Annotated in this window: 56 protein-coding genes, 1 pseudogene and 1 other annotated feature (1 of these 58 running past the window's edge); of the genes and pseudogenes, 23 read left to right on the top strand and 34 right to left on the bottom strand. The window is 44.6% G+C overall.

The features are described 5' to 3' along the window. From BM265_RS21020 to BM265_RS13645, 7 genes are all read left to right on the top strand, one after another. Positions 1 to 385 carry the 3' portion of a DUF3795 domain-containing protein gene (locus BM265_RS21020; RefSeq protein ID WP_347500955.1) on the top strand. The gene continues 272 nt to the left of window position 1, outside the view, so the window shows 385 of its 657 coding nt (coding positions 273-657); its start codon lies beyond the left edge, outside the window; its stop codon occupies positions 383 to 385. Continuing rightward, positions 385 to 780, top strand: a complete 396-nt coding sequence (locus BM265_RS13670) for a GNAT family N-acetyltransferase (RefSeq protein WP_074962376.1) — start codon at positions 385 to 387, stop codon at positions 778 to 780. Before BM265_RS21020 ends, BM265_RS13670 begins: the two co-directional genes overlap by 1 nt. Before the next feature lie 16 nt (positions 781 to 796). After that, positions 797 to 1,285, top strand: a complete 489-nt coding sequence (locus tag BM265_RS13665) for a hypothetical protein (protein WP_074962374.1) — start codon at positions 797 to 799, stop codon at positions 1,283 to 1,285. Then, positions 1,278 to 1,649 carry a phosphoribosyl-AMP cyclohydrolase gene (hisI, locus tag BM265_RS13660; RefSeq protein ID WP_074962372.1) on the top strand — a complete coding sequence of 124 codons (372 nt, stop codon included), beginning with the start codon at positions 1,278 to 1,280 and terminating at the stop codon, positions 1,647 to 1,649. Before BM265_RS13665 ends, hisI begins: the two co-directional genes overlap by 8 nt. Next, on the top strand, positions 1,649 to 1,987 hold the full coding sequence (gene hisE / locus BM265_RS13655) for a phosphoribosyl-ATP diphosphatase (protein ID WP_013498752.1): 339 nt from the start codon (positions 1,649 to 1,651) through the stop codon (positions 1,985 to 1,987). Before hisI ends, hisE begins: the two co-directional genes overlap by 1 nt. Before the next feature lie 128 nt (positions 1,988 to 2,115). Continuing rightward, on the top strand, positions 2,116 to 2,883 hold the full coding sequence (locus BM265_RS13650) for a hypothetical protein (RefSeq protein WP_074962371.1): 768 nt from the start codon (positions 2,116 to 2,118) through the stop codon (positions 2,881 to 2,883). Positions 2,884 to 3,128: 245 nt separating this feature from the next. Continuing rightward, positions 3,129 to 4,439 carry an alpha-amylase family glycosyl hydrolase gene (locus BM265_RS13645; protein ID WP_074962369.1) on the top strand — a complete coding sequence of 437 codons (1,311 nt, stop codon included), beginning with the start codon at positions 3,129 to 3,131 and terminating at the stop codon, positions 4,437 to 4,439. A gap of 73 nt (positions 4,440 to 4,512) precedes the next feature. On the opposite strand, the gene BM265_RS13640 is transcribed toward BM265_RS13645, so the two are convergent. The 9 genes from BM265_RS13640 to lepA all read right to left on the bottom strand — a co-directional run bounded on the left by BM265_RS13640 (position 4,513) and on the right by lepA (position 13,478). Next, on the bottom strand, positions 4,513 to 5,460 hold the full coding sequence (locus BM265_RS13640) for a TIGR03943 family putative permease subunit (protein WP_074962380.1): 948 nt from the start codon (positions 5,458 to 5,460) through the stop codon (positions 4,513 to 4,515). A 7-nt stretch (positions 5,461 to 5,467) separates the two neighbouring features. After that, a complete protein-coding gene (locus BM265_RS13635) occupies positions 5,468 to 6,577 on the bottom strand; it encodes a CobW family GTP-binding protein (RefSeq protein ID WP_074962368.1) in 1,110 nt (369 codons plus the stop codon). Between the two features lie 241 nt (positions 6,578 to 6,818). After that, entirely contained in the window at positions 6,819 to 7,271 is a 453-nt protein-coding gene (locus BM265_RS13630; RefSeq protein WP_074962366.1) for a GNAT family N-acetyltransferase, read from the bottom strand. 102 nt (positions 7,272 to 7,373) lie between these two features. Further along, positions 7,374 to 8,228 (bottom strand): hypothetical protein, encoded by an 855-nt coding sequence (locus BM265_RS13625; protein WP_074962363.1) that lies wholly within the window; start codon positions 8,226 to 8,228, stop codon positions 7,374 to 7,376. Positions 8,229 to 8,436: 208 nt separating this feature from the next. Next, entirely contained in the window at positions 8,437 to 9,435 is a 999-nt protein-coding gene (locus tag BM265_RS13620) for an efflux RND transporter periplasmic adaptor subunit (RefSeq protein ID WP_074962362.1), read from the bottom strand. Positions 9,436 to 9,562: 127 nt separating this feature from the next. Beyond that, entirely contained in the window at positions 9,563 to 10,675 is a 1,113-nt protein-coding gene (gene hemW, locus BM265_RS13615; RefSeq protein WP_074962361.1) for a radical SAM family heme chaperone HemW, read from the bottom strand. Further along, positions 10,675 to 11,145, bottom strand: a complete 471-nt coding sequence (locus BM265_RS13610; RefSeq protein ID WP_074962360.1) for a hypothetical protein — start codon at positions 11,143 to 11,145, stop codon at positions 10,675 to 10,677. The genes hemW and BM265_RS13610 overlap by 1 nt, the downstream gene beginning before the upstream one ends. Positions 11,146 to 11,216: 71 nt before the next feature. Next, on the bottom strand, positions 11,217 to 11,657 hold the full coding sequence (locus BM265_RS13605) for a hypothetical protein (RefSeq protein ID WP_074962359.1): 441 nt from the start codon (positions 11,655 to 11,657) through the stop codon (positions 11,217 to 11,219). 15 nt (positions 11,658 to 11,672) lie between these two features. Beyond that, positions 11,673 to 13,478: a translation elongation factor 4 gene (gene lepA / locus BM265_RS13600; protein ID WP_074962358.1), complete on the bottom strand. Its 1,806-nt coding sequence runs from the start codon at positions 13,476 to 13,478 to the stop codon at positions 11,673 to 11,675. A 590-nt stretch (positions 13,479 to 14,068) separates the two neighbouring features. Between lepA and BM265_RS13595 the strand changes: the two genes are divergently transcribed. From BM265_RS13595 to BM265_RS13570, 6 genes are all read left to right on the top strand, one after another. After that, a complete protein-coding gene (locus BM265_RS13595) occupies positions 14,069 to 15,094 on the top strand; it encodes a M15 family metallopeptidase (protein WP_074962357.1) in 1,026 nt (341 codons plus the stop codon). 205 nt (positions 15,095 to 15,299) lie between these two features. Beyond that, complete coding sequence (locus tag BM265_RS13590; protein WP_074962356.1) at positions 15,300 to 15,734, top strand: GNAT family N-acetyltransferase; 435 nt, start codon at positions 15,300 to 15,302, stop codon at positions 15,732 to 15,734. A gap of 285 nt (positions 15,735 to 16,019) precedes the next feature. Next, entirely contained in the window at positions 16,020 to 16,256 is a 237-nt protein-coding gene (locus tag BM265_RS13585) for a hypothetical protein (protein ID WP_074833285.1), read from the top strand. Positions 16,257 to 16,276: 20 nt separating this feature from the next. Next, the gene (gene pap / locus BM265_RS13580; RefSeq protein ID WP_074962355.1) at positions 16,277 to 17,788 is read left to right on the top strand and encodes a polyphosphate:AMP phosphotransferase; all 1,512 of its coding nucleotides are present in this window, start codon (positions 16,277 to 16,279) and stop codon (positions 17,786 to 17,788) included. Positions 17,789 to 17,875: 87 nt separating this feature from the next. Further along, a complete protein-coding gene (locus BM265_RS13575) occupies positions 17,876 to 18,370 on the top strand; it encodes an RNA polymerase sigma factor (protein WP_074962354.1) in 495 nt (164 codons plus the stop codon). After that, the gene (locus BM265_RS13570; protein WP_074962353.1) at positions 18,360 to 19,595 is read left to right on the top strand and encodes a zf-HC2 domain-containing protein; all 1,236 of its coding nucleotides are present in this window, start codon (positions 18,360 to 18,362) and stop codon (positions 19,593 to 19,595) included. The genes BM265_RS13575 and BM265_RS13570 overlap by 11 nt, the downstream gene beginning before the upstream one ends. A 10-nt stretch (positions 19,596 to 19,605) precedes the next feature. Here BM265_RS13570 and sigE read toward each other — a convergent pair whose 3' ends face one another. The 12 genes from sigE to BM265_RS13510 all read right to left on the bottom strand — a co-directional run bounded on the left by sigE (position 19,606) and on the right by BM265_RS13510 (position 29,280). After that, the gene (gene sigE, locus BM265_RS13565; RefSeq protein ID WP_074962352.1) at positions 19,606 to 20,310 is read right to left on the bottom strand and encodes an RNA polymerase sporulation sigma factor SigE; all 705 of its coding nucleotides are present in this window, start codon (positions 20,308 to 20,310) and stop codon (positions 19,606 to 19,608) included. 14 nt (positions 20,311 to 20,324) lie between these two features. Beyond that, positions 20,325 to 21,155 (bottom strand): sigma-E processing peptidase SpoIIGA, encoded by an 831-nt coding sequence (locus tag BM265_RS13560; protein ID WP_074962351.1) that lies wholly within the window; start codon positions 21,153 to 21,155, stop codon positions 20,325 to 20,327. Between the two features lie 141 nt (positions 21,156 to 21,296). Then, positions 21,297 to 22,172: an alpha/beta hydrolase gene (locus BM265_RS13555; RefSeq protein WP_074962350.1), complete on the bottom strand. Its 876-nt coding sequence runs from the start codon at positions 22,170 to 22,172 to the stop codon at positions 21,297 to 21,299. Positions 22,173 to 22,175: 3 nt separating this feature from the next. Beyond that, entirely contained in the window at positions 22,176 to 23,585 is a 1,410-nt protein-coding gene (locus BM265_RS13550) for an aminopeptidase (protein ID WP_074962349.1), read from the bottom strand. Positions 23,586 to 23,609: 24 nt separating this feature from the next. Then, positions 23,610 to 24,371, bottom strand: a complete 762-nt coding sequence (locus tag BM265_RS13545) for a lytic transglycosylase domain-containing protein (RefSeq protein ID WP_074962348.1) — start codon at positions 24,369 to 24,371, stop codon at positions 23,610 to 23,612. Between the two features lies 1 nt (position 24,372). Then, positions 24,373 to 24,966: a dephospho-CoA kinase gene (coaE, locus tag BM265_RS13540; RefSeq protein ID WP_074962347.1), complete on the bottom strand. Its 594-nt coding sequence runs from the start codon at positions 24,964 to 24,966 to the stop codon at positions 24,373 to 24,375. Further along, positions 24,963 to 25,979, bottom strand: a complete 1,017-nt coding sequence (locus tag BM265_RS13535; RefSeq protein ID WP_074962346.1) for an L-threonylcarbamoyladenylate synthase — start codon at positions 25,977 to 25,979, stop codon at positions 24,963 to 24,965. The genes coaE and BM265_RS13535 overlap by 4 nt, the downstream gene beginning before the upstream one ends. 25 nt (positions 25,980 to 26,004) lie before the next feature. Next, positions 26,005 to 26,406, bottom strand: coding sequence for a VOC family protein (locus BM265_RS13530; RefSeq protein WP_074962345.1), 402 nt, complete (start codon positions 26,404 to 26,406; stop codon positions 26,005 to 26,007). Then, entirely contained in the window at positions 26,406 to 27,485 is a 1,080-nt protein-coding gene (prfA, locus tag BM265_RS13525) for a peptide chain release factor 1 (RefSeq protein ID WP_074828677.1), read from the bottom strand. Before prfA ends, BM265_RS13530 begins: the two co-directional genes overlap by 1 nt. A 56-nt stretch (positions 27,486 to 27,541) precedes the next feature. Next, positions 27,542 to 27,730 carry a DUF951 domain-containing protein gene (locus tag BM265_RS13520; protein WP_074962344.1) on the bottom strand — a complete coding sequence of 63 codons (189 nt, stop codon included), beginning with the start codon at positions 27,728 to 27,730 and terminating at the stop codon, positions 27,542 to 27,544. An 18-nt stretch (positions 27,731 to 27,748) separates the two neighbouring features. Then, on the bottom strand, positions 27,749 to 28,258 hold the full coding sequence (locus tag BM265_RS13515; RefSeq protein WP_074962343.1) for a hypothetical protein: 510 nt from the start codon (positions 28,256 to 28,258) through the stop codon (positions 27,749 to 27,751). 251 nt (positions 28,259 to 28,509) lie between these two features. Next, positions 28,510 to 29,280 carry a zinc-ribbon domain-containing protein gene (locus tag BM265_RS13510; protein ID WP_074962342.1) on the bottom strand — a complete coding sequence of 257 codons (771 nt, stop codon included), beginning with the start codon at positions 29,278 to 29,280 and terminating at the stop codon, positions 28,510 to 28,512. Between the two features lie 281 nt (positions 29,281 to 29,561). On the opposite strand from BM265_RS13510, the gene BM265_RS13505 reads away from it, so the two are divergent. Together BM265_RS13505 and BM265_RS13500 are read left to right on the top strand one after the other, a co-directional pair. Next, a complete protein-coding gene (locus BM265_RS13505) occupies positions 29,562 to 30,830 on the top strand; it encodes a diaminopimelate decarboxylase (RefSeq protein WP_074962341.1) in 1,269 nt (422 codons plus the stop codon). Positions 30,831 to 30,846: 16 nt separating this feature from the next. Continuing rightward, a complete protein-coding gene (locus tag BM265_RS13500; RefSeq protein WP_074962340.1) occupies positions 30,847 to 32,037 on the top strand; it encodes a leucine-rich repeat domain-containing protein in 1,191 nt (396 codons plus the stop codon). Positions 32,038 to 32,079: 42 nt separating this feature from the next. Here the strand turns inward: BM265_RS13500 and BM265_RS13495 are convergent, their stop codons facing one another. The 5 genes from BM265_RS13495 to BM265_RS13475 are packed head-to-tail and all read right to left on the bottom strand — an operon-like array spanning position 32,080 to position 37,954. Further along, entirely contained in the window at positions 32,080 to 32,754 is a 675-nt protein-coding gene (locus BM265_RS13495; protein ID WP_074962339.1) for a uracil-DNA glycosylase, read from the bottom strand. Then, complete coding sequence (locus BM265_RS13490; RefSeq protein ID WP_074962338.1) at positions 32,754 to 32,981, bottom strand: hypothetical protein; 228 nt, start codon at positions 32,979 to 32,981, stop codon at positions 32,754 to 32,756. The genes BM265_RS13495 and BM265_RS13490 overlap by 1 nt, the downstream gene beginning before the upstream one ends. Before the next feature lie 19 nt (positions 32,982 to 33,000). After that, the gene (locus tag BM265_RS13485) at positions 33,001 to 35,718 is read right to left on the bottom strand and encodes a transglutaminase-like domain-containing protein (RefSeq protein WP_074962337.1); all 2,718 of its coding nucleotides are present in this window, start codon (positions 35,716 to 35,718) and stop codon (positions 33,001 to 33,003) included. A 58-nt stretch (positions 35,719 to 35,776) separates the two neighbouring features. Then, a complete protein-coding gene (locus BM265_RS13480) occupies positions 35,777 to 36,970 on the bottom strand; it encodes a DUF58 domain-containing protein (protein ID WP_074962336.1) in 1,194 nt (397 codons plus the stop codon). Positions 36,971 to 36,985: 15 nt separating this feature from the next. Next, entirely contained in the window at positions 36,986 to 37,954 is a 969-nt protein-coding gene (locus tag BM265_RS13475; protein ID WP_074962335.1) for an AAA family ATPase, read from the bottom strand. 231 nt (positions 37,955 to 38,185) lie between these two features. Here BM265_RS13475 and BM265_RS13470 point away from each other — a divergent pair, with 231 nt between their 5' ends. The 5 genes from BM265_RS13470 to BM265_RS13450 all read left to right on the top strand — a co-directional run bounded on the left by BM265_RS13470 (position 38,186) and on the right by BM265_RS13450 (position 45,729). Next, the gene (locus tag BM265_RS13470; protein ID WP_074962334.1) at positions 38,186 to 41,164 is read left to right on the top strand and encodes an acyl-CoA dehydratase activase; all 2,979 of its coding nucleotides are present in this window, start codon (positions 38,186 to 38,188) and stop codon (positions 41,162 to 41,164) included. Positions 41,165 to 41,199: 35 nt separating this feature from the next. Next, complete coding sequence (locus BM265_RS13465) at positions 41,200 to 42,471, top strand: 2-hydroxyacyl-CoA dehydratase (RefSeq protein ID WP_074962333.1); 1,272 nt, start codon at positions 41,200 to 41,202, stop codon at positions 42,469 to 42,471. A 12-nt stretch (positions 42,472 to 42,483) separates the two neighbouring features. Beyond that, a complete protein-coding gene (locus BM265_RS13460) occupies positions 42,484 to 42,786 on the top strand; it encodes an immunity 53 family protein (protein WP_074962332.1) in 303 nt (100 codons plus the stop codon). A 2-nt stretch (positions 42,787 to 42,788) separates the two neighbouring features. Then, a complete protein-coding gene (locus tag BM265_RS13455) occupies positions 42,789 to 43,322 on the top strand; it encodes a nitroreductase family protein (RefSeq protein ID WP_074962331.1) in 534 nt (177 codons plus the stop codon). 151 nt (positions 43,323 to 43,473) lie between these two features. Continuing rightward, complete coding sequence (locus BM265_RS13450; protein WP_074962330.1) at positions 43,474 to 45,729, top strand: N-acetylmuramoyl-L-alanine amidase family protein; 2,256 nt, start codon at positions 43,474 to 43,476, stop codon at positions 45,727 to 45,729. Positions 45,730 to 45,818: 89 nt separating this feature from the next. Here BM265_RS13450 and BM265_RS13445 read toward each other — a convergent pair whose 3' ends face one another. The 7 genes from BM265_RS13445 to metE all read right to left on the bottom strand — a co-directional run bounded on the left by BM265_RS13445 (position 45,819) and on the right by metE (position 53,225). Then, positions 45,819 to 46,016, bottom strand: coding sequence for a DUF6472 family protein (locus BM265_RS13445; protein WP_074962329.1), 198 nt, complete (start codon positions 46,014 to 46,016; stop codon positions 45,819 to 45,821). Further along, positions 46,013 to 46,459: a MarR family transcriptional regulator gene (locus tag BM265_RS13440; RefSeq protein ID WP_074827778.1), complete on the bottom strand. Its 447-nt coding sequence runs from the start codon at positions 46,457 to 46,459 to the stop codon at positions 46,013 to 46,015. Before BM265_RS13440 ends, BM265_RS13445 begins: the two co-directional genes overlap by 4 nt. Before the next feature lie 258 nt (positions 46,460 to 46,717). Beyond that, on the bottom strand, positions 46,718 to 48,382 hold the full coding sequence (locus BM265_RS13435; RefSeq protein WP_074962328.1) for a vWA domain-containing protein: 1,665 nt from the start codon (positions 48,380 to 48,382) through the stop codon (positions 46,718 to 46,720). 61 nt (positions 48,383 to 48,443) lie between these two features. After that, positions 48,444 to 49,133, bottom strand: coding sequence for a hypothetical protein (locus tag BM265_RS13430; RefSeq protein WP_074962327.1), 690 nt, complete (start codon positions 49,131 to 49,133; stop codon positions 48,444 to 48,446). Positions 49,134 to 49,146: 13 nt separating this feature from the next. Continuing rightward, positions 49,147 to 50,115, bottom strand: coding sequence for a hypothetical protein (locus tag BM265_RS13425; RefSeq protein ID WP_074962326.1), 969 nt, complete (start codon positions 50,113 to 50,115; stop codon positions 49,147 to 49,149). Continuing rightward, positions 50,108 to 50,671, bottom strand: a complete 564-nt coding sequence (locus BM265_RS13420; protein ID WP_074962325.1) for an RNA polymerase sigma factor — start codon at positions 50,669 to 50,671, stop codon at positions 50,108 to 50,110. Before BM265_RS13420 ends, BM265_RS13425 begins: the two co-directional genes overlap by 8 nt. A gap of 280 nt (positions 50,672 to 50,951) precedes the next feature. Beyond that, on the bottom strand, positions 50,952 to 53,225 hold the full coding sequence (gene metE, locus BM265_RS13415; protein ID WP_074962324.1) for a 5-methyltetrahydropteroyltriglutamate--homocysteine S-methyltransferase: 2,274 nt from the start codon (positions 53,223 to 53,225) through the stop codon (positions 50,952 to 50,954). A gap of 273 nt (positions 53,226 to 53,498) precedes the next feature. On the opposite strand from metE, the gene BM265_RS13410 reads away from it, so the two are divergent. Continuing rightward, entirely contained in the window at positions 53,499 to 54,317 is an 819-nt protein-coding gene (locus tag BM265_RS13410) for an Mrp/NBP35 family ATP-binding protein (protein WP_074962323.1), read from the top strand. Positions 54,318 to 54,358: 41 nt separating this feature from the next. Here the strand turns inward: BM265_RS13410 and BM265_RS13405 are convergent, their stop codons facing one another. After that, the gene (locus BM265_RS13405; RefSeq protein ID WP_074962322.1) at positions 54,359 to 55,756 is read right to left on the bottom strand and encodes an MATE family efflux transporter; all 1,398 of its coding nucleotides are present in this window, start codon (positions 55,754 to 55,756) and stop codon (positions 54,359 to 54,361) included. A 214-nt stretch (positions 55,757 to 55,970) separates the two neighbouring features. Next, positions 55,971 to 56,179, top strand: a binding site (T-box leader). Positions 56,180 to 56,246: 67 nt separating this feature from the next. Here BM265_RS13405 and BM265_RS13400 point away from each other — a divergent pair. Together BM265_RS13400 and BM265_RS13395 are read left to right on the top strand one after the other, a co-directional pair. Further along, the gene (locus tag BM265_RS13400) at positions 56,247 to 57,131 is read left to right on the top strand and encodes an SPL family radical SAM protein (protein ID WP_074962321.1); all 885 of its coding nucleotides are present in this window, start codon (positions 56,247 to 56,249) and stop codon (positions 57,129 to 57,131) included. Between the two features lie 311 nt (positions 57,132 to 57,442). Further along, a pseudogene (locus BM265_RS13395) lies at positions 57,443 to 57,671 on the top strand (IS110 family transposase); the annotation flags it as partial.

Below are 57,671 nucleotides of genomic sequence, written 5' to 3'. Positions count from 1 at the left end.
GCTGAAAAACGGCAGGCTTTGTTTTTCTTCTGACTATGCAGATGTAAGACTCTGGAAGAACAGAGTTCTTATCACATGGAAAAAGGAAGCAAAGTTCGATAATTACCGCAAGGCTACCACGGCGGCGCTTGAACTCCTCAGAAAATACGGCTGTGATTTCGTTATCGATGCTAGAAACGGCTTTGAGGACGAGAAAGAAGATGTGGAGTGGGGCTTTACCTTTCTTCTGCCCGAGATGGCTAAGACAGGCTGTAAAACTGTCTGGTTCATAATGACCGAGGTCAACGAGGACGAGATAGGCGAAGAAATGGATATGTGGAGCGCCGAATTCCTGAAATATTTTAATGTCAGAAAAGTTGACAGCCCCATGAAGGTGGGTGTATAATGATAGTATACAAGGATACCCGTAGGTTCACAGCAAACCAGCTGGAAAGATTGTTTTTATCCGTGAACTGGGAATCGGGAAAGTATCCCAAAAAGATTGTAAAAGCCATGCATGGGTACGATACGGTTTTCAGCGCATGGGAAAATGATGAGCTTGTGGGTCTGGTCTGTGCCATGGACGATGGTATTATGACAGCGTATGTTCATTTTCTACTTGTAGATCCCAGCTGTCAGGGCATGGGTATAGGTCATGAGCTTATCAGTCGAATCAAGGAGCATTATAAGGATTATATGAGCATAGTTCTGATCGCCTACAAGGATAAAACAGGCTTTTACGGGAAGTGCGGTTTTGATCTTGACGATTCGGCTGTGCCTATGCATATAACGAAGCTTTGAAAGCGAGGAGAGATCGATGGGATACAGCGAGATGAAATGTCCGCATTGCGGTAAGATGAATCGTGAAGCCTGCAACGCATGGATGTACGGAAGTCCCATACGTGTGTGCAAAAAATGCGGCGGCAAGTATATGGACAGAAGATACCGCGAACCTGCTGTGCAGGGTTTCGATCAGAGGACTACCGATGCAAACCTGTACAAGACAGTCAGTATAATATGCGGAGCGGTGTTTATCCTTGTACTGTGCTGGTACAGATACACAACGATAAATCGCGGATATTACACCAATTATCAGGTAGCTTTCCTGATAATGCTGCCCATCGCGCTGGTGGGATGCCTGATACAGTATTTCCGCATAAAAAGCGGCGCTATGGCTAAGGCTAATGCGAAATATCTTGCACAGAGCGAAGAGCGTCTGAAAGACAAGCAGTATGTTGCCGATCTCATCGCCAACGGGTACAAAGTGCCTGAAAAATATCTTGATAACGGAGGAAACGATGGCTGAAAATAACTACATCAAAATAGACATGAATGACCTTGACAAATATTTTGTCAAAAGCGAGCTTATCCCTGCCATATGCTACGAAGTCAACACAAAGACCGTGCTTATGCTGGCATATATGAACAAGGAGAGCCTGAAAAAAACCCTGGAGACAGGCTATACCTGGTTCTGGAGCAGATCAAGACAGGAATACTGGAACAAGGGCGCTACCAGCGGTCATTTGCAGAAGGTAGTATCCATCTACGGCGACTGCGATGACGATACGCTGCTGGTAAACGTTGAGCAGACAGGAGTTGCCTGTCACACAGGTTCCTACAGCTGCTTCTTTAAGGAAATGTACAATGAAAAAAATGAGGAGGAAAAATAATGACAGTTTATCAGGAGATATTTGAGGTATTAAAGGCAAGAAAAGAACAGTTTGACAAGGGTGAAGCACCTGAGAAGAGCTATACCTGCTATCTGTATCAGCAGGGTGTTGACAAGATATGCAAGAAAGTCGGCGAGGAAGCTGCCGAGACTATCATCGCGGCTAAAAACGGCGACAATGCCGAGCTTATGAATGAGATCAACGATCTGCTTTATCATGTAATGGTACTGGCAGTTAATCAGGGTCTTGACTGGGCAGATGTTGAGAAGGTACTTGACGAGAGAAACGAGAAGATCGGCAATCTGAAGCAGTTCAAGACTGTTGACAAGAATACCTGATACTAAGGATACAAAATACTATCAAGGCGGCGGAAGTATTTCTGCCGCTTTTTTGCACACTTTTGATATATCCCGAATATGATGTAGAGAAGCAGAAAACTTCATAATATTATTCGGGAGGTATTCACATGAGCGAAACCATCAACAGACCCAACGGTAGCTTCAAGGAAGCTGTCTGCATCGACGCTATGCGGATATATGATTCGTGCAGTGCGCAGGATTGTCTGGAGAATCTGGAATTCACATTTTCTGATGAAGACCAGACAACGCTGAACGATGCTGCATACATCAAGACTCAGTCCATAGATGTTACGGATATCAATTTTGCCATAAGCCCCGTAGCCTTTAATCAGGGCTTCTATTCGGTGGACGTAACCTACAATTTCCGTGCACAGATAGAAGTATTCGACGGCGAGAACACACCGCCTGTGGTGATATACGGCACTGCTCTTTTCACCAAAAAGGTGATACTCTACGGCAGTGACGGCGGTACCCAGCGCTTTGTTTCGGATACCGGTCTTGTTACACAGCAGGAAGTGCCTGCCACCGGATGCGCTTGCTGCAGATCGCTGTGTACGCTTCCCACCGCATCCGTCAGCTTAGTTGAACCCATGTGCCTCGACACTACGCTTACAGCCGCAGACCCCGAAACAGGGGAGCGAAACGTGCTTATCACCGTCGGATTATTTGCGATTATTTCACTTACCCGCGCTGTACCGCTGATGATACCTGTTTATGATTACTGCGTACCCGGCAGGGAGTGTACCTCTACAAGCGGTACTCCATGCGAGATGTTTGAACAGATAGATTTCCCCACCAATGAGTTTTTCCCTCGCGGCATCGATTCTTCCTGCTGCATGAGAAATACCGAGACAGCTCAGAATAAAGAAAGCTGATGATGGGAAATATTTTCGATAAAGACGCTTCTGCCGTGCTTCGGCGGGAGCGTTTTTGCTGTGAAGAATATTTGATAATTGTTATAAATGTTTAAGCTACTGGAAATAATTAACCAGCTGTTGTATAAAATGCATAATTATGTTGAAAATATTGTAGTAAAATGAGTATAGCAATTTTAACTAAAACATGGTATAATATATAAAGTCAAATAAGACAAACCATATAAAAAAGGAGAGTAAAAATCATGTGGGCTTATGAAAGCGTTTTTTATCAGATCTATCCTCTGGGTTTCTGCGGTGCGCCCTTTGAAAATGACGGCGTTCAGGAAAGCCGTATATTAAAGGTCATCGACTGGATACCCCATATCAGCAAACTCGGCGCTAATGCTATCTATTTTTCGCCTGTGTTCGATTCCGATACCCATGGCTACAACACCCGTGATTATCGCAAGATAGACTGCCGTCTTGGTACTAACGAAGACTTTGCAAAGGTCGTTAAGGAACTCCATGAGGCTGGCATCAAAGTTGTTATCGACGGTGTTTTCAATCATGTGGGCAGAGGTTTTTGGGCTTTTCAGGACGTTCTGCAAAACCGCGAAAATTCGCCTTACAAAGATTGGTTCCATATAAACTTCGGCGGAAACAGCAACTACAATGACGGTCTGTGGTATGAGGGCTGGGAGGGTCATTTTGACCTTGTTAAGCTGAATCTCAGAAATCCCGCTGTTGTAGATCATATCCTCGAGTGTGTGACTCAGTGGGTGAAAGAATTCGATATTGACGGTCTGCGGCTTGACGTTGCATACTGCCTTGATTTTGATTTTCTTAAAAGACTTCGTCAGCACGCAAACTGGGTCAAGGAAGATTTTGTCCTGATAGGCGAACTGCTTCACGGTGACTACGCGCGCTGGGTCAATGACGAGATGCTTCACAGCTGTACAAACTACGAGTGCTACAAGGGTCTGTATTCAAGCTTTAACAGCATGAATATGTTTGAGATATGCCATTCTCTGAAAAACCAGTTCGGCAGTGAGGGCTGGTGCAGATACCGCGGAAAGCATCTGCTGGCTTTTGTTGACAACCACGATGTTACCCGTGTTGCAAGCATACTCTCCAATGAGAATCATCTGCCCCTTATTTACGGACTTCTTTTCGGTATGCCAGGTATGCCATGCGTATACTATGGCTCTGAATGGGGCACTAAAGCTGACAAAAATGACGGCGACCCCGCCCTCAGAGTATCCTTTGACAAGCCTGAGTGGAATGAGCTTACTGACCTTATCGCAAAGCTGGCTCATATACGCACCGAGTACAAGTGCCTAAGCTACGGCAGTATAAATATTCCTGTGCTGACCAACAGGCAGTGTATCATCGAGCGTGAGTTTGAGGGTGAGCGTATCCTCATAGCCATCAACGCTGATGACCAGCCCTATACTGCTCATTTCGATGCGAGATGCGGTCAGGCTGAGGAGCTTATCACAGGTACTATCCATGATTTCGGTGGCGGCAGCGAGCTGAAGCCTTACTCCGTTGAAGTCTGGAAGATGGAGAGATAAATTTTTCCGAAAGAATAATTTGATATCAAATACAAAAATGCTGTACAGTAGATTTACTGTACAGCATTTGTTTTTAGAAAGTTGCTATGGGTTCTTTGGGTGGGTCACACTCGTAAAGGTCGGTAATTTTCAGCACAGGAACATCTAAATTCTGCTTTTCATAGTTCTGTACCATAACATCAGCAGTTACCGATACCCATTTTTCACACTGCAAAGGGTAGTACCTGTTGTACAGCGACAGCAGCCAGCAGAACTCCATATCAGCTTCACAGCAGGTCATGATGTAACGTCCGATGGCGAAAACATTTTTCGGAAGTTCGGGTCTTGCAGTTATCAGCGCTTTGAATCTGACAGACTTTCCCTGATACTTGGCGGCTTCGTTCATGATATCGTTGTACCATACGGCATAGTCCTCGTCTTTTATGATGATGGTTTCAGCATTGATATCAAAGGGAAGAGGGTCTTCAGTTTCATCGGGATTCATTACACCGCTGTCATCGCAGTAGAAGATCTTGCATCGCCTGTTGACTGTCCTGACTATGCGGTGCAGGTCATTTGTGTCTGCATTATTCTTGTATCGGTTGAAGATAATTGTGTTGCTGACGTTGATCTTGTCGATTATGATGCTTTTGAAGTTCTGAAAATACATTTCAAATACAGAAGCATCAACCAGGAAAACACTTTCATAAACACCCCAGTTTTCGGGCATATTCGTTATCAGACTGCTCATATGCCACATACCGTTGTATTCAATCACGATGATGTCAGCATTATTCGTTTCGGCAAGATCATCGAGTGCCTGTGTATTAAGCTCAGTCAAATCATCGATAACATGAAGCGTAACATTTTTGCCTGTGAACTTTGAAAGGTCATATTCGGTCTCGCCTTCCTCGCACACAAGGATAAGTACGTTTTTGCCCAAGCCGAACTTGTCGTTAGAAACGATCTTCGAGGTAAAAGTAGTCTTTCCGCTTTCAAGGGGACCCAGAAAAAGATAGATGGGCAGGTTCTTTTTGCTCATCAGAATGTCAGGCTGTGGCAAGGCAGGCATTCAGCTTTGAAAGGATATCAGCTTTTTTGTAGCCCTTGCCGATGAACACCAGCTGATTGATGCGGTCGCCGTAGGTGTCATCCCAATCGTCTTTGATGTCGGGATATGCTTCCATGATAGCGTCGATCTCTTCCTTGGGACATGAAGCCAGCCATTCGTTGAGCTCGGTCACACTGGCGTTGCGGCCTGCCTGCTCAAAGAGCTGGATATGCACATCATCGTCTGCGAACCATACATAGCCCTTGGTGCGTATGAGTTCGGTGGGATACTGATCAACAAAGTCCATGAACTTCTCACGGTCAAAGGGGCGGATCTCCTCGTATACGAATGAGGTTATGCCGTATTCGTCCATGCAGGCTTCCTTAGCGGTTGGCTCATTTGTGTTGAGGGCACGCTGAATAGAAGATGAAGCAAGTACGGAATGGTAATCAAACTCTCTTCCGTGAAGTATCTTGTCGGTTTCCACATCGCTGTTTATGCAGGGGATTATCTCTGCTTCGGACTGTATATCGCGTATAGCCTTTTTAACTTCTTCGATCTCATGAGGGCAGAGAAGATCGGTCTTGTTGAGTATAACAAGGTCACAGAATTCGATCTGGTCGATGATAAGATTGATGATATCGCCCTCGTCGGTGTCGTTCTCCATGTTAAGTTCGCGTAAGAATTCGCGGTAGATCCTATCAGCATCAACAACGGATACTACCGAACTCAGATAAACGTTGGTGTCGGGATTATCCTCCGTGTAGATCACAAATGATGCTGCTATATTCGATGGTTCGCTGATGCCCGATGCTTCAACGAAAACAGCTTCGATATCGGGAAGCTTTGATATACGCTCGATCTCTGCAATAAATTCATCGCGAAGAGAACAGCAGATACAGCCGTCCTGCAGTTCAACCATTTCAACAGAAGATACACGGTCGCGGTTTTTATTGAGTATAGCCGCATCTATGTTGACACTGCCCATATCATTTACGATAAGAGCAATATTGCGCTTTTCCTGTTTAAGAAGATTCTGCATAAGTGTGGTTTTTCCCGAACCGAGATAGCCTGTTATAAGTATTACTGGTATTTTTTTGTTATCCATATCGCACCTCTGAATAGTGATTTTACGAACATTATCGTTACGGTTTATAATTATATTCTAAAGCAGAGGGTTTGTCAATGATTTCACAGTAGATTCTGCGTTTTGAATAAAATGAGAGCTACTCTCAAATTGTTAGTGTCTATTTTAACCATCAAATGACGGCGAAAAGTTTTTGTAAATAAAAAGGGAAGTCCCGAAAAAAAGTAACCCCGAAGCACAATGCAAATGCTTCGGGGGATAATTATCTGATATGTTTTAAATATACCCGCGATATATCGCCATAAATGGTCTCCATATCTTTTATGTACTCAAATCCGTATTTTTCGTAAAGACCGATGTGGTCAGTTGATATATAAATATCCGGGATATTCTGTTCCTTTGCCAGATGTTCTATTTTCTCAAACAGCAGACCCATATACCTGTGACCTCGGTATTTGGGGTAAGTGTAGACGAATCCTATCCACGGAGAATATTCGTTTGATGCTACCTCGTCTCTTTCAGCGTATGTGCAGAACGATACAAGATGATCACCGTCAGTCAGCAGAAGAAGTTCTGAATTTTCACCTGTAAGATCATAAAACGTGCCTTTGGAGAGTATCTCATGCAGATATTGCCCCGCTTTCCAGTCGCTTTTTCCTATCTCTTCCAGCCAGTGCTGCTGTCTGTCATTTTTATAAAAGCTGATAATTTCCATAATTTGACCCTCATTTATCTCAACAGAAAAGCCATAGTATTTACATCAAATACTATGGCTTAAAATTCTTATCTTAGTGCCTGCTTTTGTCAGGGCAATATCTTATGAAATACCAAGGAATTCAAGATACTGCTTCTTAGGCATTACAGTTACCGAAGTCTTTTTCCGCTCAGATTCAGGTGCAAGTCTGTAGTAAACGACCAGTGTGCCGTCTTCGTCCTTATCCCAGCCAACATCGGGAACGGTACCTCTGATACCCTTGTTGGAGATGGTCTTCTTAACACCTTTCTGCTTGAGTGTGAAGAATCTCAGTTTAACGTCATCACAGTTAGGAACAACGCAGATGTTTACACCGCCCTTATCGCTGTTCTGCACATCGTACAGTATGATCCTGTATTTGCCGTCGGGGGAAATTACATTTTCATCACGGGTAACATCGCATATTCTGGTGAATTCCTTCTTGTAGAATGAATATACAGCGCTGTTGCGGTCAAGATTTGCATTGAGCTCTGTAAGTGTTGATGTACCGCCGAACAAGATCTTGAATACGAAGAAAGCAACAAGTCCCAGTACATATATCAGCAGATATATCGTACCCATAACGACCTTGACAGTTTCGTGAGTACCCGCTACGAAGAACATTACTATTCCCATTACAAGGGGCGGGATAACAAGTATCCAGTCATACATATTGAACAGCAGAAGAAGGAACACTATAAACGGCATTACCACGCTTATTATCTTAGTGACCATTACTTCACGCGAGTATATCATCAGCAGCAGGAAAATCACGCTTGCCGCAACATACACAGTAAAGAAGGACTGTTCCTGTCCCTCAGTAAATTCCAGGTCATAGAGAAATGTAGCAAAGGTCAGCAGACCAATTACGGCAAAATATACCAGATTGAATACGCCGACCGCTCTCTTGACCCAGATATTTGATAAAAGCTCTTTCATCTTACCAAATTCCTCCCAGCCATCGTTTTGCAGTCTGAATAAGTGTCTGTTTGACCGACCATGATGCTGAATACGCTTTTTTGATCGGATATTTATCTCGACACCACACTATATTATTTTACACCAATTCTTTAAAAAAATCAAGGGATTTATGAAAATTCGTAACTTTGCATAAGCTTAAACTAATTAAGCGCATTGTGAACTTCTTTCAGTTCACAATGATCTGTTCATCGCCGCTGAGTCCCGATACTATTTCTACATCACCGTTGTCCTCAATGCCGAGTTCAACGTCCTGTTCGACTTTGACACCATCTATCAGAAGATAAACGTAAGTCCTGCCGCTGAGTTCTTTCACCGCCTTTTTGGGGATAACAACGCTGTCAAGCCGCGAGTATATATCGAACACCACGTTGATGTCACCGAAATCCAGCAGTTCATCGGCATTATCCGGGGAGATAACGTAGGTGTACTTCGAGTAATCTCCGCTGTCCTTAAAAACAATATCCGTGACCGTGCCTGTAGAGGTCGTTGCCCCCTGTTCAAGCTTAACGGTCGTACCGAAATTAACGTTAGAAAGCTTGCTGTCGAAAACTTCAACGCAAAGATACTTCTCGTTCTTGTCCGTAGCGTAGCCGAAAACAGCGCCCTCATTTACAAAACTGTTGACATTGTAAGAATTCCAGCCCTGCTGTTCTATTGAAAAATCGCCGTCACATGGCGCATATACGCTGTAATCATCAAGACTTGCCACCATTTTGTCATAGCGCATCTGTTCGATCTGAACGTCGTACTGTGCCATAGTTATCTGGTTGGTATCGGCATTATTCTCATAAAGAGTATCCACCGTTGACTTGACCTGATCGAGTTTGATCTTTTCCTTTTCGATCTCTTCTTCAAGGTCGTCGGTGTACAGCGTACACAGCAGCTGCCCTTTTTTGACTTCACAGGGTGCTTCAACATCAATGGTCTTTATCTGTCCCGATACAGGAAACTTTACTTTTTTGGAGTAAGGATAGCCATATACACCGGGCTGTTCATATTTCTGCGAGATATCCCGTATCTCTGCATTTACTGTCTTGTAGCTGACCGATTTTGTTTCAAGTATAGGAACAGCTATCTCGTCCTGCTGCTTTTTCTTGCCGCAGCCTGAAAACAGTGCAGTTATAGCACATATCGCCAGTATTAAAAAGCGTTTTGAATTATCCATATATTACCTTTCATACAGAGAAAACAAACATCTTAACTTAATAATTATAGCATTATTAACCGTGATTTACAACTGCGCAGATGAAATTCATCACACTGCACAACGCAGATAGGATAATTTTGTTGAATTATCCTATAACAGCATCTATAAACTGAGAGATTATCCCGTTTGAAAGCAGAAATCCTTGGGGAGTAAGACTGACATTTTCGGAGTTGATCTTAACAAGACCGTGCTTGGAAAATTCCTGTGCTAAAGCTAAGAAACGTTCTGCGGCATATCGTCCGAAGTAGCATTTAATTCTGTCAAGTGATATTCCTTTGCAGAGCCTGAGCCCAAGCAGGATGTACTCTTCGCCCCTGTTTACCGATTCTTCAGTGACTTCACGGGGCTGTACAGGTGCATCGATAAAAGCATCTGTATCAGGAGGACAGCAGTATCTTACACCGTCAAAAAACGAGTGTGAAGCTGCACCGAATCCAAGATAATCTTCACCTGTCCAGTACTTGTTGTTGTGGCGGGACTCATAACCCTCACGGCAGAAATTCGAGATCTCATACTGCTTCAAGCCGTGCATATCCAGACGATCCACCGCTGTGATGTACAGCTCACTCATAAGATCATCATTTGCTGTCAAGTTTCTTATATTGTCATTGTCGAAAGCAGTGCCTTCTTCAATTTTCAGCATATACGCGGAGATGTGCTTGACAGGCAGACTGCAAATGGTATCTATCGTTTGAATAAGGCTTTTACAAGTCTCACCCGCTGCGCCAAGCATTATATCGGCGGATATGTTCTCAAAGCCGACAGCATTGGCAGTTTCAACGGCTTTTACTGCTGTTTTGAAGTCGTGAAGACGACCAAGAAAACCAAGTCTGTTATCGTCAGTGGATTGAACTCCGAAGGATATCCTGTTCACTCCTGCGGCACGGTAGCCGCGGAGCTTTTCTTCATCGACGGAGCAGGGATTGGCTTCGAGTGTGATCTCAGCGGTGTCAAGTAAAAAAACTTTCCTGCATTCTTCTACTATACTGCCTATCTGTTTTGCATCGAGCAGAGATGGCGTACCACCGCCGAAATAGAGGGTGTCAGCATTTATACCTTTATAGCTGTATGCGGCTATATTTCTGCATACAGCATCCACATAGCGTGAAGCTGTATCTGCGTCATAAGGCTTAGAGTAAAAGCTGCAATAGGGGCATTTCCTAAGGCAGAAAGGCACATGGACGTATATCCCCGTCACTATTTGTCCTCCTCGTCGTTAAAGGCGTTCTCGATGTATGAACCTGCCATTTCGCGGTTGCTTTTGAATTTCGCCATTACTTTGCACAGTGCAAATCGTATCACCCAAAGTAGGTACATTCCAATGAAAAGGAAAAAACAGATTGCAACGAATTCCAGCATAGCTTTCGGCTCAAGCCGGAAGTATACTGATCTGCGAATAAGAAAATTCATAATGGCGGGATGTATCGCCAGTGCGAATATGAATCCGAATACACCGCTGTATGCGATGGTGCAGGTTATTCCGATCAGGGCTTCCTTGAATGTAAGTCCTGAAAACTTGACACCTGCGAAGAATACCCAGCATATAACGAAAAAGAGTCCCACTGTTGTTGATATGTTGGCATATATCTCGTATAAGACGGGCAGTAAAACCGCCCCTATAAGTCCGAAGACTATTGAAAGCTTCATTGATCTTCTCAGATCCGGCATAATATCCCTCTTTTTGTTCTTGTAGTATATATCTGTCAATGTTATTTACTTTACAATAAAACTATATCGATTTACAGCATACTTATCAGATTGTAGATGAGTAATACTGCCGAAACAGCGCTTATCACTATGCCGACTATTGAACTTGCACGTGCATTTCCGTCAAAGACTTTTTTGCGCTTTTCGTCCAGCAGAAGCCGACACTCGCGACCCTCGTAGTACAGCTGTTTTTTCATTACTATCTCGCAGGGAAATACATTTTCGTATTCCTCTCCGTCGATATCATAAACAGGCACGCTGAACCCGTGTTTCGGGTTTTGAGTGAGTTTAGAAAGCTTTCCGCTGCATTTTTTTGATTTCGTCATTCTGATTATGCAGTAAGTGAAAAACAGCACAAGTGCTATCATCATAAGGCATAGCAGCCCCAGAAAACCTACGATAAGCATTTCGGCGGAAACGCCCAGTATCACAAGCAGAACTGTGACTACCACTAATACGATGAGCATTTCCATGGTGCTGTTCCTCCTTTAGTCGTCCAGCTTCAGTACGCTCATGAAAGCTTCCTGCGGCACGGACACCGTACCCAGCTGGCGCATTCTCTTCTTACCCTCTTTCTGCTTTTCAAGCAGTTTCTTCTTACGTGTGATATCGCCGCCGTAGCACTTTGCAAGAACGTCCTTACGCAGGGCTTTTATGGTCTCACGGGCGATTATCTTTCCGCCGATGGCAGCCTGAACAGGAACTTCAAACAGCTGACGCGGTATATTCTCTTTCAGTTTTTCGGTGAGTCTTCTTCCGCGGGCATAAGCCTTTTCTTCATGTACGATGAAGGACAGCGCATCGACTATCTCGCCGTTCAGCAGAACATCCAGCTTAACAAGCTTTGAGGGCGCATAGCCCTTGAGCTCGTAATCGAAGGAAGCATAGCCTCTTGTTCTTGACTTCAGCGCATCAAAGAAATCATAAACGATCTCATTCAGGGGAAGAACATAGTGCAGGTCAACACGGTTCTCGTCGATATACTGCATATCAACAAAGGTTCCGCGCCTGTCCTGACAAAGCTCCATTATATTGCCAACAAACTCCGAGGGAGTATAGATGTGGGCATTGACCACAGGTTCCTCAGCCGAAGAGATAGTGCCCGGGTCGGGGAAATTGGTGGGGTTATCGATATACTTAGTCTCGCCGTTGGTCATGGTGACTTTATAGATAACCGATGGCGCTGTTGTGATGAGGTCGAGATTGTACTCGCGCTCGAGACGTTCCTGAATAATCTCCATGTGGAGAAGACCAAGGAAACCGCAGCGGAAACCGAAGCCCAGTGCGATGGAAGTCTCGGGCTCAAAGGACAGGGAAGCATCGTTGAGCATCAACTTTTCAAGGGCATCACGGAGGTCGCCGTACTTAGCACCGTCTGCGGGATAGATACCGCTGAATACCATAGGATTTACTTTCTTATATCCCGGCAGAGATTCTGCGCAGGGGTTTTCGGCATTGGTAACGGTATCACCCACACGGGTATCGCCGATATCCTTGATAGATGCGGTGATGTAGCCAACTTCGCCTGCGTGGAGCTCGCCTACGGGAACTAAGTCCTTAGCGCCCATGTAGCCTACTTCTACGGTCTGGAATTCAGCTTTTGCAGCTATAAGACGGATGGTATCACCGGCTTTGATATGACCCTCCATCACGCGGACATAGATGATAACGCCCTTGTAGGAATCGTAGTAGCTATCAAAAATGAGGGCTTTCAGGGGTGCATCATCATCGCCCTTGGGTGAGGGGATATCAGTAACGATACGCTCCAGTACCTCTTTGATATTGGTGCCCATTTTCGCGGAGATGCGAGGTGCGTCCATGGCGGGTATGCCTATGACATTCTCCACCTCGTTGCAGGCGCGGTCAGGGTCAGCTGAGGGCAGGTCTATCTTGTTGATGACAGGCAGAACTTCAAGGTCGTGCTCGATAGCAAGATAAGTGTTGGCGAGTGTCTGAGCTTCGATACCCTGAGAAGCGTCCACGATGAGCACAGCGCCTTCGCAGGCAGCAAGAGAACGGCTGACTTCGTAGTTGAAGTCAACGTGACCGGGGGTATCGATGAGGTTGAAGTAATAATCCTCACCATCATCAGCGTGATAAGTCAGGCGGACAGCTCTCGCTTTGATAGTTATTCCGCGCTCACGCTCGATATCCATATTATCCAGCAGCTGATCTTCCATCTCACGAAGTTCAACTGTTTCGGTGAGTTCGAGAATACGGTCAGCCAGAGTGGACTTACCGTGGTCAATATGTGCAATTATACAGAAATTTCGTATTTTATCCTTTGGGGTCATAGGTACATTCCTTTCTTGGGGTATATAAATCCATTCTGAAATATTTTACCATATTTGGTGAGGTATGTCAAGTATAGAGGGGCATATGCGTGCTTTACAAAATTAACAGTTTTAGTCGAAGCTTACAAATAAAAAATAATGACCGATGGTCATGCTCCTGTATACGGCTGATTTATAAACCAACGAATGGTAAATACTCTGTTTGTATTATCGGGCGGCGTTCATACCGTAATGTACGCAAAAAGCTGTAAAATACGGCATTTCAGCTTGGCCGGTTAGATTTTGATTATGGTATCTGACTACACAGGTCACGGTTCATTTTGAAACAACTTTTCGATAATATTTAACCGTTCATATTTTTGTACACAACATAAAATCTATCCTAAAAATTACCCCAAAGCTCGTAAAATGGCGCTTTTTGACGAGCGGTAATTGGTCATTTTTCTTTGTGTGAATCATACATATATCAGGATATTAACATAAAAGCGTAGTGAACTATGACCATTGAAATAAGCCCGAAAAAATGGTATAATTTATATATCTTATGTAAGTTATTGTTATTATCGATGAATAAAAAAGAAGGCTATATAATGGATAAATTTAAAATGTCAGCTGTCAGCTGTGTGCTTGCTCTGATGCTTGCAGGCTGCGGCAGTTTTGACGAAAGGGACACAGTTAATGGTTCCTCGGTTCAGGCCAAGGACGAAACTAAAGTTCCTCTTATAGTAGTAGAGAACCGCGTGCAGGAGACTGAAGAGATGGGTGAGGAAGTTCCCGCAGAGGAAACTGTTCCCAGTCAGACGGAAGCACCTGTGCTTGATTCTCCAATGACTGAGAGTGAGAGTTCAAACGCTGCTACTATTGTACTTGGCGGTGAATCTCCCCGATCGGGACAGACGCTTACTCAGATCAATATTCAGGAAGAAGAACCATATTCAAATAATCAGCCTGTGGGCAACGATGTTCTGCCCCAGAGTGTGGATAATGTGGTGAATGATTATCAGTACGAACAGGAACCGGCTGAAACACAGACGATCGAAACCAACGAAAACGGCGAACAGGTAAGCGCCAACGGTTATAAGATAGAAAACATCAACGGCGTTACCTATGTGGGCGGTATACTTATCGCTAATAAGTCCTATAACCTGCCCCAGAATTACGGTTCAGGAATCGTTCCTGAAGCTCAGATGGCGTTCAATGAGATGCAGGCGGCTGCATGGAATGACGGTATCAATCTGTTTATCGTTTCGGGTTACAGAAGCTACTGGTATCAGGATCAGCTTTACTGGGGCTACGTAAGTACCCGCGGCAGCCAGGCTGAGGTGGACAGATTCTCTGCAAGGGCAGGATTCTCAGAGCATCAGACAGGTCTGGCTATGGATCTTAACAGTGCCAGCAGGACTTTTGAGGGAACTGCCGAAGCACTGTGGATAGAACAGCACTGTGCTGATTACGGTTTCATTATCAGATACCCCGATGGCAAGGAAGATATCACAGGATTCATATACGAGCCTTGGCACATAAGGTATCTTGGCAAAGACCTGGCACGTCAGGTAACGGATTCCGGTCTGTGCCTTGAAGAATTTCTGGGTATAAACTCTTATTATCAACAGTAAACTTATAGGACATCTCTGTCATCTTGGCGGAGATGTCCTTTTTATTGGCAGAGAAGTCCTCACATTGCCTGTTCACTAATTAATTTCACGTTAACAAAATTTTCGATGTTTTTTTATATAAAATGCCAATATACTTTAGCAAGATAATTGGGTATAATATATAGTATATTAATGCAGTTTTTGTAACTATCTGTGGGGTGAGTTCTTGGTAAGAGAGATAACAGATGCTGATTTTGAGGGCCTTATGACGCTTTATATGCAGCTTCATGATAATCCTTTTCCTGAAAAGGATGAACGTGTGACCGCTATCTGGGAGCGTATACTTGCCGATCCCGATCATCATATCATCGTTTGCGAGGAAGACGGAAAGATCGTATCTTCCTGTGTATGCGTGATAATACCGAATCTTACCCACGGACAGCGACCGTATGCATTCGTAGAGAATGTCATCACTGATGAAAATTACCGCAACAGAGGTCTTGCCACGGCTTGTCTTGATTATGCTCGGGATATAGCGATCCGCGAAAACTGCTACAAAATGATGCTCCTCACAGGTTCAAAAAAGGACAGCACACTGAGATTTTACGAGAGAGCAGGTTATAATAAAAACGACAAAACAGCCTTTATAAGCTGGCTGTAAATAATACTTTACTAATGTCACTGTTGTGAGGGAGCTTTACGTCTTCACTTAAAATTGAATAGTTCGGGCAAACTTACTTTGGTTATTTACCGTATAGCGATTTTCTTTAAGGTATCATGCGCGGTCAGGTGCCGTGCTTTATAGTAAATCACGTTGAAATTGCTCCTTTGCGAACTTCGCAAAAGCATAGATCGAACTTTTACTCGTTCAAAAAGTACAATTTCTAATGTCATTTACTATAATAGATGTTCAAATATTGGCTTGAAACGATAGGAGGACTAAGTTATGATTCTTGAGATCGAGTACTACAAGGCAGATACCCAGCTTGTCGGAAAGACAAGACATTTTTCAGAAGTAAAAGAACAGCTTGCAAGGGCTGAAGATCTCCATGACAGAGAGAACGATAATTTTATCGAGCTGCTGTGCAGAATGTTTGGCTGGACCGAATCAAAGACTTTTGTAAGACCCGATATGATATACGACAGGGACATAATGAAGCTTTCGGGAAATATGAATAAGTAATAACAAAGGGGCGAATATCAATGCTTGAGACTATCGAACAACGAAAGACCGGAAAAGCCGAGGCGATGAATGAGCTTAATGCCATGAGGAATGAGCTCATCGACCTTGCGAACGCTGTAAAAGCAGCCAAGATACCTGTTATCATAACTATCGACGGCTGGTCGGCTGCAGGGAAGGGTTCTCAGATAGCCAAGCTTATAAAGTATATGGACCCCCGTTTCTATGATGTTGAATCAATACGCACACCTAACGAGGTTGAACTTCGCAAACCCTGGCTTCATCGTTTCTGGCAGAGGCTGCCGAAGAAAGGCGAATTTCTGATATTGGACGGCAGTTGGTACAGGGATACTGTCAACGCATTTATGTTTGACGAGATATCGAAATCACAGTACAAGGATAGGATAGAGGATATCAACACCTTTGAACGTCAGCTGACTGATGATGGCTATCTTATCATCAAGTTCTTCCTGCATATTACAAAGGACGAGCAGTCAAAGCGCCTGCATAAACTTGCAAGCTCAGAGATAACCCGCTGGCGCGTAAATCCTCAGGATATCGTCAACAATGAGAACTATGAGAAGTTCTTCAAGCGTTACGACAAGACCCTGATGCGAACCAATACTGAATTCGCACCCTGGCATATCATCGCGGCGAATGACAAGGTGACGGCTCAGTTTTCCATAATGATGACTGTGACCAATGCTATCAAGGGTGCCTGCGCTGCTGTTGAGAGCGGAGAGAAGTTTATTGATAAGCCAGAATTTCCCGTTATCGACTACAAGAAGCCGGAATTCAAAATGGGCAAGAGCAAGAAGCTTTCAGAAGTGGATATGACAAAGTCACTTACTGTTGATGAGTATTCTGCCAAGCTTGAAAAGTATCAGACACGGCTGTTTGAACTTCAGAACAGATGCTACCAGAAGAAAATACCTGTCATCATTGCCTATGAGGGCTGGGATGCAGGCGGGAAGGGCGGAAATATCAAGCGTGTGGCTTCAGCACTTGATCCGAGAGGTTACGAGGTTAAGCCCATAGCCGCACCTGAGCCTTCAGAGCTGGCAAGGCATTATCTGTGGAGATTCTGGACAAGACTTGAAAAGGACGGTCATTTCACTATTTTCGATCGTACTTGGTACGGCAGAGTAATGGTGGAGCCCATCGAGAAGATAACACCTCAGGAACGTGCCGATATGGCTTATCAGGAGATAAACGAGTTTGAACATCAGCTGACCGAATGGGGTGCTGTTGTTATAAAATTCTGGATTAACATTGACAAAGACGAACAGTACCGCCGTTTTAAGGAGCGTGAGGAAACGCCCTCAAAACAGTGGAAGATAACCGAGGAGGACTGGCGTAACCGCGAAAAGTGGGATGAATATGAAAAGGCTGTTGACCGCATGGTCGAGCTGACCTCCACAAATTTTGCCCCCTGGACGATCATCGAGGGCAACGATAAAAGGTATGCCCGTATCAAGGCACTAAAGACAATATGCAAGCGCCTTGAGGACAGACTTCTTGAATTGGATCACTAATAATTTTGGCGGAAAAAATTTTTTCCGCCATTTTTTTGTAACGAATCGCGTAGATAGTTGTCTAACAGACAGAAGGGAGGTGAGAGCGTGAAGGAGTTCGATGAGATATACGATAAATATGCAAGGCAGGTATACCTGTTTTTGCTTAGACTCTGCGGCAACGAGACGACAGCGGAGGATATATTGCAGGACACGTTTCTGAAAGCCATTGAGAATTCTGATAAATTCGGGAACAGGTGCGAGGTAACGACATGGCTTTGCAGTATTGCGAAAAACGAGTACCTGAACTATGTGAAAAGGAGAGATAATAAAAATCTGCCGATAGAGGACAGGGAGATACCCTATGACGGAGACCTTATCGTGCAGCTGGAGGACAAGGAGAAAAGTATTGCCGTACATAAGGCGCTTCATGCTCTTTCCGAACCTTACCGAGAGGTATTCACCCTGCGTGTTATGGGAGAACTTAGTTTCAGGCAGATAGGGGATATCTTCGGGAAGAATGAAAACTGGGCGCGTGTGACTTTCTTCCGCGCCAAGGCAAAGCTTATAGATAAACTAAAGGAGGACAGCTATGAAATGTAACGTTATAAGAGATCTTCTGGCAAGCTATAATGATGATCTGCTTGAAGAGGAGACCAGAAAAGAAGTAGAAAAACACCTCGCGGAATGTGAAGAGTGCAGAAAACTAAATGAGACTTATTCTGCGGAACTGACTGCTAAAAATGATGAACCCGTCGAAACAGCGGGTATCAATCCATTTAAAAAGATCAGGCGGAAGATCAAGAAAATAAAGGTCAGAGCTTTGATAGCCGTTTTGGCGGCTTCGATGATGGCTGTCGTGGCGGGTGTGCTTACTGTGGGACAGGTTATAAAGTATGAAAGATTCCCCAGCTGGGAGTCGGTCATTCAGACGATAGAAGTCAGAAGAGCGGCTAAAGATCTTTTCAGCGGTGATATAGATGGATTTATCAAGTATCTTTATAAGCCTCAACCGATAGATAATACATATAAAGCTGCTTTCAAACCTGCGGGTATGTCAGAAAACAGTATTCCCGTAACATTCTATGACGAAGATGACAGGGTAACGAAGTATATCACAGATATGTTTAAAAAGTCATTTGATAAGGATATCAAGGGGCATAGTGTTTTTATAAATAAAGTTGATACCAGTTACATAGAATATAATTCAACAGGTGAAAAACAGCTGGTAACTTATGTTGATGTTAGGGTGGATGACGGGAAATTAGAATTTGAATTTTATGATATGGGCAATTCAAAATACGATATCATTTCATGCAAGTGGATAGGTAAGGGAGATAATGAGGATATTGCCGATATTTCAGAAATGAATGACTTTGAAAAGGATTGTTGTTTCATCGATTATCTCAATGATGACGGTATATTTCAAAAAGTATTCAGCAATAAATTCTATGTATATCTTCGTTTAGAGATGACGCGTCCTAAAGATGATGTTTATAATGTTGAAATAGTGGATGGCAAGATATGTAGAAGGGAGATATCCCATTCAAGATATGAGGATATGTTTACAGCACTTGAAGAAAAGGGTGTCGAGGTCGGTCCTGTTGATACTGGACTGCTCTGGTTTGACCCTGACAACGGTTCTTTTGTCAAGTCATGGCTCGTTCAGTTGAACTATAAGGATGGTTCGGCCTTTGTAAGGTTCAGTGCTGAGTATTCTCCTGACGGTAATTATGTTCTGACCGATACAATAGACACTGTGAACAATGATGTCCCGCAGGAGATACTCGACGATTTTTATGAGATACTTTATTACGTTGGTAAGTAGTTTTATTGGTTCAGCATATTTTTTCAAGATTCTCACGGATAGCTTTCAGGGTCTTCTTTTCAAGCCTTGAAATGTAAGACTGGGAAATCCCAACGGTCTGGGCGACTTCTTTCTGGGTCATCTCTTTTCTGCCGTTGAGACCGAAGCGCATTTCCATTATCATTTTTTCGCGTTCGCCCAGCTTGTCTATCTCACGGCGGAGAAGTGTCTTTTCTACCTCGCTTTCGATACCCTTGTGGACAGTATCTTCGTCAGTTCCAAGGATATCCGAAAGCAGAAGTTCGTTGCCGTCCCAGTCGGTGTTGAGGGGTTCATCGATGGATATCTCGCTTCTGCGCTGTGAAGCTTTGCGCAGGAACATGAGTATCTCGTTTTCGATACACCGTGAAGCATAGGTGGCAAGCTTGATGTTTTTATCGGGGCGGAAAGTGTTAACCGCCTTAATCAGCCCGATAGAACCTATGGATATCAGGTCTTCAAGTCCTACTCCCGTGGCTTCAAATTTCTTTGAGATATACACAACCAGCCGCAGATTGTGAACTATCAGCAGTTCGCGTGCTTTCTTTTCATCGGTTGCAAAAAGCTCAAATGCGCGGGCTTCTTCCTCTTTTGTAAGCGGGGGAGGGAGCTGCTCGGCTCCGTTTATGTAGTCAACGCTGTGGGCATCTCCCAGAAGTTCCATCACCAAGCGGTTAAGTTTGTTCAGAATATTCATCGTCTTATCTCCTTTCATTCAAGCAAAGCGGGGTCGAAGATCGCGCGGCTGCGGTCATTGTCAGCGGGTTTTATACCCACACAGCATCTTACCACACAGCTTTCTCCGCTGTCATCCGTTATTGTGACATTGCCTTTTGATGTAACGTGGAGCAATCCGCTGCCGTTGATGGTGGAGTAGGGTGTCAGGCGAAATCCTGCACACATACCGTTGGTGGGATCGTCAAGAGCGTAATGACGGTACATATCATCACAGCAGAAGATCACCACGGGGAGCCCTGTGAAGCTGTCGCAAAGTCGGTTGCCTGTGTCAGCCACCGCGGGCAGGGTGACTTCGTAATCACCACATCGGAAAAGGGCTTCATAGCACACGTTTTTTGCGAACACTCTCCGTTTTACGGTCTCGGCTACGGTCAGCAGGACATAGGCTGTGATCAGCGCGGCGGCAAGCTTCAGCAGAGAGATATCAAAATATGCCGTGAAATTTCGGACGTAGATGCGCTTTGTATCGGAGATCTCCCAGTAAATGATTATCAGCCCTGTGTACACCATGCGGACTGCCATAAAAACAGCAAGGCTTCTCACAAAATCAACTACGCTACGCAGTTTCATAGCGATAATAAGAGTCAGCACGATGCCAAGGGCTTTTGCGATGGTTATCACCAGCGCACCGATGAACGTATCGCCGTCGGCGCATATCAGCAGAGACATCAGCCCTCCTAATAGACAGGCTGCAAACACCCTGCTTCCACGGAGTTTTCGGTGCATAAGCGCCGCCGCTGTATGCAGATATACGTATTCCACCAGACAGCTTGTCACTATGAGTACATCGGCATATATCTTCATTTTTCCACCGCCCTTTGCTTGTCTGTATATATCATACTCCTGTTCGTGAAAGAAAACTGTCGGATATTATCAGTGTTAAAAGTCGAAAAAGTACAAAAAAACTCCCTGCCGTGATGTGCTCGAAGCAGGGAGAAAATTATTTTATGCAATTGAATTCTTTTCAAGAAAATCCGAGAACAGGGAAGCCAGTTTATCGGGAATAAAAGCGTACATCATGTGACCCTCGTCAAACAGATGTATATCAGCGTTGCACTTTTCGCTGTAATCCTTAGCCGCCTGCTGCCATGTAAGTGATTTAACAGGGGACTTCATATTGCTTACAGCGAAGCAGGCAGGGCATTTCAGATATCCTGTACTGTGGGCTTTTGCGGCATTTGCTTCCGCTAGAATCGATTCTTTGGAAACGGCAGGGCTTGTGATGTTCTTGTAATAGACCTCTTCGTAAGTCTTCTTTTCTTCATCGGTAAGCTCGTTGCCGCTCAGCAGACCTGACGCATTCACCGTCTTGTTCCTGAGCAGTTTGTCTAACAGACCGCGCTTGGCTATCTTCTGCATGAGCGCAGCTGATTTTTTCACCATAGCTACCTTTTTCTCATGAGGTATCTGCGCCGCCTGAGCTTTCATCATGTTGGGAAATCCCATATCCAGCCCAAGTACAGCTTTGACCTCATCAGGATAGGTATTTGCCCACCATATTGCTTCAAAACCGGAATAGGAATGAGGTACTAGCACATAGGGCGGCAGGATATCCAGCGCTTTTAGCGCGGCACGGCTTTCCTCGGCAAGATTTTCGACGGTCCTTTCGGTCTTTGCTTCTCCGCTTAGGCCGTAGCCTGCTTTTTCGATTACAGCTATTCTGTATCGGTCGGATAATCGGCGGTATAAAGGCTTATACTCAAGGGCGGGACAGCCCACTCCCGAGCCTGCCATAAATACCAAGGTAACGCTTCCGCTGCCCTCGGAATAAACGTTTATCTCTGTATCTCCGACCTTTGCTTTTGTTCCGTAGTTCTGCATGGCTTATTTATCCTCAAAGAATACCTTGAATGCCTTGTAAGCCATATAGTTATCCAGCTTCGAGGTTATCTCGAAGGGTGCGTGCATTGAAAGCACGGGTACACCAACGTCTATTACATCAAGGTCGAGATTTGCGATATACTGTGCAACAGTTCCGCCGCCGCCTGCATCTACCTTGCCAAGCTCGCCTGTCTGCCAGATAACTCCGTTTGCATCGAAGAGTCTTCTTATCCTGCCAACAAATTCAGCAGAAGCATCGGATGTGCCTGATTTGCCCCTTGCTCCTGTGAATTTAGTTGCAACAACGCCGTAATTCAGCTGTGAGCAGTTGCGTATCTCAAAAGGCTCGATGAATGTGGGGTCTACTGCGGCATTAACGTCAGCGGAAAGGCACTCGGACTTGCTCATGACATTTCTGCCGTTTGCACCGTATACCTCAGCAAGATCGCTGATGAAGTATGGGAGATATGAGCTGTTAAGACCTGTGTTGCCGTCGCTGCCTGTTTCTTCCTTGTCGGTGAGGACTGTCATACAGGTATACTCGGGTTTTTTGAGTTCCAAGATAGCCTGCAGGGAAGAATAAGCGCAAACTCTGTCGTCCTGTCCGTAAGAACCTACAAGGCTTCTGTCGAAACCAACGTCAACAGCCTTAAAAGCTGGAACAGCTTCAAGCTCAGCGGAAATGAAATCAGCCTCAACTATGCCGTACTTTTCGTTCAGTATAGCCATGATGTTCAGCTTGACCTTGTTGGATATCTTATCGTCCTTGAAAGGTCTTGAACCAACAATGATATTCAGTTCCTCACCTGTGATGAGCTTGGGCGCAGGTCTTTTGTACTGCGATTCAGCAAGGTGGGGGAGTATATCGCTTATGCAGAATACAGGGTCACCTTCGTCTTCGCCTATGCGGACTTTCACGGTAGTGCCGTCAGCCTTGATGATAACACCGTGGAGTGACAGGGGAACGGTAGGCCACTGATACTTCTTGATGCCGCCGTAATAGTGGGTCTTGAAGTAAGCTATCTCCTTGTCCTCGTAGAGGGGGTTCTGCTTCAGGTCAAGTCTGGGTGAGTCTATGTGGGCAGCTGCCAGTCTTATGCCTTCGGAAATGTTCTTTTTGCCCATAACGGTTAGTATTACAGCCTTGGCTCTGTTCACAAAATAGAACTTGTCGCCAGACTTGTACTTCTTGCCGCGCTCAAAAGCCTTGAAGCCAGCAGCTTCAGCCTGCTTAACTATCTCCTCTGTTGCTTCGCGCTCGGTCTTTGCGGTGTTGAGGAACTTTTTGTAGCCCTCGTTGTAGCTGTCGATAGCTGCTATCTCTTTGTCCTCAGTTCTCAGAACGCCGTTTTTGGGTTTTGAGAGTATCTTTTCTGCAAGCTCCTCAGCTGCTGATTTTTTCTTTTCTGCCATTAGTAAAACCTCCTTGAAAGTAAGTTATTCTGTTTGATCAAAACTTTCCGATATCTCGGATCCGGTATCTTCTGCTGACTCGTCCTCGAAGATACTGTCGATACCGCGTTCGGAAAGTATCTTTTTGTAAGCCGAGTAAGCGTCATTTATCTTGTTCACGTAATATGAAGTCTGGTCATTCTCTTTTGGGATATCATTTACATCGAATTTATCTGCTTTTATCGTTCCGTCTTCCAGCCAGCTGTCAACCAGACCCATTCCGCAGTGATATGCAGCCGCTGTAAGGTCTATGGAATCGTCATATCTATCCATAAGAAAGCTGAGATAATAGGTGCCGTACTTGATGTTTGTCTCGGGGTTATACATATCGTCAAAGCTTTCGCTGTCATCATCCAGCCTGAATTTCACCCAGTCGTAGGCATCTTCCATAAGCTGCATAAGACCTCTTGCTCCGACTTCTGAAGTCGCCCTGGGTTCAAAACTGCTTTCCACATTTATCACCGAGAACACGAGTACAGGGTCTACCTGATATTCTTTGCAGTATTTAATAACATATTCTTCGTAATCTGTCGGGTATGTGAAACCGTGAGGAATATAGTCCTCGGCTTTTTCAGTGACATCTTCAAGCCCATTGCTGATACTTCTTTTGAGTAGGAACACAGCTAGCAGAACTATACCTAAAGCAAATACTATGCCAAAAAAAACTACTATCCAGTCACCTGCGGAGTTTTTCTTTTTTCTTTTTCTCTTTGGAGCCGAAGCTCTTCTATTTGTTTTTGCTGCCAATTTAATCTTCCTTTATTCTGTCTATTATTTCAATTGTCTGTCTTACAGCATCTTCGCTTTTACCGTTGTTTCTTATCACGAAGTCGCTGTTCTCTTCAAAAAATCCCTGACTATGCTGTGAAGCGAATCTGTTTTTTACGCTTGCTTCATCAAGACCGTCGCGGGTTGTTATGCGCCTTAGTCTTATGTCCTCGTCAGCTGTCACCGAAACGATGATATCGCATTTTTTATCGGCACCTGCTTCAAACAAAGTTGGCGCATCGAGAAGTACATAGTCATAGTCTATGCTGTATTTAGCTATTTTTTCATCCAGAAGCTTATCTATGTACCTGAATATCACCGAGTTGAGGATATCCAGCTTTTGCCTGTCTGCGAAAACTATACTGCCCAGAGCGCGTCTGTCAAGCGTGAGGTCATCACTGAAACATTCGGGGAATATATCGGCTAGTTCACGGTTGCATTCGCTGCCTGTTTCGGTGACTTCTCGTGCTGCCATATCGCAGTTTATAACACCGAAGCCATTTTCCTCAAACACTTGTGATACAAGCGTTTTGCCCGCACCGCTCTGTCCTGTCAGACCGATGACCACGCTCATAGGTGTATCACCCTGAAAGCAGCGGCTCGAAGCAGTCTGTTGTACACAGCCAGACCAACTCCTGTCTTTCTCGGACACCTAGCCCAGACTTTTTTAGCACCCATATCGTCAAAACCGCGCAGGGCATCGAATAGCCGCTGTGCCTGTTCTTCATCTGTTGCTCCGAGGATAGTTTTTCTATTGGGAAGTCCCTCAGCATCAGCATCTGTGAACACCATCAGTACATCGTCCTCAGCTGCATTTGCTTTGCAGAATTCGTTGAATTCCTTGCTGCTGCCATCAACTATTGTGACCTCGGCTTTCGGGGCGTAGTGCTTGTATTTCATGCCCGGGCTCCTGACTTTTGCACCTTCGCCCAGCATTTCAAGAACCCCCTTGTCTACCAGAACATTCTCGGTGACTTCTTTTAAATCTTCCACCGATATGAAACCGGGGCGGAGAAGCCTTATTGCATCGTCCTCAAAGCTTATTACCGTGCTTTCCACACCGACACCGCAGGCACCGCCGTCAACTATGGCGGGTATGCGTCCGTCCATATCTTTAAAAACGTGCTGTGCTGTAGTAGGGGAGGGGCTGCCCGAAAGATTTGCCGATGGTGCAGCGATGGGACATCCGCTGGCTTTGATTATCGCCCGTGCTGTATCGTTGGATGGCATTCTAATACCCACAGTATCAAGACCTCCGCTGGTGACCATTGGTATCCTATCCGATTTTGGCATTATCATTGTCAGAGGTCCTGCCCAGAATTTATCTGCACATTTTTCAGCCAACGCAGGAATCTCCGTTACCAGAGGTTCTATCTCGTCAAAAGCGCTTATATGCACTATTAGTGGATTGTCCGCGGGTCTGCCCTTAGCTGCAAAGATCTTTCTTACAGCATCTTCGTCAAAGGCATTCGCACCCAGTCCGTAGACTGTCTCTGTGGGTATCCCCACAACTTCGCCAGCTTTTATAAGCTCCGCTGCTTTCTTTATCGAAGCTTCATCGCTGCTAAGCAGTTTTGTTTCAAACATTTCAAAACTTCTTTCCGATCATATATCATCGCTCAAAGGGTTTGCCGAATGAGCCTATCTCTATCAGATTTCCTTCAGGGTCTGCAACGTAGCAGGTGCGCTGTCCCCATGGCATAGTCCTTGGGGGCATAACTGCCTTTGCGCCCATTTCTGTTACCCGTGAGAATTCTGTATCCACCTCGTCAAAGGTATCTACATACAGCGCTATCTCCGAATGTCCGTTCAGTCCCTTTATATATTCGTAACTGTGATCCGTCATCTTTTCAAAGTCGCTTCGCCCGTAAAGCAGGAAAAGTGTGCCGTCTTTGATTAGATATACATTTTCCGTGTCCTCGGATTCCCTTATCTCAAACCCGAGAACATCGCGGTAAAACCTGATCATTGCAGGCATATCTTTGACTAAAAGCCCGAAGCCGTCAAGGTGCATCACTGCTCCTCCTGAGCGGCAAGCTTTGCTGCCTGATCAGCAGTTGCAAGGGCATCGATAACCTCGTCCAGATTGCCGTTGAGTATCTGTTCCAGCTTGTAAAGTGTCAGTTTTATGCGGTGGTCGGATATACGGCTTTCGGGGTAATTGTAAGTCCTTATCTTCTCAGATCTGTCGCCTGTGCCCACTTGTGAACGCCTGTTGGATGCGATCTCGTCTTCCTGTGCTCTGACCTTTTCGTCATACAGCTTTGAACGCAGCATTTTCAGCGCTTTCTCTCTGTTCTGGAACTGAGATCTTTCGTTCTGACATTCTACTACCGTTCCTGTGGGTATGTGTATCAGTCTTACAGCCGATGAAGTCTTGTTGATGTGCTGTCCGCCTGCACCAGAGGAACGGAATACTTCCATTTTGATGTCCCTCTCTTCGTTAAGCTCCAGCTCAACTTCCTCAGCTTCGGGAAGGACTGCCACCGTAACGGTAGATGTGTGTACACGTCCCTGAGATTCAGTCTCGGGCACACGCTGTACACGGTGTACACCGCTTTCGTATTTAAGTCTTGAATACGCTCCCTGTCCCGATACTGTAAAGGTTATTTCCTTGTAACCGCCCAGCTCGGTCTCATTTGCGCTCATTACCTCTATCTGCCAACCTTTCTGCGCCGCATACATCGAGTACATACGGTACAGTGAATTTGCGAACAGCGCTGCTTCTTCGCCGCCTGCACCGCCTCTTATCTCAATGATAACGTTTCTGTCATCGTTGGGGTCTTTGGGCAGAAGAAGTATTTTCAGCTCTTCTTCCAGACGTGCCATAGCCGCCTTGGATTCAGCGTACTGCTCCTGGACCATCTCTTTCATATCAGCATCAAGGCTGCTGTCAGAGGACATTTCCACTGCTTCATCGAATTCAGCCTTAGCCTTGTCGTACTCGCGCAGTGCCTCAACAACAGGTTCAAGATTTCTGTACTCTATCATAAGCTCAGTGTACAGCTTGGAGTCGTTAACTACCTCGGGCTGCATGAGCTTTTCATTTATCTCATTGAATTTATCTTCAAGTGCTCTTAATTTATCAAACATAGCTATTGCTCCTTTTAACTTACTCAAATTGTTTTAGCTTACTATAAAAAGCATAGCTATGATTCTGCTTCGCGTATCACGGATTTTACATTTTTTTCGGCCTTGCTGCGTGGTATCATGAACTCCCGTCCGCAGCCGACACAGCGAAGCTTGAAATCCATACCCGAGCGCAGCACCATCATCTCGTTACTGCCGCAGGGGTGTTTTTTCTTCATAACAAGCCTGTCGCCCTTGATGATATCCATCACGCTTCACCGTCCTTTTCAAGATAATTCTAAATTGATGATCTCTTCCACGCAGCCGCACTTTTCGCATTTGATCGTCATGGTTAGCCAGTTGAATGCTTCTGTGAAATCTTCATCGCGGAATTCATCGGGAAATTCTTCAACACATTCTTCAATGAATTGTTCTTTGTCTTCCAGCTCGATACCGATTTCGACACTGAATATCTCAGCACCGCATTTATGGCATATAACAGGGGACATTCTGTTATCATAGGCAGTTTCGTATGAATGGCAAACAAAGCCGTCATACCCCTGTACAGCCTGATCGAACAGCAGGTGAGTTTCACCGCAGCCGATACATTCTGCTGTTACCTTTATGCCGAATTTCCAGTCGTCATCACGGGTGTTATCAAGACCAAAACAGCGAAGCTTCATCTTATCACAGCCGCAGGTACATTTTACCTGCCCCGTAACATCAGCACTATCCGATTCGCTGTCTGATACATCAATGATTCCACGCAGATGACGCGGAAGCAATTCCTCAGCCATATCTTACCTCGTTCTGAATACGTTTTCAATAAAAGAGAGCCATCAAAACACTGCGCTAAACAGATCATTACTCACGTTCGCGCAAGTCTACATTATTTAATTATATCACCCTTTAGGTATATTTGCAAGACGCTTTAACAAAATTAAGATAATTTTAAAATTATGAGAATTATTGTTTCGTTGGTGAAACTTTAATGCATAGCCTTTCGGAAATAAAAAAAGACTGCCGCGTGTGCAGCAGTCTTTATCATTTAGTAGAAGTTTTGCGGACTTTTTTGGGGTTTATCAAAAATATAATTGATCAAACAAGAGATCAATGCCAGTATCACCATCAGCATACATAGGACGTACCCGAATTTGGTGTTTACTTTCAGATAATTCCCCAGACCTTCCAGGTCGGTTTTACCGTCGGTGATATATCGCTTGGCAAAGTCCGATTTGAATATGATAAGACATATTATGCTTACCAGTGAACAGCCTGCAGATATCAGTGTGAACAGCTTCTCTCTTTTCAGGAACAGGATCACACATCCTGCTATACAACAAATGGCAGTTATTATCAGCCAAGGATTAGCTCCTTCTTTTGAACCGTATTTTTCGCCTGAATCTGTTGTAGTTGTTTTTTCTTCCCTCTGATCGAATCCCGAACCGGTCTTTACGTTCTTGTCGCTTATGGTAGATGGGAATATGAGATTATAACCCTTGTATTCGATCTCAAAGGTATAATCTTCACTTGTATCCTGACCCGTAAGACTTGCCGCTGTAGAAGCATCACATGATACTGACATGAACGGGAACAGGAAACATACCAGAGCAGCAAGGAATGCGATCTTTGCTATCAGTCTGGTGGGGATTTTTCCGACAGTCTGAGTGACAGCAGCTACTCCTCCCGAGACAGGTGCTGCAATTGCAGGCTGTCCGTACATAGGCTGCTGTACTGCCTGTGCATTTGTGGGTTTACCGCACTCGGGACAGAATACCGATCCGTCGGGGATATTATTACCGCAATTTGGACAAAACATATTCTTACCTCCAAATAAGTTTATTGAATTGATTATATCATAAAATCTATTAAATGTCAATAATGATTTTTTTATTTCTGTAATAGCGGTTATTTGCCGAAAATTCGGGTTTTCACTAATAATCGGATCATTATATGCTTTCTGTGCAAACGAGTTTATACCCTTATTTTCAGATATCTTTTCAATTTAGTTTATTAAATTATCCTTTTTCTATTGACTTGATCTGAAAAAAATGTTATTATATAAAAGTACATTTATTTTTCAGAAAAGGACGATGATATATGAAGAAACCGTTTATTACAAAAGAAAAGGCAGAGGAGATAATCAAGGCATATCCTACGCCTTTCCATATTTATGACGAAAAGGGTATCCGCGAGAATGCCCGTAATCTCTACAAGGCATTCAGCTGGAACAAGGGCTACAAGGAATTCTTCGCTGTCAAGGCTACTCCTAACCCCTACATTCTCAAAATACTTCAGGAAGAGGGCTGCGGTGTTGACTGCTCTTCCATGACAGAGCTCATGCTTAGCGAGTGCTGCGGCTTCAAGGGTGAGGATATCATGTTCTCCTCCAATGTTACTCCTGCTGAGGAATACGTTAAGGCACGTGAGATGGGCGCTTTCATCAATCTTGATGATTTTACCCACATCGAGTTCCTTGATAATCTCTGCGGTATCCCTGAGACTATCTGCTGCCGTTACAACCCCGGCGGAACATTCTCTATATCTACAAAGATCATGGACAACCCCGGTGATGCAAAGTACGGCTTCACCCATGAGCAGATCATCGAAGGCTTCAAGATACTGAAAGCAAAGGGTGCTAAGTACTTCGGTCTTCATGCTTTCCTTGCTTCCAATACCGTTACAAATGAGTACTATCCTAAGCTTGCTCGTATCCTGTTTGAGCTTGCTGTTGAGATCAAGGAGAAGACAGGCGTTGAGTTCAAGTTCATCAACCTGTCAGGCGGTGTAGGTATTGCTTATGAGCCAGACAAGCCCCAGAATGATATCTTCGCTATCGGCGAGGGTGTACACAAGGCATTCGATGAGATACTTGTTCCTGCGGGTCTGGGCGATGTAGCTATATTTACCGAGCTTGGCAGATATATGCTGGCTCCCTATGGTCATCTGGTTACAACCGTTAAGCACTTCAAGCACACTTACAAGGAGTATGCAGGTGTTGACGCTTGTGCCTGCAACCTGATGCGTCCTGCTATGTACGGTGCTTATCATCACATAACTGTACTTGGCAAGGAAGACAAGCCCTGCGACCACAAGTACGATGTTACAGGAAGCCTTTGTGAGAACAACGATAAGTTCGCAATTGACAGAATGCTCCCTGAGCTGGAGATAGGTGATATCCTCGTTATCCATGATGCAGGTGCTCACGGTTTCTCCATGGGCTACAACTACAACGGCAGACTCCGTTCCGCTGAGATACTTCTGAAAGAGGACGGCGATGTTCAGCTTATCAGACGTGCCGAGACTCCCGCAGATTATTTTGCTACATTTGATTATACAGGCATAGTTGACAAGTATCTGAATAAGTAAAATTTAGAGGCTAATTATGGTCGAGATAGAAAATGGCGTACTGCTGAAATACGAGGAGGACGGGGATTCTTATACCGTTCCCGAGGGTGTCACTGAGATAGCCGAACACGCTTTCTTTGGTGCCCGTGATCTAAAGACTATAGTGTTTCCATCGTCTCTTAAAAAGATCGGCGATAGTGCTTTCCTGTGGGCAGGACTTAAGGAAGTGCATATCCCTGCCAGTGTGGAGGAGATCGAAGACAGTGCTTTTCAGGGCTGTAAGGATCTTGAAAAAGTAACTTTTGAGAATGGTCTACGCACAATTGGCAGAGAAGCTTTCTTTGAGTGTAAAAAGCTGACTGAGGTCATTCTTCCCGAAGGTCTGAAAACCATTGGCGATGCTGCTTTCAGGGATTGTGAGCAGCTTGTTAAGGCAGTCGTCAGCGATGGTACTGAAAAGCTGGGTAACGGCGCCTTTCTCGGCTGCATAAGGCTGAAACATCTGGAGCTTCCATCAACTCTTTCCGAGATAGAACCTGCTGCACTGGCAAATTGCAGATCTTTAGGTACAATTCTTCTGAATGAAAAAAGTCCCTATTATACCATTGTCGATGGAATGATATTCGATAAGGCTATGACGAAGCTAATATACTGCTCTGCGCAGAATGTTAGCGCCGTCATTCCCGAGGGTGTTGAAGAGATATGTGATTATGCTTTCTTCGGCTGTTCAAAGCTTGAAAAAGTCCAGCTGCCTGAAAGCCTGAAACATATATGCAACTATTCATTCAGAGGTACCAAGAAGCTGAACGATGTTTTCTTGCCTGATGGTGTTGATATCGAGAGGGATCCCGAGTTTGCAGAAGACACCTGTATTCATCTTAACGGCAGCCGCGGCGAGATGATGTTTTATCCATGTGAATCACCTTATAACGAGTGTTTTATACTTGTGCTTGGTCGTGATTACAGTATAAATTTTGATCACAAGGCAAAGTATGCTCTCATATTCCGTATGTATTTTGCGGGAATCGAAGGTGCAGCTGAGTACGTCAAGAAGAACTTTGCTAAGATGATCGGAATGGCTATTGAAAACTCAGAGGTCGAAACTGTCAGAAAAGTTCTCGAACTCAGAGAGATGGTCACAAAGCGAAATGTAAAGCGACTTATCGAAAAGTCGGAATACTGTGAGCCGATAAATGATCTTCTCACCGAGTATGCACAGACATTATAAAATAATAAACTCCCGAAACTTCTGTGTTTCGGGAGTTCTTTGTTATTTGTCCGAAATGCTCCAGTCGATGGGCTGCTGACCTGTTTTTGCAAGAAAATCATTTGCAATTGAAAAATGTCTGCATCCGAAAAATCCGTTGTAAGCCGAAAGGGGAGATGGATGGGCTGCAGTCAGCACAAGATGATTGCGGTTGGTAACAAGCTTTTGCTTTTCCTTAGCATTTCTGCCCCACAGCATGAAAACTATGGGTTTTTCCCGCTCGTTGAGCTTTCGTATGACCGCGTCTGTAAGCTGTTCCCAGCCCATACCGCGGTGAGAATTTGCCTGTCCGGCACGAACTGTAAGTACGGCGTTCAGCAGTAGTACGCCCTGACTTGTCCAGTCGGTAAGCTCTCCGTTATTTGGTATGCGGAAACCCACATCGTTCTGAAGCTCCTTGAAAATGTTCAGCAGAGATGGCGGCGGTGCGATGCCCCTCTTGACAGAAAAGCAAAGGCCGTGAGCCTGTCCCTCACCGTGATAGGGATCCTGACCGATGATAACAACTTTAACGTCTTCATAAGCCGTGTATTTAAGGGCATTGAAGATATCGTACATATTCGGGTAGATGGTCTGCTGTGTGTACTCTTTCTTTAGAAATTCACGCAGACGCAGATAGTATTCGCTTTTGAATTCCTCTGCCAGGATATCGTCCCAGCTGTTTCCGATGTTTACCATCAGAATGAACCGCCTTTTGCAGCAACGATAACTAAGCTAAGTATCATAACCGCAACGATAGCGATCACAAGTATCCTCATAAACATAGGTTTTCTGCTGGTTGGCACTGAATTGTTATGCACAAGCTGCTTGTCAACTTCTTTAGCAAGTTTTGCAGCTTCTGCCGCTTTGAATGCGTCGATGTTTTTCTGAGGATTACCGTACTTGTTTTTCATCTTGTTAGCCATTAGATCATATCCTTTCCGATCAATACAGACCGTATATATACTTTGCCGAGATCTTTGATATAATATCCATTTTATTTGCAACTATATCCTCGGAGATGCATCTCATTATCTCCTCGGCTCTCGCAGCTTCTTCTTCGGTTATGCTGTCTGCGCTCATATTTGCTTCAACTGCCATGATCGTCAGCTCTGTCAGCTTTTCATCAAGCTGATGGATACGCTGCTCGTGACACTTGTTTATCAGCTCATCGCATATCTGCATATCCGATAGATTTTTCTTGACTTCGATGTTCAGAACAGAGAGATATTTTAGCGAATAGGTGTATATCGCAGTTACTCTCTTTGCCAGATCCTTCTGTGTACAGCTGTCGTGCATCTTATCAAGGCATCTCTTTCGGTTTATGATTATTGCCGCAAGACCTGCAGCCATTGCCATCAGGGTCATACCGATAGTCTTTGCAACGGGCGATCTTACTATACCACCGCCTTCGGGCTTGCTGCTATTGCTGTCGCTTACCGAAGTATCGCTGTTTTTGCCACTGGAATTCTTTCCGACTGCTCCGCCGGGCTTACCGTTGGAGTTCTTACTGTCATTATGGGGAGAAGTTTTGCTGTTTGTTGGGGCTTTGCTGTTGTTTAAAGGTTTTTTGGAGCTGTTGTTGATATCAGCCTTGCTGCTGTCGGGCTTTGAAGAACTGCTTGAAGCACTGCTTTCGTCTTTTTTATTCACGCCTTTTTCTTCCTTGGTGAGATTGGGGTTATCTCCGTCGTATCCGGGAGTGAACTCTGCCGGCATCCAGCCCGCGCCCTCAATGAATACCTCTGTCCAGGCGTGAGCACATTTGTCTTTTACGACCAGCTCGTATCTGTCGCCGTCCTTAGTGGCTGTCTGCAGCTGGGAGGGAAGTATCATATAACCCTCGATATATCTTGCTGGGTAGCCGAACTTTCTCAGCAGTTGAACGCCTGCGGTTGCGTAATATGTACAATAGCCTTTTTTCTGGTTGGTGAGGAAGTAATCAAGAAAATCCTCACCCTCGGGAGTTTTGCCGGGGTTAGTATCATATGTGAACTTATTGTCGCTGAAATAATTCTTTATTGCGGAATATATCTCGTTGTATGAGCAGTATTCAGGGTTGCTTCTGAGATATTTTTCACATATCTCTTTATAGACCGCATTAAGGGAATCGAGATTAGCAGGGGTCGTATAACTGCGTTTTATATACTGCTTGTAAAGCTCTGTGGTATTCTGGAAACTCGAAGTGAAATGATCCAGATCCGCACATACGAGATTATCTGTTCTCAATATCCAGCTGGGAGTATTAAAAGTCTTGTAATAGACTGTGTAATTCTTGTTAGACTGGCTTATGCGCACATATGAGTCATTATAAGGTGTCATGCTGCTTTTATCGCCAAGTGCGGAATTTGAGTAGCTGTAATCACAGCCGTATGGAGCATAAACGAATTTTGAACAGGCACCTTTTATAATGATATTCATTGCCGCATCAGATGAACCTGTCGCTTCATCTGAATCACTCAGAAGCAGGCTGTCGTAATCCTGTATCCATCTGCCGTTATCTGAAATGTCATCACTTATCTTTTGTATGGTACTGTCGGTTTCAAGGGGCTGCCATTGATTTTCAGCGTATTCGCCCGCAACATAACCTCTCAGGTACATGGTGTAGTTGAAAGGTTCGGTGTTGATTATCATTGCCTTTGAACCATTGAAGCTTATCCCGTTTGTAGTACCAAGGATACCGCCGTTAGTGCCGCCAACTGTGGTCACTCCGAAGAGATTTGATCCGCCGTTGATATCGATAAGGAAATCGTCGGCATGGGTTATATCGAATCTTTCTGCCGCGTGATGAAGATTGTACCTCAGGTCAGCAAAAGAGTCCGGTCTGTAAAAGCCGCTGATTTTTGAGAAGATCACTATTGTCAGGAATACTGTTGCAGTCACCAAAGCTACGAATTTGATATAAACCGTGTAGAATCCTGCTTTAGATTCCGACGATGTGAAGAAGAAGGTCTTTGATTTCTCATGCACCGCAAAGGTGTTGTTCCTGCCTGCTTTGTTAGTGGTGTGGTTAATTATATTCATAGCCAGCACTGTGATCCATGATATAAGCATCATCATCACCGCAGGTGTAGGAACATCGAATCCGAGATACAGTCCCACTTCAACGATAGGGAAGGTCACTATGAACAGCATCGGGAAATCTATCCTGACCACACAGGCGATCACCGTACCTATCGCCACCAGAAGTATCAAAGCTGAGAAGAAATAGTACAAGCCCTGATCTACCGCGGTCTGTGTTTTAAAGAATTCTTTGTAAGCGCTCGTGGCCTGTCCGGGAAGCTCACCTTTTGTAAGATATCCGTGGGCGGCTGCCAGCGCGCCGTATTTTATCACACTGATCTTTCCTATCAGCGGAATGATATACATTATGCTGACTATGTCGGCGCATATTTTGATTATCTTGTGTTTCGAAGCCAGAAGTCCAACGGCGAGTACAGCTACAGTACTGTCATAAGCCAGCAGAAGAGGACTGATACCTGCGTCGGTAAAATTGTTTCCCAGCAGTGCTGCGGAAAATGTTGCCATAAGGGCGATGATGATCCTGAAAGCGAAAAACAGCACCGATGAATGGTACTGAGTCATCCTCATATCGATATCGCCATCTATGCAGATACCGCCGCTGCCGATAAGACCGGCTTCACTCTTAGTTTTGTTACTCATTCTGTCACCTTTATCTTTATCGGAGGGCGCTCGCGCCCTCTCATTAGTTTCTCCTCTCTTACAGACAAAGTTCTCTTATGGAACCTTCGAGCTGTCCCGGATAAACTGGGATAAGCTCTGCAAATTCATCGTAAAGTGCTGTCTGCGAGCCTTTGTCTGTCATAAGCAGATATGTGTATTTGTATGCAAGATCTGCATCACTCATAAGCTCTGTTGCATTGGGACTGTATCCCGTAGATACGTATATGAGATGACCGCACTTCACGCTTTCGGAAGTCCCGATGTAATCAGTGAGCACCGCGTCTTTTGTGTCATAAAGTCTTGCCTGCAAAAGCATACCTACCATGGTGCTGTGGCTCTCGTCATCGTTGATGTTCTGTTCGATGGACATCTGTTTTTCAGCATCGTAGAAGACTGTCCTGTGGGGAACTTCGTTTTCAAGCAGATATTCCGATACAGAAGCTGCAGTTTCAACAGCGGAATCGAACAGAGTCAGTTCATCTGCCTTGCCGTCAGCTTTTGAGAGATCAATCATAAGCACTATTGAATTTGCTATGGGCAGCGAATAATCCTTGACCATGGTCTTGTCCTGCTTTGCTGTCAGCTTCCAGTGTATGCGGTTGAGCTTGTCGCCCTCAACGTAATCTCTTATATCGAATATTTCAGATGGGTCATCGCCCTTCTGTGTTTTTGAATACTCATCGCTTTCAAGTCCCATATCCGCGTAATTTGCTATCTCGTTTTCAAGAGGGATATAATCGGGGAGTATGGTAACAGTGCAGTTTTTATCGAAAACTAAATTGTTTTTGCTTTTGACCTTCATTGTGAAGATCTTCAGCATATCCGATACTTTGCACTTTTTGATATTGAAATCCACCGTTCCGCAGTGTATTCCGGATACTGACAGCGTCAGTATCTGTGTCTCATGTGGATATACTGGGGTATTTATCTTGACAATATTAGTCTTGCCGTCTATCTTGTTCGCATAGGATATCTCGATAAGCAGATTCGGACAGGGCAGCATTGAATCGTTGCTGACTCTGAGCCTTATCGGCAGTTTAGCAGTTCTGCTGACTATCGACTGCTTGTCCGTAAATCCTATCTTCAGTTTCCTCGCTGTGCAGAGGGTCATTATAAACATCACCACAGGTATCACAAGAAGAAAAGCAAAGAGATAGAAAGAAAATGGGTGTTCATACAGTATGTAGAAGAATACCGAAGCTATGAGCAGTACCGTGTATAAAAATGGCATGGCATCGCTCCTGCATTATCTTGCAACTCTCGGCACTTCAACAGTACTGAGTATGTCTTTGAGTACCTGTTCGCCGCTGACGCCGTTGATCTTTGCCTTTGAATTGAACACAACTCTGTGCAGTACAACATCGTTGAATGTGTAAGCCACATCGTCGGGGATAACATAATCTCTGCCCTTGAGAAGTGCAGTAGCCTTTGTCATTCTCAGCAGTGCGATGGTTCCTCTGGGTGATAGACCCAGCTTTATGAACTGGTGATTTCTTGTTGCAGCTGCAAGTCTGGCGATATAGTCTATTACCTGATCGGCGATGTAGATATTCTCCACCTCGTGTCTTGCCCTGATGATATCTTCGGCTGTGACTACAGGGTTTACGCTATCAACAGGAACAAGGCTCTGCTTTGCTTTAAGCATCATTACTTCGTTCTCTACCGAGGGATAACCCATAGTCAACCTTACGATGAATCTGTCCATCTGAGACTCGGGAAGCATCTGTGTACCTATAGATCCTATGGGGTTCTGTGTCGCGATAACTATGTAAGGATCGGGGGCTTTTCTTGTAACTCCGTCAACGGTCACTTTGCCTTCTTCCATTATTTCAAGCAGTGCTGACTGTGTTTTTGAAGAAGTTCTGTTTATCTCGTCTGCAAGGAACAGATTAGTCAGTGCAGCGCCCTGCTTGTATTCAAAACGCTGTGTCTGCTTGTTGAGGATGTTAAAGCCTGTAACATCGGTTGGCAGTACATCAGGGGTGAACTGCAGACGCTTGTAATCCAGTGATAAAGCCTTGGAAAGTGCCACCGCGAGAGTTGTTTTACCAACACCGGGGATATCCTCTATCAGGATATGTCCTCCTGCAAGTATCGAAAGCAGGACTTTGATGATGATCTCATCCTTGCCTATGATGACTTTTTTTACCTCTCCGATAACGTTCTGTGACATAGCAAGGACAGCACGCTGTCCCTCTGTAAGATTTGTGCTCATTTATGATTCTCCTATCTTTATAGTAATGACTACATATATGTTAATTATAACATATCCCCGTATTATTTTCAAGTGTTTCGTGCAGATTTTATCCGATTGTCACATTACTGTTATTTTTCTGATATCTTTGTTTTACAGGTGAATGTCTGAAAATTTTTTAAAATGACTTGTAATTTAAAGTCGAATGTGTTATAATAAAACTAATTTGTTATTTCAGCGGAGGTTTTTTTCATGTGTATGACCTATGACCTTGGAATCGATGTCGGTTCCACAACAGTCAAGACAGTTATCACCCTTGATGGTGAATTCATATACAATCGATATGAACGTCATTTTTCCCGTGTCAGGGAAACGGTAGCAGAACAGCTGAAGCTTATCAGAAAGAGCTATCCAGAGGATAAGTTCCGTATCGCTATAACAGGTTCGGCCGGTCTTGGTATTGCTGAGGCTTGTGGCATACCTTTTGTTCAGGAGGTCTTTTCTGCCTTTGTTGCTGTAAACAAGACATATCCCGATGCTGATGTTGTTATCGAGCTTGGCGGTGAGGATGCTAAGATAATCTTCCTCACAGGCGGCGTTGAACAGCGTATGAACGGCTCATGTGCGGGTGGTACAGGTGCTTTTATAGACCAGATGGCAGGGCTTCTGGGGGTTACCCCCGATGATATGAACGATCTCGCGCTCAAAGCTGAAAAGACTTATCCTATCGCTTCCAGATGCGGCGTTTTTGCCAAGTCCGATATACAGCCTTTGCTGAATCAGGGCGCGAGAAAAGAGGATATCTCTGCTTCCATATTCCAGGCTGTTGTGGATCAGACTGTTTCGGGTCTGGCACAGGGCAGAAAGATCGCGGGAAAGGTGCTTTTCCTCGGCGGACCTCTGACTTACCTCAGCGCACTTCGCCAGACTTTCAAAAATACACTTTCTCTCAGCGATGATATGGCTATCCTCCCTGAAAGGTCTTCATGCTATATCGCTTACGGTGCGGCTCTCCATGCCCATGACCTTGCAGAGGAAATGACCATCGATCAGGCACTCGAAAAGATCTCTAATGCCAAGACAAATGATAATATAGTTGTCGGCAGGAGATTGTTTGAATCCCAGGCAGATTACGCCGAATTTATCGAGCGTCACAAGAAATCCGACCTTAAATATGAGGACATCGTTACTTACGAGGGTGACGCATATCTCGGTATAGATGCGGGTTCAACCACAACAAAGCTGGTGCTCATCACTCCCGAGGGCAAGCTGCTTTATCAGCATTACTGCTCCAATCAGGGTCAGCCCTTGGATATCATAGCTTCAAAATTAAAGGATATCTACCGTCTTGCAGGTGACAAGCTGAAGATAAAGGCTTCGGCTGTTACGGGCTATGGCGAGGAACTTATAAAAGCCGGACTCGGCGTTGATTTCGGTATTGTTGAGACTGTTGCTCACTACAAGGCTGCGGCTTATTTCTGTCCCGATGTTGATTTCATCATCGATATTGGCGGACAGGACATCAAGTGCTTCAAGATAAAGAACAATGCTATCGACAGCATAATGCTCAACGAAGCTTGTTCTTCGGGCTGCGGCTCTTTCATACAGACTTTCGCAGGTGCTATGGGCTATGATATCGCTAATTTCGCACAGCTTGGTCTTTTTGCAAAAGCCCCTGTTGAACTGGGCTCAAGATGTACCGTGTTCATGAACAGTTCCGTAAAACAGGCGCAGAAGGACGGCGCTACTGTTGAGGATATCTCTGCCGGTCTTTCTGCTTCAATCATTAAGAACGCTGTTTACAAGGTCATCAGAGCTAAATCCATCGAGGAGCTTGGACAGAACATCGTTGTTCAGGGCGGAACTTTCCTTAATGATGCTGTTCTGCGTTCCTTTGAGCAGGAACTGGGCAGGAACGTTATACGTCCCGCTATTGCAGGACTTATGGGCGCTCTTGGTTGTGCTCTTTTTGCTAAGGAAAAATCCGAGAGTTCTGCCGATTATTCAAGTATAATCAGCAAAGAAGACCTTGATTCATTTACATATACGTCCCGTGCTTTACAGTGCGGCGGCTGCGGTGCTCATTGCAATCTTACAGTTATACGTTTCAATGATGGTCACAGATTTGTGGCAGGAAACCGCTGCGAAAAGGGTGCAGGCATCAAGATAACCGACCGCACCGAGAACATGATAGAATATAAGTACAACTACATCAGAGAGCTTGAAAATAAAAAGACCCGCATGAAGCCAATCGCAACGGTGGGATTGCCTCTGTGCCTGTCTTATTATGACCTCATGCCTTTCTTTGTACAACTTTTCACTGATCTGGGCTTTAAGCCTGTGTTCTCCGAGGAATCTACCAGGGAGACTTATTACAAGGGTCAGCAGACTATCCCCTCGGATACCGTCTGCTATCCTGCAAAGCTTGCCCACGGTCATATCGAGAGCCTGCTTGAAAAGGGTGTCGATTTCATATTCTACCCATGTATGAGCTATAATATCGATGAGGGCGGTTCTGATAACCACTTCAACTGTCCTGTTGTTGCTTATTATCCCGAGCTTCTCAAAGCCAATAACGACAAGCTAACCGAGGATAATTTCATAGCTCCTTATCTTGACCTGAACAACAAGAGTCACGTTGCTAAGGCTATGGCGAAAGCGCTGAAAAAGTACGGTATCTCTGCAAAGCAGGTAATGAGTTTGTTGAACAGAGCTTACTCTGCACAGATAGATTTCCGTCGTGATATCAAGGGCAAAGCGCAGGAGATAATCCTTGAAGCCCGCAGCAAGGGTCAGAAGATCATCGTTATCGCAGGCAGACCTTATCATATCGACCCCGAGATAAATCACGGCATACACAAGCTGATAGCGTCCCTCGGATTTGCAGTAATTACCGAGGACAGCGTAGCTAGTCTTGTTGATACTCCCGCACTTGATGTTCTCAATCAGTGGACTTATCATTCAAGAATGTACCGCGCAGCAAAATATGTATGCGAGAATGATGATATGCAGATGGTACAGCTTGTAAGCTTCGGCTGCGGTATCGATGCTGTTACCACCGATGAGGTCAGGGCTGTGCTTGAAGAACAGGGCAAGCTCTACACTCAGCTTAAAATAGATGAGATAACCAATCTTGGTGCTGCCAAGATAAGACTGCGTTCTCTTGCGGCTGCCCTTGAAGAAAAAGACGCTCAGGCTGCCCGCAAAAAGAAGAATCAGTCCGCAGTCTGAAAAAGGTAATCTCTTGTTTATTTGGAGGAATAGAAATGTCTGAGACAAATTCATGCAGCATCCCTCACTCAGGGTCGGACAGAGTACATAAGTCGTACTTCGACAAATCAAAAAAATCGGATTATCTTGTACTTATCCCCGATATGCTGCCGATACACTTCAAGCTGATAATGGCGATATACGAACAGTACGGCTACCGTATGGAGCTTTTGCAGACTTCCACAAGAAGTGTGATTGATGAGGGTCTGAAAAATGTTCACAACGATACTTGTTATCCTGCGCTGCTGGTAATAGGTCAGTTTATGGACGCACTGAAAAGCGGCAAGTACGATCCCGATCACACTGCGTTGCTCATCTCGCAGACCGGCGGCGGCTGCCGTGCTTCAAACTATATCCATCTGCTGAGAAAGGCGCTTTCATCAACTTTCCCGCAGGTGCCTGTGCTTTCACTGAATTTCAGCGGACTCGAAAAGGACGCTTCGATAGAAGTATCACCCTCTATCGCGCTGAAGCTGATATATGCTGTTCTCTACGGTGATATGCTGATGCTGCTTTACAATCAGTGCAAGCCCTATGAGATCCAGCCTAATTCTACAGATGAACTGTTGGCAAGATGGCAGCATCGTCTGGGAAAAATGTTCCATACAAAGCGCGATTATATGAGTACCACTAAGATATATCGCGCTATGCTTAAGGATTTTGCCGCATTGCCCAGAACCAAGGAGAAGAAGCCGAAGGTAGGTATTGTGGGCGAAATATATGTTAAGTACTCACCACTTGCTAACAATCACCTGAATGAATTCCTGCTGAGCGAAGGCTGTGAGCCCAATGTACCGGGACTTCTCGACTTTGTTATGTACTGCGCTTCTGATGCTGTTAACGACAGGAAAATCTATGATAACAAGAGCAAGAAGTCTCTGATATACGGCATCGGATATGATGTTCTCTACAAGTTCCAGAAACAGCAGATAAAGGTCATCAACGAGCAGGGAGTATTCCAGCCGCCTCATGATTTCGAGCATCTTCGCCATTGTGCTGACAAGTACATCAATCAGGGCGTAAAGATGGGCGAGGGCTGGCTGATAACAGCTGAAATGGCGGCTCTTGCTGAGACGGGAACAAAGAATATCATCTGCACTCAGCCTTTTGGCTGTCTGCCGAACCATATCGTTGCAAAGGGAAGTGCCCGCGTTATCAAGCAGGCGTACCCCGATGCGAATATAGTCGCTATTGACTACGACCCCGGTGCAACAAAGGTAAATCAGGAGAACCGTATCAAGCTTATGCTTGCTAATGCAGTGCTTTAAGGAGTTTTTCTTATGAACGATATCCAATGGCTCGAAAATTGGTACAGATCACAATGCGACGGTGACTGGGAGCATTGCTACGGCGTACGTATATCGACTTTAGATAACCCTGGTTGGGCTGTGCAGATCAATCTTAATGAGACACCATTATTTGGTGAACCGTTTGATACAATAAATATCGACAACGGTGATGATGACTGGATAATATGCCGTATAAGGGACGGTTATTTTGAGGGTAATGGTGATCCTAACAAATTGGAGAAGATTATTTCGATTTTCAGACATTGGGTCGAGGATACAGAACGGAGGTTTTGAATATGGAATTCCAGAATCTTATTGAAGCAAGAAGAAGCGTGCGCAAGTACGCTGACAGGGAAGTCACCCGTGAGCAGGTGGAGGAGATCATCAGAGCGGCTCAGGAAGCACCCTCATGGAAAAATCAGCAGACATCAAAGTACTATTGCGTACTTTCCAAGGATAAGCGCGAGGAACTCAGGACGACTTGTTTTCCATCATTCAACGAGCAAAGATGCATGAATGCTGCATTGATAGTCACTGCTTATGAAAAGAACAATGTAGGCTTTGATGACAACGGCCAGCCGATAAACGAGCTTGGCAACGGCTGGGGCTGTTATGACCTCGGTTTACAGAATATGCTGTTCATGCTAAAAGCAAAAGAGCTCGGTCTTGATACTCTGGTTATGGGTATCCGCGATGGAGAAAAGCTTCGTGCTGCGCTCAATATCCCCGAAAATGAGGAGATAGGTGCTGTACTAGCTCTTGGCTATGCCGATGAAGAGCCTAAAAGACCCAGACGCCGCGAGCTTTCTGATATTGCTAAAATATTCTGATATGATATAGTATTCTAAAAGTCGGAGGGAAAGATCCTTCCGGCTTTTTCTTATCTGAAAATCACGTGAAGATTTGGTAAAAACGGTTGCAAACAAAGTTCGAATGTGGTATACTTACTAAGTGAATTCTTTAGGAAAGGGATAAGTCTAAATGAGTACCAGAGGCTTGGAAAAGGGATATGTGCGTGATAAGACACGTGTAATAGCACAGCGCAGAAGTGCCGCAAATATGGTATCGGCACTGATATGCACTGCGGCTGTTGGCGTTGTTTTTTCAGGACATCTTATTTATCAGTCTTACTATTCCGCAGGCTGGCATACACATTCTGAGGGTACTTACTATATCTCTCCTGAGACTAACGACCGAGTAACAGGCTACCAGATCATCGACAACACATGTTATCTTTTTGATGACGATGGTATCATACTCCCTCCGGGCTGGCATGATTTCCGTGGTGATACCTATTATCTGGGCGAAGACGGTGTGATACAGAGAGGTACTGTTGAGATCGATGGTGAAAAGTATTACCTTTCGACCGAATCAGGCATTTTCAGAACAGGTCTTGTGGATATCAATGGAAATGAATATTATTTCGACGATCACGGTTTCCCGGGAACCGGCTTTTCGGAGAATTCATATTTTGATGAAAACGGAAAACAGCGACGCGGTTGGATAAACGTCGGCGGTGTGCAGTATTATTTCAAGAACGACGGCAAGATGGCTGTAGGCTTCTATGAGATCGAAGGCAAGGTATACTATTTCGATGCAGACGGCAAAATGGCAACTGACTGGAAAGTCATAGACGGAAAGCGATATCTGTTCAATGAGGACGGTGTTCTCCATCACGGCTGGATCGAAAAGGATGGGAAATATTTCTATGCCGATGACGAAAGCGGTGCCTGTGTTACCGGCTTCTATAAGCTCGACGACAAGACATATTATTTCGATACTCGCGGTGAGATGGTCAAGAACTGGAAAAAGATCGATGGCAATACCTATCATTTCTCTACTGACGGCGTAATGACAGTCGGCTGGTATGAGGAGAAAAACAACAAGTACTATTTCTCTGAAAAGGGTGAAGCGGCTAAGGGCTTCAACAAAATAGGCAAGGATTACTTCTATTTTGACGATGAATTCAAAATGAGGTCGGGCTGGCAGAAGATAAACGGTTCAAAGTATTATTTCGGACGGGGCGGCGTTGTGGCAAGCGGCTGGATTGAACTGGCAAGCGGTGAAACGAACCCGATTACACTGGAGCCTATAATGCTGAAATATTACTTCTATCCCGAAACTCATGATGCAGCTTACGGCTGGGCAACTATCGGCAGTGATGCGGCAGAGGTCAAGCTTTTCAAAAAAGATATGTCGGATATTCGGAAGTTTGAAAAACTTTCTGATGAAAAAAGAGCTGCCCTCACCTATGACGAGATAGCAAGTTGGAATGATCTTAATAATAAATACAGAGATGATACCATAGAAAAATTCCAGAAAGATGTCTATGACAAATTTGGCAGTGATGTTCTGGGAAATTACTATTTTTACAGTGATAACTCTCTTGCATACGGTTGGATAACCGTGGGTGATTACCGTTTCCATTTCGATGAGGAAACAGGAAAGAAGACACTGGGATGGGCGACAATCGATGGCAAGCGCTATTACTTTGGTGAAACGGGTGCTGCCTGCACGGGTGAGTTCAGCGGCAATGAAGAGAATTATGTTTTCTCTTCTGATGGTGTACTTTCTGATGGTATAGTAAAGCTGGATGGTCAGATAAAGTACAAAAAGGGCAGTGAAGAATGGCTGACAGAGAGTTTCCATACCGAGGGTAACAAGACTTATTATTTCGATGCGGACGGAAACGCAGCTATCGGCTGGACTGAGATCGATGGCAAACGCTATTTCTTCAATGATGAAGGCGTTATGCATATCGGTGTCTACAACGATGACGGCAATATCTACTATCTCAGCAGAAATGGCATCGAAGAGAACAAGTGGGTTACAGTTGATAATGGTAAGATTTACTATTTCGGCAGTGACGGAAAAGCCTATAAGGGCTGGAAAACTCTGAATGGCACAGAGTTCTACTTCGGCGATGACGGCACTTTGCAGGAGGGCTGGACGACCATCGAGGACAAGCGTTATTACCTTGAACACGGTGTTATGCTGAGAGGTCCCGTGACAGTGGGAGCAGAAATGTATAATCTCGGCGAAAACGGTTATGTGACCGAGGGCTGGCTTACCTGGAGCGGTGATAAGTACTACAACCTCAAAGGCGGTGTAGTTGCTATCGGCTGGCAGGAGATAGAGGGTAAACAGTATTACTTCGACTGGCAGGGCATACTTGTCACGGATACTGTTATCGAGGGCATTAAAGTTGGTCCTGACGGAGCGGCTGTTAGTGAATAAAAACATACGGCTCATGATACTATCGTGAGCCGTTTTTTTGTGGGAATCCTGAAAAAAACAGACCCGTGCATAACGGGTCTGTAATCATATCAGTTCTGTTTTCTGACTATAGCATATTCATCGTCAAGCCTGTAATAGGGGCATGCATAGTGAGGTTCATTGAAAAGCCTGTACATCTCATCCTCGTCAAGATCGATCTCACAGGAATAGCATTCCAGTTCTTCGTCATAAACGTTGTTCACACAGCTGTCGCATGAAGTGAAGCTTGGCTTTTTCTTTTTTCTCATATATCCATCACCTGTTTAAGTACTTCGTTGACCTGCACAAGCGCATTGAAAAGCTTTCCCATATCCTCATCTGATACTTCCGAGAACAGCTGAAGCAGATCTTCACGAATATCTGTTTTCATCTTTATCAGGAAGCTCTCGGCTTTTTCGGTCAGTGATATGTTCACGACACGCCTGTTGTCGGGCTGATGTGTTCTCTCGATGAATCCCATATCCACCAGCTGTGCCACCGCGCGGGTAGCCTGCTCATTAGATGTATTTATCTTTGAAGCCAGCTGTGACATATTCATCTGTCCACATACGGAAAGAGACAGCAGAACTATCTGCTGAGTACGTGTAACATGGTATTTCTTCTGGTCAAATGTATCGAATACCAGCTTACGGCTCAAAGGGTATATTTCGTAGAACTGCATTATGCAGCCTGTTCTTATCTCATTGTTCATTTTTGTATCCTCCCGAATGTTTTTTGTTCTGAACCTTTGCCTTTTTTTGACATTTTTGTAAGGTACTGTCATTATTATACTATATGGGAGGAACATTTGTCAATGTACTATGTTTATCAATATTTGATTTTGCTAAACTGTATTTTTGTTAAACATTGTGTTTTGTCATGGAAGGTACCCTTCGATCGTGTCCCGGATATCAGCAGCGGCGCACCCGATGATATCATCTGGTGTGCTGCATATTATATGTGATTTGTATTACTGATTGTTTATTGCAGAATTCTCGTAATCCTCTTCATAGATCGCGATCATCTTCAGCAGTTCTTCAGCATCAAGGTGCAGACCTTTTGCGTAATCTCTGATCTCAGCCATTGTGAACTTATCTTCTGAGTTACCCAGTGTCTTTGCAAACATGGCAGCAGCACAAGCGAGCTTCATATTTTCGCTCATTTCGTCTATGCTGACATAGCTTGCCAGCTTTACAGCCTTATCCACCAGCTTGCTTTCGTTTTCGTCCTTCTCCTTGTATCTTACGGATACAGTCAGAAGTTCCTTGTCAAGATCAGTCTCGTCTGCTTTTTCGGGAGCGGGGTACTCAACATCGTCCTGATATTTGAGTGTGCGCTTGCTGTCGTCGCTGTCAGCCTTTGTGTCGGTCATGATTATCTCATAAAGTGCCGTTACCTGCTGAGCCGCACCGACATCGCCTGCGTCCTTGGTGTCGTCCTCAAAGTCCTGATCTTCAAGAAGTCTGTTTTCATATCCCACCAGCTTGTAATAAGCCACATTTGCAGGATTGAACTCCACCTGTATCTTAGCGTCCTTAGCCACTGTGAACATGGTACCGTTCATCTCGGTAACGAGAACTCTTTCAGCTTCTTCAACGCTGTCGATATAAGCGTAGTTTCCGTTTCCATTGTCAGCCAGTGCTTCAAGCTTGTTATCCTTGTAGTTGCCCATGCCGAATCCCAGTACTGAGAGGAATACGCCGTTGTCGCGCTTTTCCTCGATGAGTGATTTCAGTTCTTCTTCGGAAGACAGACCAACATTCAGGTCGCCGTCGGTGGCAAGGATAACTCTGTTGTTTCCACCCTTTATGAAGTACTTCTCAGCAAGTTCGTAAGCAGTGTTTATGCCCGCTGCACCAGCGGTGGAACCGCCTGCTGTCAGACCTGCAAGTGTTGAAGCTATGGTCTCATAGTTAGCGCCGCTCTCACCTTCGAGTTCGATGGTATCTCTGCCAGCGTAAGTAACGATGGATATCCTGTCATTCTCACCCAGATTCTCAGCAAGCATCGCGAAAGCCTGTGTAACGAGAGGCAGCTTGTTAGCATCAGCCATCGAACCGCTGACATCGATCAGGAAAACGATGTTTGAATCAATGTCCTGCACATCGATATCCTTAGCCTGCAAGCCTATCTGCATAAGCTTTGCATCATTGTTCCAGGGGCAGTCGGAAAGCTCGGTGTTTATGGCTATCTTGTCGTCGCCTGTAGGATATTCGTATTCATAGTTGAAATAGTTAATGAACTCCTCTGTTCTTACTGCGTTGGGCTCGATATTCTGACGGTTTTCCAGCATACGTCTTACATTGGTGAATGAAGCTGTATCAACATCGGTGGAGAATGTCGAAAGGGGGTGCTCGGCAACGCTGAGGAATTGATTTTCCGCGTAGTAGTTGTATTCCTCTGTGTTGATATCTATATCCACATCTTCGTTATAATAGCCTTTTTCTTCTGATTGGATGGCCTCGTTATCCGCTGACGGTCGAGTATCTCCGACGTTACCATTGAATTCCGGGGCGGTCAATTTGTCATTTTTTCTACCTGATGAATCTTTGCCGCTGCCGCAGCCTGTCATCATTCCTATTGCCATTGTAAGCGAAAGTACCATCGCAGTTATCTTTTTAGTATTCTCTTTCATAGTTATCGTCCTTTCTGTATGGGTATCAGATATCAAATACCGATTTTAAGTATTCCGTAAATTAATCGTTAACGGATATTCCGCCTGTTATCTCCACACCTGGATCATCATCCGATTCGGTCACATCGTAACCATCAGCATACTGCACAGCATCTACCAGATCGGGGATAAGGTCGATGGGGAATTCATAGTAGCAAGTCTCGCGGTACTCATCGTTCTCGTCAAAATAGCTTATGCAGAATATGAAGCTGTTTTCGTAGCCTATCAGAGTTACGCCGTTTCCGTCGATCTTTTCATTGCCTACCCTGAATGACTTTGTATCCTCGAATTTCATGTTAGTCATGAAGCCCACTGTCTCCAAACTGTTCAGCTGTTCGACTGATACTGCCAGATCAAGAGCTTTTTCTTCCGTACCGGGGGTAGCCATTCCTATAAGGATATACTTTGCACCCTCAATACGGTTATCCCAGCTCTGACGAATGTGGCCGTTGTTGTACATTTCAAATCCGAATGCGCCGTCGCCTATGATGTAATTGTAGTATGAATCAAAATCGCAGTCATCCAGCTCAGACGTTGTCTCTTTATCGGGTTCTGAGGTGGTTTCATCATCGGTAACGTTTGTGTCGGTTGATGTCTGTGTGTTTGCGGAAGCCTTTACGGGAGCTTCACTGTCATCGGGCTCGGTAACTTTTCCGCAGCCGCCCAGTACCATTATTGCCGCAGCGATGATGGCTGCATATCTCTTTTTCATTTTAACTGCCTCCTTATGCATTGTTCCACTGGTTCAAAAAGCTTTGTAGGTCAAGACTTGGCGTGTACTTCATTCTGTCGAAGTAAAAATCGTTCACATTAAGGCTGTCCTTTTCAAGATCTTCCGCGCCGCCGCTGAGAGCTGTCCAGCCGTTCTGGAATACTGCACCGCCGTCTATTGTTATCTCTATCTGCGGAGCATTCTCAAATACTATGCTGTAATTGTCTTCGCCTGTGCGTTTGAGCGGCAGCAGGTACTCCCTGTTCTCCTGCAGGATGTACGGTGTGCTGCTGTTCAGTACGATCTCGGAAACGATAAGCTCGCCGTCTTTGTCGTACATCGAATTTACCTGCAAAACGTATGTTGCACCTTCTGATGAAAGATCGGCTTCAGCGACAGTAACGTCTGCAAAGCAGTCTGTTGACTTGAATACCTTGTCTTCAACGAAGTACTCATCGCCGCTTGGAATGTAGTCTGCCACGTATGCTACCGTTCCCGTTGCATTCAAATGAAGCTGGTCGTATTTTACTGTAGTTTTTACAGCTTCAGATGCTTCATCGTTCATACTTGCGTGTCCGTCAATAGGAAATACTCCGTCAGTCTGATCATCTTCCGCTTTAATACCTGTTTTGTTCTCTGTTCCGGTTGTAGTTGCTTTTTCATCATTTTTATTCTCCGACGCTGTCTCCTCTGTTCTGTCGGGTCTTGAGAGCGGTATCTTATCCATAGCAGCTTTTGACTTTTTGGATTCGTTCATTATATTTACTCCAGCAAATACAACTATGAACGCCGCTGCAACTGCTGCTATCTTCATGTATCCGCCCGAACGCTTTATCTGTTCTCTGTTCTCTGTGTAAGTTGTCTCGCTTTTTGTCTCTGTTTCTTTTTTGTCTATCTCCTCGGATATTCTGTTCCACAGCTTATCCATATCGGGTGCAGTATCCTGGATATGCTGTGTGTATTCTTCTTTTAAGTTAGCCATAAATACTGCCCTCCTTTACTGTTTTTTTCAGCTTGTTCAAAGCTTGTTTGTATCTCCATGCAACAGTGCCAAGAGGAACGCCCAGCGTTTCGCTTATCTCCTTAAAGGTCATATCAAGACCTGCTCGGAGGTTGATGATCTCTCTTTCTGCTTCGTTCAGGGTTTCCAGCGCTTGTTTGAATGCCATTCCGCTTTCAACCTGAACATCAGTAGGATCTTCGGGGTCTGCCTGTTCCTCGGTGTATATGCCGTCATCGTCTATCGTGTATTCCTCGCGTTTTCTCTTTCTCAAGAAGTCGATAGCCATATTTCTTGCCATCACCGTTATGTAGCGCTTGTGTCCCGTTCCGGAACGGTACTGCGCCGCTGTCTCCCACAGTCTTAAAAACATATCGCTCGTCAGGTCCTCAGCGTCCTGAGGACTTTTTACCACAGCAAGCATCTGTTGATAAATAAGCTTGCCGTAGCATGAGTAGATATCTTTAAGACCGCTCTTGTCTTTACCGAGTATCCTTTGGATACACAGGTCGAACTCCTTGTCGGTCAAATCTATCATCACCCTTCGACATAATATATACGTTTGGTCTTACGAATATTTTTGGTGTGATTCTGCACAAACTTTATATTTGAAATTTGTACGTTATCACGAAAATGAATATAGACATAATTCGATAATAATTATAACACGTATCTTTTCAAAAGTAAAGGTTTTAGGCTATTAATTCTCGAAAAAACGTGTTCTGTCATTTTTTGATCAAAAAAAGAACCACACCGAAAGCGAAATTCGGTGCGGTTCTTTTAATTATATCGGAAGATAAAATGTTACTGTCCGTTTATCACGCTTTTTCAGCTCTTGCTTCCTTAGCAGCCTCAACAAGATTTTTCAGGCTGGGGATGGTTTCCTCATTGCCTCTTGTTTTGAGACCGCAGTCGGGATTTACCCACAGCTTGGAAAGAGGAATACGATCAGTCATCTTAGCGATAGCTGACTTGATCTCTTCCTTGGAAGGTACTCTGGGCGAATGGATATCGTATACGCCGGGACCAACTTCTGTGCGGAAATTGTTCTCTTTCAGGACATCAAGTATAGTCAGGTCGGAACGTGAAGCCTCGAATGTGATAACATCAGCATCCATATCATCTATATCCTTGATGATGTCGGCAAATTCGCTGTAGCACATATGAGTATGTACCTGAGTCTCAGGCTTAACACCGCTGTGAACATATCTGAATGCGGGGATTGCCCAGTCAAGATAGTCTTCTCTCCAGTCGGACTTTCTCAGAGGCAGCTTCTCACGAAGTGCAGCTTCGTCTACCTGGATTATGCTTATGCCGTTTGCTTCAAGATCAAGAACTTCCTCACGGATAGCAAGTGCGATCTGGAATGCGCACTCTTTCAGTGTGATATCCTCACGGGGGAATGACCAGTTAAGGATAGTTACAGGACCTGTCAGCATACCCTTCATTGGCTTCTTTGTCAGGCTCTGAGCATACTTGGACCATCTAACGGTCATGGGCTTAGCTCTGGAGATATCGCCCCAAACAACGGGAGGCTTAACGCAGCGTGTGCCGTAGGACTGTACCCAAGCCTTCTCAGTGAAGATGTAACCGTCAAGGCACTCGCCGAAATACTCAACCATGTCATTACGCTCGAACTCGCCGTGAACCAGTACGTCAAGACCGATCTCTTCCTGCAGTGCAACGCACTCAGCTATCTTCTTTTCAACAAACTTCTCGTACTCATCAGCACCAAGCTCGCCCTTGCGGAAAGCGGAACGCTTAGACTTGACATCAGCAGTCTGAGGGAATGAACCGATGGTCGTGGTGGGGAAGAGAGGCAGTTCAAAACGAGCCTTCTGGATCTTCTCACGCTCTGCAAATTCGGGAAGTCTTACAAAATCCTTCTCTGTCAGTGCAGCTACCTTTGCTCTTACATCAGCATTACCGCCTGATCTCTGCTCACTGTGGAGTGCCTTGTTGTTTTTATATTCAGCTGTCTCGGCAGGCTTATCGGCACTGAGGATAGTTTTAAGCTCAGCCAGCTCGCCAAGCTTTTCCTCTGCATAAGCAAAGTGCTTCAGGTAGCTTTCATCGAGCTTTGTCTCGTTAGCAAGTGTGCAGGGAACGTGCAGCAGAGAGCAGGAAGTGCTCAGCACGATGTTCTCAGCATACTTTTTCAGCTCGTTAACGGTGTTAACGGTCTTCTCATAGTTGTTTCTCCAGATGTTCTTACCGTTTACAACGCCTGCAAACAGGATCTTGCTCTTGGGGAAACCGTTAGCTTTGATGAGTTCAAGAGTGCGCTTGCCCTCAACAAAGTCAAGACCGATACCGTCGAAATCAAGTGAAGTGAGTTCGTTGTAGCAGTCGCGTACATCGCCGAAGTATGTCTGTAAAAGAACCTTGACACAGCTCTTGCCTGCAAGTATCTTCTTGTACAGGGATACGAACAGTGCTGTGTCCTCTGCGGTCATGTCCTTAACCAGAGAAGGTTCGTCTATCTGAACCCACTCAGCACCAAGTTCAGCAAATTTCTTCAGCAGTTCAACGTAAGCTGCGGCAGCTGCTTCTGCAAAGTCAGATGCTGTCTTTGTGCCTGTGTATCTTGCCAGCTTCAGGAATGTATATGCGCCTATAACAACGGGCTTTGTCTTAACACCGTTGTCAAGTGCTTCCTTGAAAAGATCAAAAGGCTTTGTGCCAGCAAGCTTGATCTCTGTAGAATCGCTTACCTCGGGAACCATGTAGTGATAGTTGGTGTTGTACCACTTCTTCATAGCCAGTGCCTTAACGTCACCCTTTTCGCCCTGATATCCTCTTGCAGCAGCAAAGAATGTATCCAGTGTGGAAAGACCAAGACTGGTGTATCTCTCGGGTACTGCGTTCAGCAGAAAAGCTGTATCCAGCATACCATCATAGAATGAGAAGTCATTTGAGGGGATAAAGTCCAGACCGCTTTTCTTCTGTATATCCAGATTATAAAGACGGATAGACTTTGCTGTCTTTTCCAGTTCGTCAGCTGAGATCTCATTTCTGAAATACTTCTCACTTGCGAATTTCAGCTCACGAAGATTTCCTATGCGGGGATAACCAATAATTGATGTATTCATTTCCTATTCCTCCGATATGTTTTATTGTATTTATATTATAACACACTTTTCTGAAATAGGGAAGTACAGATTTTTTATGTCGCGATATAGTCAAAAACTATATCAGGGCTATTTGTGCGTGATTCTTATACTTATTTGGTATAAATAACTCTTATAAAAGGTGCTGTAGTTTATAAATAGAGCATATAAGAGAATTTGTTTACTCATGTCTTTACTTTTTCATAGAACTGTGTTATAATAAATGTATATTTATACAGAAAGGAAAGTATAAAAATGAGCGAAGAATGTACACACGATTGCAGCAGCTGTTCAGCTGACTGTTCATCGAGATCTCAGGGCATCGAGAAAGCTGCCCCTCATTATATGTCAAATGTTAAAAAGGTAATTGCTGTTGTCAGCGGTAAGGGCGGAGTCGGCAAGTCACTGGTAACTTCTCTGCTTGCAGTTGATTTTGCAAGAAAGGGCTTCAAGACAGCTGTGCTTGATGCCGATATCACAGGTCCATCTATCCCTAAGATCTTTGGTATAAATGAAAGACCCGTCACCACAGAAGACGCACTTTTTCCCTGTGAGAGCGAATTCGGCACTAAGGTAATGTCCATAAATCTGCTTATGGAGAACACATCTGATCCTGTTATATGGCGCGGTCCTGTTATTGCAGGCGCTGTTACACAGTTCTGGACAGATGTAGCATGGGGCGATGTTGACTATATGTTTGTTGATATGCCTCCCGGAACAGGCGACGTTCCCCTGACTGTTTTCCAGTCACTTCCTGTTGACGGCATAGTTATCGTAAGCTCCCCTCAGTCACTGGTATCTCTGGTAGTTGAGAAGTCAGTTAAGATGGCTAAGATGATGAATGTTCCCATACTCGGTCTTATCGAAAATATGAGCTATCTTAAATGTCCCGACTGCGGCAAGGAGATCAAAGTGTTTGGCGACAGCCATGTTGATGAGATTGCTAAGGAATACGACCTGAAAGTTCTTGCCAAACTGCCTATCGATCCGCTTACAGCTACTCTCTGCGACAGCGGTAAGATCGAGATAATCGAGAATGATACTATTGCGGCTTTCAAGGATTTAAAATTCTGATAAAGCATAATAAAATGCTCTCCCTTGCGGAAGAGCATTTTTTATTTGTCATTTACTAAATTGCTTATCCATATCCCTGAACGAACCATGAAGAAACCTATGACCACCTTAATGATCTCAGAGAAAGTTATCAGTGCAAACATGGGATGGATATCCATTTTTGTGAAGTGTCCGATGATAAAGGCACAGGGTATCACTATCACCCATGTGAACACGAAATCGAACAGGAAAGTAAGACCTGTTTTGCCGCCGCATCGCAATGTGAAATAGCAGGCATGGGTGTATGACCACAAGGGCATTGCGATAGCCTGAATTATTATCATATAGCTTGAAAGGTCTTTGACTGCTTCGCTCGTTTTGTAGACTTCGGGGAAAAGCGGTGCCAGAGGTACGATCGCTATGGCAAGTATCAATGTTGATGCAACACTGAAAAACCTCAGTTTATCATCTGTGCTTTTTGCCTGTTCCAGCTTGTTGGCGCCAAGTTCTGCGCCGACGATTATACCTATGCATGAACCGAGCTGTATGAATACTACGCTGAAAAGGTTGGTTATTGTACTGCTGATATTTTTTGCGGCAACAACGTCAAGACCTCTCTCTGAATAGCACTGTGCAAGCACTGACATTCCCGCTGCCCAGAGAAATTCGTTTATCAGCAGAGGAGAGCCTTTTATCGTAATGGCACGAACAAGATTCGTAGGTATTCGCATACTTTTGAATAGTCCCACAGCGTATGGATTTCGTTTTGGATTTGTATGTGTCCATACTATCACCACCCCTGCTTCTATCGCTTTAGCGATAACGGTGGCAACAGCCGCACCTTTTACTCCCATTTCAGGCATACCAAGTTTTCCGAAGATTAGTCCGTAGTCAAGCACCACATTGACTCCTACCGCAGTCATTGAACTTATCATAGGGATAGTTGTGATGCTGCATTCACGAAGTGTGCTTGAATAAGCCTGCCCAAGTCCAAAGGGTATCAGCCCGATTATCATAATGCCCATGTATTCCTTGGCGCTTTTTATGGTAAGTGCTATCATTTCGGGGCTGTCCTCGTCACTGATGAACAGCTTTATCAGCGGTTCGTCGAAGAAATGCAGTACCAAGGCGCCAACAGCTATTGTGACGGTGCATATGAACAGCTTGAACCGCATTGTGTGCCGCAAACCGTCATTGTCGCCCTTACCGAAAAACTGTGCCCCGAATATTCCGGGACCCGCAACCGCGCCGAACACGGTTATATTGAATACAAATATGAACTGATTGACGATGGATACTCCGCTCATCTGTTCAGTGCCGATCTGTCCCACCATGATATTATCTATCATGCTGACAATGTTGGTGACCAGATTCTGAAGTATCATTGGTATCACTGTAACAAGCACACGCTTGTAAAACGCCTTGTCGCCAATATATTTTTCTTTGAATGATGTTTTCATGGTTATCTCCTTTTTTATCATGTGGGATATTATATCACAGTTCGTAATAATATGCAAGTCAGAACCTGCTTTATTTACAGTATATTGATATTCAATGCGGCAGAGTGTTTTACATATTGTGGTATAGACTCATAAGATAAATAATAAATGTTAAATTTCATTTTTTGTCTTGACAAAGCAGCGGAAATGTAGTAAAATTAATTAAATAACACAGATAATTGCTATGACGGAGCAAAGTAGTCAGGTAAGCGTGTTTCAGAGAGTCTGCGGTCGGTGTGAGCAGACAGCGCCCTATGATGAAGTTACTCTCCAGAGCTTTCGGCTTGAAATCTTTAGTAGGGTCGGACGTTTCCCGCGTTAAGGACAATGAGGTCGGCATATGCCGATAAACTGAGGTGGTACCGCGTTGATAACGCCCTCGGAGGACTTTGTGTCTTTCGAGGGATTTTTTGTTTTATAACGCGACCGATATCGATCATGGGTGCTGACTATGGAGTACATAAAGGCAAAGACTATTCTGCAAAAATGTAAGGATAACTCGTGGTTCGGCAACGACTACAATATGAACCTTTACCGCGGATGCTGTCATGGGTGCATATACTGCGATAGCCGCAGTGAATGTTATCAGATAGAGGATTTTGACAAAGTTCGTGCCAAAGAAAATGCCCTTATGATACTGCGTGATGAACTTCGCAGAAAGGTCAGAACGGGTATTATCGGTACCGGTTCAATGTCAGACCCATATAACCCTTTTGAAGGCGCTGAAAAGCTCACCGAAAAGTCGCTGATGCTTATAGATGCCTACAATTTCGGGATAACGGTGATAACAAAATCACCGCTGATAACCAGGGATATACCTCTGTACAAGCAGATATCCGAGCATTCACCCGTGCTTTGCAAAATGACTATAACCACCGCAGATGATAAGCTTTCGCGCTTGGTCGAACCCAGAGTTGCTGTGTCTTCCGAAAGGTTTGATGCGCTGGCAAAAATGTCAGATGCGGGATTGTTCACAGGTATCACTCTGATGCCTGTTCTTCCGTTTATTGAAGACACTGAGGATAATATCAGGACGATAGTCAGCAGGGCGCATGAATGTGGAGTGCGGTGCATTTATCCTGCTTTCGGCATGACACTGCGAGCAGGAAACAGGGAGTATTTCTATCAGAAACTTGATGAAAGTTTCCCCGGGTTGAAAGAAAAGTATATAAGGTACTTCGGTAACAGATATGAATGTGTATCACCAAACGCAAAAAAGCTGTGGAAAGTTTTTACCGAAGAGTGTGAAAAATACGGCATTCTTTACGATATGAAAGCAATAATCTATGCATATAAAGCAAGATATGATGACGGTCAGCTGAGCTTTTTCGACTGATCTGACTCACCGAAAGGTTGTGATAAAAATGATATTCTCCGCGGATATCATTGTATATGAAAGACATATGAGAGGTCTGTAAAAATGACTTGTGAAGTGTTGAGAGAAACGATGATATCTATTCTCTCAAACGCAGTATCATACTTGATAACAGAGATGTGCTGCTTGCTTTAGTTAATGATAATTAATATAAATGGAGCTTCCTGTAACCAAACAAATCAAGGGGTTGCAAAAAAGAACACCTCAGTGTAGAATGTAAATACTGACGATGCGAAAGTTAGTAATACAAACTACAGAAAGGTGTCCTCTATATGTATTATACACAAAATGAAAAGATTTTGCAAGTAGGAGAAGAAAAAATAATTGTCGGGATCGATGTAGGCAGCGAAAAGCACTATGCCAGAGCATTTGACTGGAGAGGGATGGAGTATTCAAAGAAGGCCTATGTGTTCACAAATGACGCAGAAGGATTCGCAGGCTTTTTTGAATGGATCACCGGGATCATGGAAAAGAGCGGAAAAGAAACCGTTATGCCGGCTA

It is taken from the genome of Hominimerdicola alba, from assembly GCF_900112155.1.
Classification (GTDB): domain Bacteria; phylum Bacillota; class Clostridia; order Oscillospirales; family Ruminococcaceae; genus Hominimerdicola; species Hominimerdicola alba_D.
Note: the sequence above shows the minus strand (reverse complement) of the source record. Positions and strands in the feature narration are given on the sequence as shown.

Excerpts from the sequence above, each read along its gene's own strand:
- BM265_RS13670 (WP_074962376.1), top strand. The coding sequence starts at position 385 with ATGATAGTATACAAGGATACCCGTAGGTTCACAGCAAACCAGCTGGAA.
- BM265_RS13635 (WP_074962368.1), bottom strand. The coding sequence starts at position 6,577 with ATGGATAACAAAAAAATACCAGTAATACTTATAACAGGCTATCTCGGT.
- BM265_RS13410 (WP_074962323.1), top strand. The coding sequence starts at position 53,499 with ATGAGCGAAGAATGTACACACGATTGCAGCAGCTGTTCAGCTGACTGT.
- BM265_RS13475 (WP_074962335.1), bottom strand. The coding sequence starts at position 37,954 with ATGAGCACAAATCTTACAGAGGGACAGCGTGCTGTCCTTGCTATGTCA.
- BM265_RS13510 (WP_074962342.1), bottom strand. The coding sequence starts at position 29,280 with ATGTTTTGTCCAAATTGCGGTAATAATATCCCCGACGGATCGGTATTC.
- BM265_RS13630 (WP_074962366.1), bottom strand. The coding sequence starts at position 7,271 with ATGGAAATTATCAGCTTTTATAAAAATGACAGACAGCAGCACTGGCTG.
- BM265_RS13535 (WP_074962346.1), bottom strand. The coding sequence starts at position 25,979 with ATGTTTGAAACAAAACTGCTTAGCAGCGATGAAGCTTCGATAAAGAAA.
- pap (WP_074962355.1), top strand. The coding sequence starts at position 16,277 with ATGCTTGAGACTATCGAACAACGAAAGACCGGAAAAGCCGAGGCGATG.
- BM265_RS13520 (WP_074962344.1), bottom strand. The coding sequence starts at position 27,730 with ATGGATATCATCAAGGGCGACAGGCTTGTTATGAAGAAAAAACACCCC.
- coaE (WP_074962347.1), bottom strand. The coding sequence starts at position 24,966 with ATGAGCGTGGTCATCGGTCTGACAGGACAGAGCGGTGCGGGCAAAACG.
- BM265_RS13470 (WP_074962334.1), top strand. The coding sequence starts at position 38,186 with ATGTGTATGACCTATGACCTTGGAATCGATGTCGGTTCCACAACAGTC.
- BM265_RS13480 (WP_074962336.1), bottom strand. The coding sequence starts at position 36,970 with ATGCCATTTTTATACACGGTACTGCTCATAGCTTCGGTATTCTTCTAC.
- BM265_RS13400 (WP_074962321.1), top strand. The coding sequence starts at position 56,247 with ATGGAGTACATAAAGGCAAAGACTATTCTGCAAAAATGTAAGGATAAC.
- metE (WP_074962324.1), bottom strand. The coding sequence starts at position 53,225 with ATGAATACATCAATTATTGGTTATCCCCGCATAGGAAATCTTCGTGAG.
- prfA (WP_074828677.1), bottom strand. The coding sequence starts at position 27,485 with ATGTTTGATAAATTAAGAGCACTTGAAGATAAATTCAATGAGATAAAT.
- BM265_RS13445 (WP_074962329.1), bottom strand. The coding sequence starts at position 46,016 with ATGAGAAAAAAGAAAAAGCCAAGCTTCACTTCATGCGACAGCTGTGTG.
- BM265_RS13485 (WP_074962337.1), bottom strand. The coding sequence starts at position 35,718 with ATGAGTAACAAAACTAAGAGTGAAGCCGGTCTTATCGGCAGCGGCGGT.
- BM265_RS13430 (WP_074962327.1), bottom strand. The coding sequence starts at position 49,133 with ATGAAAAAGAGATATGCAGCCATCATCGCTGCGGCAATAATGGTACTG.
- BM265_RS13595 (WP_074962357.1), top strand. The coding sequence starts at position 14,069 with ATGGATAAATTTAAAATGTCAGCTGTCAGCTGTGTGCTTGCTCTGATG.
- BM265_RS13640 (WP_074962380.1), bottom strand. The coding sequence starts at position 5,460 with ATGAGCAAAAAGAACCTGCCCATCTATCTTTTTCTGGGTCCCCTTGAA.
- BM265_RS13550 (WP_074962349.1), bottom strand. The coding sequence starts at position 23,585 with ATGGCAGAAAAGAAAAAATCAGCAGCTGAGGAGCTTGCAGAAAAGATA.
- BM265_RS13585 (WP_074833285.1), top strand. The coding sequence starts at position 16,020 with ATGATTCTTGAGATCGAGTACTACAAGGCAGATACCCAGCTTGTCGGA.
- BM265_RS13505 (WP_074962341.1), top strand. The coding sequence starts at position 29,562 with ATGAAGAAACCGTTTATTACAAAAGAAAAGGCAGAGGAGATAATCAAG.
- BM265_RS13570 (WP_074962353.1), top strand. The coding sequence starts at position 18,360 with ATGAAATGTAACGTTATAAGAGATCTTCTGGCAAGCTATAATGATGAT.
- BM265_RS13620 (WP_074962362.1), bottom strand. The coding sequence starts at position 9,435 with ATGGATAATTCAAAACGCTTTTTAATACTGGCGATATGTGCTATAACT.
- BM265_RS13560 (WP_074962351.1), bottom strand. The coding sequence starts at position 21,155 with ATGAAGATATATGCCGATGTACTCATAGTGACAAGCTGTCTGGTGGAA.
- BM265_RS13490 (WP_074962338.1), bottom strand. The coding sequence starts at position 32,981 with ATGGCTAACAAGATGAAAAACAAGTACGGTAATCCTCAGAAAAACATC.
- BM265_RS13460 (WP_074962332.1), top strand. The coding sequence starts at position 42,484 with ATGAACGATATCCAATGGCTCGAAAATTGGTACAGATCACAATGCGAC.
- BM265_RS13530 (WP_074962345.1), bottom strand. The coding sequence starts at position 26,406 with ATGCACCTTGACGGCTTCGGGCTTTTAGTCAAAGATATGCCTGCAATG.
- BM265_RS13650 (WP_074962371.1), top strand. The coding sequence starts at position 2,116 with ATGAGCGAAACCATCAACAGACCCAACGGTAGCTTCAAGGAAGCTGTC.
- BM265_RS13645 (WP_074962369.1), top strand. The coding sequence starts at position 3,129 with ATGTGGGCTTATGAAAGCGTTTTTTATCAGATCTATCCTCTGGGTTTC.
- hisI (WP_074962372.1), top strand. The coding sequence starts at position 1,278 with ATGGCTGAAAATAACTACATCAAAATAGACATGAATGACCTTGACAAA.
- BM265_RS13625 (WP_074962363.1), bottom strand. The coding sequence starts at position 8,228 with ATGAAAGAGCTTTTATCAAATATCTGGGTCAAGAGAGCGGTCGGCGTA.
- BM265_RS13450 (WP_074962330.1), top strand. The coding sequence starts at position 43,474 with ATGAGTACCAGAGGCTTGGAAAAGGGATATGTGCGTGATAAGACACGT.
- BM265_RS13420 (WP_074962325.1), bottom strand. The coding sequence starts at position 50,671 with ATGATAGATTTGACCGACAAGGAGTTCGACCTGTGTATCCAAAGGATA.
- BM265_RS13425 (WP_074962326.1), bottom strand. The coding sequence starts at position 50,115 with ATGGCTAACTTAAAAGAAGAATACACACAGCATATCCAGGATACTGCA.
- BM265_RS13405 (WP_074962322.1), bottom strand. The coding sequence starts at position 55,756 with ATGAAAACATCATTCAAAGAAAAATATATTGGCGACAAGGCGTTTTAC.
- BM265_RS13610 (WP_074962360.1), bottom strand. The coding sequence starts at position 11,145 with ATGCCGGATCTGAGAAGATCAATGAAGCTTTCAATAGTCTTCGGACTT.
- BM265_RS13605 (WP_074962359.1), bottom strand. The coding sequence starts at position 11,657 with ATGGAAATGCTCATCGTATTAGTGGTAGTCACAGTTCTGCTTGTGATA.
- BM265_RS13455 (WP_074962331.1), top strand. The coding sequence starts at position 42,789 with ATGGAATTCCAGAATCTTATTGAAGCAAGAAGAAGCGTGCGCAAGTAC.
- BM265_RS13500 (WP_074962340.1), top strand. The coding sequence starts at position 30,847 with ATGGTCGAGATAGAAAATGGCGTACTGCTGAAATACGAGGAGGACGGG.
- BM265_RS13495 (WP_074962339.1), bottom strand. The coding sequence starts at position 32,754 with ATGGTAAACATCGGAAACAGCTGGGACGATATCCTGGCAGAGGAATTC.
- sigE (WP_074962352.1), bottom strand. The coding sequence starts at position 20,310 with ATGAATATTCTGAACAAACTTAACCGCTTGGTGATGGAACTTCTGGGA.
- BM265_RS13440 (WP_074827778.1), bottom strand. The coding sequence starts at position 46,459 with ATGAACAATGAGATAAGAACAGGCTGCATAATGCAGTTCTACGAAATA.
- BM265_RS13435 (WP_074962328.1), bottom strand. The coding sequence starts at position 48,382 with ATGAAAGAGAATACTAAAAAGATAACTGCGATGGTACTTTCGCTTACA.
- BM265_RS13515 (WP_074962343.1), bottom strand. The coding sequence starts at position 28,258 with ATGGCTGAGGAATTGCTTCCGCGTCATCTGCGTGGAATCATTGATGTA.
- BM265_RS13465 (WP_074962333.1), top strand. The coding sequence starts at position 41,200 with ATGTCTGAGACAAATTCATGCAGCATCCCTCACTCAGGGTCGGACAGA.
- BM265_RS13555 (WP_074962350.1), bottom strand. The coding sequence starts at position 22,172 with ATGCAGAACTACGGAACAAAAGCAAAGGTCGGAGATACAGAGATAAAC.
- lepA (WP_074962358.1), bottom strand. The coding sequence starts at position 13,478 with ATGACCCCAAAGGATAAAATACGAAATTTCTGTATAATTGCACATATT.
- BM265_RS13665 (WP_074962374.1), top strand. The coding sequence starts at position 797 with ATGGGATACAGCGAGATGAAATGTCCGCATTGCGGTAAGATGAATCGT.
- hisE (WP_013498752.1), top strand. The coding sequence starts at position 1,649 with ATGACAGTTTATCAGGAGATATTTGAGGTATTAAAGGCAAGAAAAGAA.